The organism is Streptomyces sp. NPDC001544, from assembly GCF_042894285.1.
Taxonomy (GTDB): domain Bacteria; phylum Actinomycetota; class Actinomycetes; order Streptomycetales; family Streptomycetaceae; genus Streptomyces.
On sequence record NZ_JBIAVN010000001.1, the window covers coordinates 516,173 to 573,843 of the forward strand.

Consider the following 57,671-nt stretch of genomic DNA (forward strand, 5'->3'; position numbering starts at 1 on the left):
CGGCGGTCTGCGGTGCGATCACGATGATTCCCTCGACACCCTGGTCCCGCAGCCGGTCGACGGCGTCCAGCACCGACCGCCGGTCGAGCGCGCCGACCGCGGCCACGGTGACGAAGTACTCGTGCTGCCTGGCCGCCTGCTCGATGCCGTAGAGCATGGAGGCGGGGCCGTACAGCGTGGTGTTGTAGCTGATGACACCCAGGGTCCGGGTGCGGCGGGTCGCCAGGGTGCGGGCGGCGGCGTTGGGGCGGTAGCCGAGTTCACGGACGGCCGCGAGCACCCGGTCCCGGGTGGTGGGCCGCACGTTGGGGTGGTCGTTGAGGACTCGCGAGACGGTCTGGTGCGAGACTCCCGCGACCCGGGCCACGTCCGCCATCACCGGTGCTCGTTCCCCGTCCACGTCCCACCCCCTGCTCCCCACGCGCCCTCACGTTTCGGTCGGCGCGTTTCCGGCCGGGACCGACGCGCTGTGGACGAATTGTTAGCGCACACAATCTCAAGGGGTCAATACGTTCCGACCGGTCTCTTGCGGAACCCTTAACAGCGCCGTCATGTGCGCGCAGTCCCTCTGACCTGCTTGCGCACCACCGCGATCAGGGCCGCTGCGCCGCCGCCGAGCGTCGAATCCTGAGAAGCGCGTGACCCTGGTTTCCATATTCTTGACTGTCCAGGTGGTGTTGCCCGCTGTTCACCGTGGCGTAAAAGATGGAGTCGCCGGACCGGCCGATCACCACCGGCGGCGCGAGAACGGCGCAGCTCGGAAGCAGTGCTGGAAGCCAACAGCCCGGAGCCCGGCCGTTGCCCGTCCCCCTGGAGCCCGGATGAGTGGCGACATCCGGGGATCTTGATTGTTAACGCTCACAACGCGCCCCCCGCCGGTGCGTGGCGAGTCGCGTGCGGCGTCGACTCCGTGGCCCGGCGGCAGTGCCCGCACGACGGAAGAGGTTCACAGTGACAGTCAGACATCCGAGTGGGTTCCGGCTGAGGGTGGTGGGCGCGGTCCTCGCACTGCTCGCCGGCCTCCTGGCCGCGGCCATCGGCACCGCGGGCACGGCCCAGGCCGCCGGCTCCCTGCCGTGCGACATCTACGCCTCCGCGGGGACCCCCTGCGCCGCGGCGCACAGCACCACAAGAGCGCTCTTCGCCGCGTACAACGGCCCTCTCTACCAGGTCAAGCGAGCCTCGGACGGCGCCACCACCGACATCGGACTGCTCAGCGCCGGCGGCTACGCCAACGCCGCGGCGCAGGACTCCTTCTGCTCCGGCACGACCTGCGTCATCACCAAGATCCACGACCAGACCTCCCACCACAACGACCTGACCATCGAGGGGCCGGGCGGAAACGGCGGCCAGGACGTCGGCGCGATCGCCGACGCCCTGCCGGTGACGGTCGGCGGCCACGCCGCCTACGGCGTCTTCGTGTCGGCCGGCGTCGGCTACCGCGACAACAGCACCACGGGCATCGCAACCGGCGGCAACCCGGAGGGCGCCTACATGGTGACCAGCGGGCACCACGTCAACAACCGCTGCTGCTTCGACTACGGCAACGCCGAGACGTCCGGCAACGACACCGGCAACGGTCACATGGACGCGATCAACTTCGGCACCGAGTGCTGGTTCTCCTGCTCCGGCACCGGATCGGGCCCCTGGGTCGAGGCGGACCTGGAGAACGGGCTCTTCTTCGGAGGCAACGGAGCCAACTCGAACAACACCGGCATCTCCAGCGCGTACGTCACCGCCATGGAGAAGAACAACGGCACGACCACCTACGCGATCAAGGGCGGCAACGCCCAGTCCGGCTCCCTGACCACCTGGTACAACGGGGCCCTGCCCAACCTCGGCGGCTACACCCCGATGCATCTGGAGGGCGCCATCGTCCTCGGCACCGGCGGTGACAACAGCAACGGATCCGACGGCTCCTTCTTCGAAGGCGTCATGACGTCCGGCTACCCGACCGACGCCGCCGACAACGCGGTGCAGGCCAACATCACCTCCGTCGGCTACACCACCCCGGCCGCGGGCCTCCCCGTCGCCGGTACCGCCTACCGCCTGACCAACCCCAACTCCGGCAAGGTCCTGGATGCGGTGAACTGCGGTACCGGCAACGGGACTTCGATCGACATCTGGGCCTCGCTCGGCAACACCTGCCAGCAGTGGAAGTTCGCCGGCGCCGGCAACGGCCACTACACCATCACCAACGTCAACAGCGGCACGGTCCTGGACGACAAGAACTGCGGGCAGTCCAACGGCACGGCCGTCCAGCTGTGGGCCTCGCTCGGCAACACCTGCCAGCAGTGGGACGTCACCAAGGTCGGCGGCAGCTACACCATCACCAACGTCAACACCGGTATGACGCTGGACGTCGCGAACTGCGGAACGGCCAACGGGACCGTCGTACGCCAGTGGCAGCAGCTCGACAACACCTGCCAGCGGTGGAACATCGCCCCCTGACCGAACCGACCGACTCCCGGTGCTCCGCCGGCTCTCCCACCGGCGGGGCACCGGGGCACCCCGCATGTGGGTGCTCACTTCTGGTGTCTTCCGGACGAGAGTGCGACATTGCGCCCCAGATGGCCGAAAAGCCAACGCGGAGGCGGTCACCGGCGTCAAGCGGAAGCACTTGACGAGATGACAAAGCCGAGTTCCGCGTACTGGGCGGGGACTTGACGGAACGTGGCGCCGTGGCAGGGCGAGTGGGGCTGCTGCGGTCTGCGATGCGCCAGGCGGTCGGGCGGCTCGGCGTCGCGCGGGAGAGCACGCCGATTTCCGACTTTCCGGAACGTGCGGTTCGACGTCTTGACGCGCCTAGGGAGTTCCCCGATAGTCGTGGCTTGATCCGAGCGGCCGAGTGACGGCTGCTCCGGCTGCGGATTGTTAGCGCTAACAATCGGCGGGCGGCCCGTCGGCGGATCGGCAGGCCCGGACGTGTCCGTCCGCCCTCAACACCCATCAGACCCGCCCGAACAAGGGAGTTCATGGTGCCTGCGCTGATCACGTTCCGCCGACTGCGCCGGAGGCTGGTCGTCTCCTTGGCCGCGGTGGCGCTCGCCTTCACCGGCCTCGTCGCCTTCAGCGGCGTCTCACAGGCCGCCGCACAAGGGCCCTGTGACATCTACGCGGCGGGCGGCACGCCGTGCGTCGCGGCGCACAGCACCACCCGCGCGCTGTTCGCCTCCTACAACGGTCCGCTCTACCAGGTGCAGCGGGCGTCGGACAGCGCGCTGCGGGACATCGGGGTGCTGTCCGCCGGAGGTGTCGCCGACGCCGCGGCGCAGGACTCGTTCTGCGCGGGCACCACCTGCACCGTCACCCGCGTCTACGATCAGACCGGCGACGGCAACACCCTGGTCTACCAGGGGCCCGGCGGGACCGGCGGCGCCGACACGGCGGCCATCGCGACCACCGAAGCGCTCAGCGTGGGCGGCCAGAAGGCCTACGCGCTGTACATCAACCCCGGCAACAGCTACTTCGCCTACAACTCCACCGGCGGCGTGCCGACCGGCAGCTCACCCGAGGGCGAGTACATGGTCACCAGCGGCACCCACGTCAACAACGGCTGCTGCTTCGACTACGGGAACACCGAGACCGACCACCACGCCGACGGCAACGGTGCCATGGACGCGATCAACTTCAGCACCGAATGCTGGTTCGGCGGCTGCAGCGGAACCGGGCCGTGGGTGCAGGCGGACATCGAGAACGGCCTGTTCAGCGGTGGCAGCAAGGCGTGGAACCCCAGCCAGGTCTCCGAGACCAGCCGCTTCGTCACCGCGATGCTCAAGAACAACGGCACCACCCAGATGGCGCTCAAGGGCGCTGACGCCCAGTCCGGGAGCCTGACACAGCTCTACAGCGGCGCACTGCCCAGCGGATGGAGCCCGATGCACAAGCAGGGCGCCATCATCCTCGGCAGCGGCGGCGACTGCTGCCAGACCAACCACAACGCCAGCGCGGGCATCTTCTACGAGGGCGCCATGGTCAAGGGCTACCCCTCCGACGCCACCGACGCCGCGGTCCAGGCCGACATCGCCGCGGCCGGCTACAGCACCACCACCCCCTTCACCCCGGGCGCGAGGGTGTCGCTGCAGGCCACCACCTCCTGCTGCACCGGCGACTACCTCCAGCACGACACCAGCGACGACAAGGTGGTGATCGCGCCGGTGACCTCCGGCAGTTCCGCCACCGTCAAGGGCGACGCCACCTGGATCGTCCGCGCAGGCCTGGCCAACGGCAACTGCGTCTCCCTCGAGTCGGCCAACACACCGGGCAGCTACCTCAGGCACTACGCCTTCCAGCTCCACCTCCAGCCCAACGACGGCACCAGTCAGTTCGCCGCCGACGCCACCTTCTGCTCCAAGCCGGGCAACAGCGGCACGGGTTACTCGCTGCAGTCCTTCAACTATCCGGCCAAGTACATCCGCCACTACAGCTTCACCGGCTACATCGCGAGCGACGGAGGCTCCAACTCCTGGGACTCCGCGACGTCATGGGCCCAGGACACCAGCTGGCTCGCCGCCTCCCCCTGGAGCTGACGAGCCTCAGCACCACATCACCACCGCCCCTGTGAAAGGAGTACTTCATGATCAAGCCACCGTGGGTCCGCCGCGTCAGACGCGCGCTCCTCGCGGCCGGTGCCACCGCAGCGCTCACCGCCGGCCTGCTCACCGCCTCGGCCACCACCTCGCAGGCCGCCACCCAGGGCCCGTGCGACATCTACGCCGCGGGCGGCACGCCCTGCGTCGCCGCACACAGCACCACCCGCGCCCTGTACGCCGCGTACAACGGCCCGCTGTACCAGATCAGGCGCGCCTCCGACAGCACCACCCTGAACATCGGCGTGCTCAGCGCCGGCGGATACGCCAACGCCGCCGCGCAGGACTCCTTCTGCGCGGGCACCAGCTGTGTCATCACGGTCATCTACGACCAGTCCGGCAAGGGCAACAACCTCACCCAGGCACCCGCGGGCGGAGCCGCCGGCGGGCCGGACAACCTCGCCAACGCCTTCGAGGCACCGGTCACCGTCGGCGGGCACGAGGCCTACGGCGTGTACATCGCCCCCGGCACCGGCTACCGCGACAACAACACCAACGGCATCGCCACCGGCGACCAGCCCGAGGGCATGTACGCGATCTTCGACGGCACCCACTTCAACAACGGCTGCTGCTTCGACTACGGCAACGCCGAGACCAGCAGCACCGACACCGGCAACGGCCACATGGAGGCCATCTACTTCGGCAACAGCACGGCCTGGGGCTCCGGCAGCGGCACCGGCCCCTGGATCATGGCCGACCTGGAGAACGGCCTGTTCTCGGGCGTGAACACCGGCAACAACGCGGGTGACCCCACCGTCAACAACCGGTTCCTGACCGCCATGGTCAAGGGCGGCCCGAACCAGTGGGCCATCCGCGGCGGCAACGCCCAGTCGGGCAGCCTGTCCACCTACTACAGCGGCGTACGCCCCAACGCCTCCGGCTACAACCCGATGCACAAGGAAGGCGCGATCATCCTGGGCATCGGTGGCGACAACAGCAAGTGGGCCCAGGGCACCTTCTACGAAGGCGTCATGACCTCGGGCTACCCCTCGGACGCCACCGAGAACGCCGTCCAGGCCAACATCACCGCCGCCGGCTACAACAGCGGCTCGACCAGCACCGGCTCGCTGGCGCCCGGCTCCCGGATCTCCCTGCAGGCCACCACCTCCCCCTGCTGCACCACCGACTACCTCCGCCACGACGACGCCGACACCAAGGTCGTCATCTCCAACATCAGCTCCTCCAGCTCGGCCACCGACAAGGCCGACGCCACCTGGATCGTCCGCGCCGGCCTCGCCAACAGTTCCTGCCTGTCCTTCGAGTCCGCCAACAACCCCGGCCAGTACCTGCGTCACTACAACTACGAGCTCTACCTGAACACCGACGACGGCGGCGGCAACTTCCCGAAGGACGCCACCTTCTGCCCCACCACGGGCAATAGCGGGACCGGCCACTCCTTCCAGTCCGTCAACTACCCGACGAAGTACATCCGCCACTACAACTACACGGTCTACATAGCCGGCAACGGTGGCTCCAACTCCTGGGACTCCGCGACGTCGTGGGCCCAGGACACCAGTTGGCTCACCGCGTCCCCCTGGAGCTGACACCCGACCTGACCGGACCCGGTGAACGACGGCCCGCCCCGCCGGCGGGCCGTCGTACCGGCTTCTGCTCCGGGTGACCCGAACCCTTCAAGAAGTGGCAGGTTCTGGTCAAAGATCTCCCAGATGTCGAACACCCTCTCCCACCCGTGGTCGGGTCTCTTCCGACGGTCTGTCGACGCCCGTTTGGGAGGCCCCGGTGCCAGCACCGAACCGTAGAAGACGATGGCTCACCATCTGCGCCACCACCGCATCCGCAGGACTCCTCGCGATACCCGCGAGCGCCGCGCCCGGCGGACACAGCAGCCCCTTCGGGGTCCGTACGCTCAGACAACTGGCCGCCGAACGCGAGCATGCGGTGGGGGCCATGAGCCCCTCGGTGAAGGCCGGGGACGACGACGACGGCAACGAGGCCGACGAGATCGCCGAGGGCGCGGACCAGTACGCCGAGGCCCGGACCTCACCCGGGATCGTCGCACCGGGAGCGTACGGCGCCGCGTGGGCCGGCCTGACCAAGCTGCCGCGGACCGGCGGTGACTGGCGCAACATCACCGACCTGCCGTACAACTCCGACGACCCGCGCTACCGCGACGCCGACTCCAACTCCAGCGGCGGCTCGGGCGACGTGACCGGCCGCATGGCCGCGATGGCCGCCGACGACGACGGGTACGTGTACGCGGGCAGCGCGGGCGGCGGCGTGTGGCGCTCGCGCAGCGGCGGCGGGCACTGGCGGCCGATCAGCGACCGGCTGCCCTCCCAGTCCACCGGCGCCCTCGCGCTGGACCGCGCCGGACGGCTGTGGCTGGGCACCGGCGAGGCCACCACCAACGCGGACGCCTACCTCGGCAGCGGCGTCTACGTCCTGTCCGACCCGCACCACGGCACCTTCTCCTCGCGCAGCCGGGTCGGCGGCGACGAACTGGAGTCCACCACCATCCACGAACTGCGCTTCGGCGGCGACAAGGTCTGGGCGGCGACGAGCGAGGGCGTGTGGAGCCACTCCACCAGGAAGCTCAGCGGGGCCTGGAAACTGGAGTACGCGCCCAACCCCGACTACCTTCCGGGTGGTCCGAAGGCCGACGACCCCGACGCGGCGTACAAGAACATCGCCAACGACATCGCGATCGACCCGAAGGACCCCTCCAAGGTGGTCCTCGCGGTCGGCTGGCGCAGCGGTGACGACTACAACGGCTTCTACACCAAGGTGAAGGGCGCCTGGACGCGGATCACCAGCGGCCTGGGCGACCTGCCGGCCGACCCGGACGACGTCGGCAACGTCACCTTCGCCCGCTCCGCCGACGGCTCCCGCTACTACGCCGTCGACCAGTCACCGGCGCAGCTCAACACCAACCCGGACAGCGGCCTGGAGGGCATCTACGTCTCCAAGTCGGGTTCCCCGACCGGGCCGTGGACGAAGATCGCCGACTACAAGGGCCTGGCCGCGGACAACTCGGCGCTGACCACCGCCGGTTACATGCCGGGTGTGCAGGCCTGGTACAACCAGTTCCTGGCCGTCGATCCGGCGAACGCGGAGCACGTGTACGCGGGCCTGGAGGAGGTCTACGAGACCAAGGACGGCGGCGGCACCTGGTCGACCGTCGGCCCGTACTGGAACTTCCCCTTCCCCTGCTGGAGCATCGACCCGGCCAGGCAGACCGGCTCGTGCAGCCAGACGACGCACTCCGACCAGCACGGTGTCGCGATCGGCCGCTACCACGGCAAGAGCTGGGTGTACGTGGGCAACGACGGCGGCGCCTACAAGCGTCCGGTCGACGGCGCCCAGGACTCCTCCGGCCACGCCACCGACTGGACCTCCCTGAACGACGGCACCATCGACACCCTGCAGTACTACTCCGTGGGCGTCGGCAAGGACCTGGAGCGCGGCGGCGTCTCCGTCACGGGCGGGCTGCAGGACAACGGCCAGTCCATCCTGCGCGGCGACGACAAGGTCATGGGCTCGAACTTCGGCGGCGACGGCGGCGACACCCTCACCGACCCGGCCAACGGCTGCGACATCGCCCAGGAGTACGTCTACCTCGCCGTCCAGGTGACCCAGAACTGCGCGGTGAACGACGGGAGTTGGACCACCGACCCGAGCAAGGCCACGTCGTACAACGTCGCCCCGGCCGACAACGCCACCAGCGAGGCCCGCTTCATCGCCCCGCTCGCGGCCGACGCGAAGGACAGCTCGACGTGGATCGCGGGCGGCCGCCACATCTGGGTGCAGACCCACGGCTACGCCATCCGCAGCGGCACCGAGTGGAAGAGCGTGTACGACCTCGGCTCCGGCCGCACCGCGACCGCTGTCGCCGCCTCGGGCGGCAAGGTGTACGCGGCCTGGTGCGGCCCCTGCAACAACGAGGGCTTCGCCCGCGGCATCTCCGTCGGCAACGCGGACGGCACCGGCTGGCACGACATCGCGCTGCCGGTCGACGGGACGGTGCCCAACCGCTACCTCAGCGGCTTCGCCGTCGACCCCCGGAACGCCGACCACGTCTTCCTCGCGGTCAACGGCTTCTCCCGGCACTGGACCGAGGGCCCCGGCGCCGGCGTCGGGCACGTCTTCGAGTCCACCGACGGCGGCACCACCTGGAAGGACGTCTCGGCGAACCTCCCCGACGTGCCGGCCGACTCGGCCGTCGTCACGCCGAACGGCGGCCTCGTCGTCGCCACCGACCTCGGCGTCGCCTACCGCGCCCCCGGTCACACCAGGTGGCAGCGCGTCGGCTCCCTCCCGGCCGTCGCCGTGCTCCAGCTGAAGCTGAGCCCCGACGGCAAGACCCTGTACGCGGCGACGCACGGCCGCGGCATCTACACCATCAGGGTGCGCGACTGCGACTGATTCCGTAGTGCACGCGGCGGTGATCCCGGATTCCGGGTCACCGCCGCGCGCCCATTGCGTGTTGCCGGACGATCGTCCATCATCAGGATTCCTGATAGTTCAAGGTTGTAATGATGTGGGGCGAGGGCATGCCTTTCAGCTCAAGAGTTCAGGCCATGGGTATCCAGCTCGTGCTCGGCCACATGATGGCCCGCGTGCACGAGGACCTGCGCTTCACCGACCTCCCCGGCAGTACCGAAACCCTCCGGGTGGAGACCGGTGCCGGAGCGGTGACCTGCGCCGTCTACCGTCCGTCGGAGCCGGCCGGAGCCCCCGCCCCCGTGTACGTCAACTTCCACGGCGGCGGTTTCGTGGTCGCCCGTCCGGAGCAGGACGACCACATCTGCCGGTACATGGCGGCGAAGGCCGGCTGTGTCGTCGTCAACGTGGACTACGCGGTCGCCCCCCAGCAGCAGTTCCCCGTGCCCGTCACCCAGGCCTACGACGTCACCGCCTGGGTCGCCGCGAACGGCGGCGCGAACGGCTGGGACGGCTCCCGGCTCGCCGTGGGCGGGCACAGCGCCGGCGCCAACCTGACCGCCGCCGTCTGTCGCCTGGCCCGGGACCGCGGCACCTTCTCGCCCCGGGTCCAGATCATCGACTCGGCACCCCTCGACCAGCTCGCCGACCCCGCCGGCAAGCGGTCCCTCATCGCCAAGCCGCTGCTCAGCCCCCAGCTCATGCGGATCTTCACGGACGCCTACGTCCCGGACCGGGCCGACCGCGCGGACCCCCTCGTCTCACCCGGGCTCGCCGACGACCTCGCCGGACTTCCCCCCGCCCTGGTCATCACCGCGGAGCACGACCGGTTGCGGGACGAGGGCGACGCCTACGCCAAAGCCCTGGAAGCCGCCGGCGTCCCCGTCACCCACCGTGTCTTCGAGGGCGTCGACCACTACTTCACCCACACCGGCCCGGTGCCGACGGCGAAAGAAGCCTTCGACCTCATGGCCACCACCCTGCGCACCGCGCTCGGCGACTGATGCGCTTCGGGGCCCGCGCCGCATGATCGGCCGGATGGCCCCGAGACGCGCCACCGCCTGTTACAGGCCCAGGGAGACGGCGAACCGGGTGAGTTCGGCCGTGGTGTTGATGTCCAGCTTGGCTCGAATCCTGCGCAGATACGCATCGACGGTATGCCGGGACAAGCCCATGCGGCGGGCTGTTTGCAGGTGGGTGCACCCTGCGGCGATGTGGTGCAGGGTCTCGCGCTCACGAGGGGCCAGTGCGGGAGCGGGTTCCTCGACGTGCGGTGGGGTGTTGGTGGAGCTCATGGGCTTTCCTGTGGCTGCTCGACACGGTCACCACTGCCCGCTTCATGGCAAACAGGAGAGTGAATGACCGGTAAGTCCTTATCTAGTCGATATGTGGAGTTTTGCGGCTTGGTGTCATGGCTGTACCCGTGAACTGTCACAGCCGCGTCACAGCGTCATCGAAGGTTTGGCTAGGGGTGTGCCGGCGTCGTGTTGTCAAGTCCCGAGATGCAGCGGCATGACGAGGCCGAAGCGCGCGGTCGTAATGGAGTCATGAGCCGGACGGACACGGATGGCTCGCCCCAGCCGGAACCTACCGGCGTTTCCATTCCACCGTTCTCATCGGAGACCGAATCCCATGACCAACAGGATCACCAAGCGCATCGCACTGCTGACAGCGTCCACTGCTCTGGTTGCCGGAGGCGCCGCTCTTGTTCCAGGGAGTGCGTTCGCGGCCGAGCCCGCGGGAGTGCACGCGATGGCGCAGAGCCATTACCGCCATCACCACCATCACCGCTACGGCAGTGACAGCGGGCCGGTAAACTACTACTTCTTTATCCAAGGCGGTAACAGCAGTAGCACCAGCACCAGCAGCAGCACCAATACCAACACGAACACGAATACCGACAGCAGTACGAGTACCAGTAACTGAAAAACTGCTGCTGAAATCCGGCTGGACGGCGATGAGCCGTCCAGCCGGATTTTTCTGGCTGCACCGGGCTGTCCGTGCGTTTGTGATGTTGAGGCATCCGATCTTACGGTTTTCGTAGGGCCAGGCGGTGTGGAGGTCCGCCATGACGAAGGGCCAGGACGGCGAGCGTGTGGTTGCGGCGAGGTATCGGCTGCTGCGCAGGCTCGGGGCCGGCGGCATGGGCCGGGTGTGGCTCGCTCATGATCAGAAACTCGACTGCGACGTAGCGATCAAGGAAATCGCCATGCCCGGCGACCTGTCGGGGCAGGAACTGAGCGGTCGTATCGCCCGAGCCCGGAACGAGGCGCAACACGCCGCTCGACTGCGCAACCACCCGCATGTCGCCACGGTGCACGACGTCGTCGAGGACGGTGGCCTGCCCTGGATCGTGATGGGGTACCTGCCAGGTGCGACGGACCTGAAGGAGTGGGTGCGGGAGCACGGGCCGCTGTCGGTCGCGGAGACCGCGCGGATCGGCCTGGCTGTACTCGATGCCCTGGAGGCCGGGCACCGGATCGGCATCCTGCACCGAGACGTCAAACCGGCCAACGTGCTCCTCGCCGGGGAAAGCCCGCAGAAGGCGCCCTATGGGAACGGCGGGCGTGTACTGCTGGTGGACTACGGTATCTCGCTGCGGCCGGAATCCGGCGAATCGCGATTGACGGGGACGTCCGAGATCGTCGGCACCCCGGGCTTCCTGGCCCCCGAACGGGCCCGTGGAGCGCCGCCCACCCCGGCATCAGATCTCTTCTCCCTCGGCGCCACGCTGTACTACGCCGTGCAGGGAACGGGCCCCTTCGACCGGCTCTCCGATGTCTCCACTCTGACGGCACTGCTCTTCGAAGATCCCCCGCCACCGGAACTGGCAGGAGACCTCGCACCCGTCCTGCTCGGTCTGATGGCCAAGGACCCCGCCCAGCGTATGAACGCCGAGGAGGCGATGCGTCAACTCGCCGCATGCGCCGTCCCGCCCGCGGCCACGTCACCGCCGTACCAGCACGCCGCTCCGACGACAGTGCCCTTGCCGTCACCGGACGAGTCGCTCTCGTCTCCGGCAGCCGACACGCCACCGACCGAACAGGTCCCTTCCAGGGCCGAGCCACCACCGCAACCGCCGCGGAAGCGTGCACGAAAGACACCCTCGCCTTCCCTGATCGGACGTATCGCTGGAGTCCTGCTGCTGGTCGGCGGCGGCTTGTGGGCCGGGTCCGAGCTGCTGAACCGCCAGGCCCCCCACACCGGTCAGGAAAACTCGGCCATGCCCTATGGAGCTGAGGTCGGATTGACCCGCGAACTGCACCCGGGTGACTGCGTCGCCGCCTCATGGCCTGCACAACGCTTCCAGAAGCCACCCAAGCTCAAGGTCGTCGACTGCAAGACCTATCCGGACGGCCAAGTGCTCGACGTGAACACCAACACCGCCTCCCTGAGCGAGGCCACGACAGACAGCCCCGGTATATGTGTCGGGCTCCTGCGCAACACCGTGCGCGACATGGTCGACGTCCAGTCCTACGCGCTCGTGCCCAGCGCCGCCGCGTGGAACCACGGCGTACGCACCACAGCGTGCTTGCTCTTCGGCAAGACCGTCGGTCTGTACGGTCCAGTGGGTCGTTACCGGCATGAAGGGGATCAAATTTTTGTCGAGAACAGCTCAATCAGTGATTGCTACAACATGAAGAAGCTGGAGGAGCACAATTACGCGCACCTGCTGACCGACTGCGGAAAGCCACATGATCTGCAGGGCTTGGGTTACGTGCGGGCCCCCGCCGGTATGAAGTTCGATGCCTGGGACGCCTTCTACGGCCTGTGTGTCAAACGCTATGGATCTTTGAAGAGCCCCACCCGTGACCTGTACGCCTGGAACCATGCCGAAGACACCTGGAGGCAAGGATTCCACTTCGTGATGTGCCTGCTCTCGATGCCCCAAGCGGGGGACAAGCTACCGCCAGGTTCGGTGCAACCGGCCACGGTTGGGGGATAGGCGGGTGATGCGCCCGCCAGACGCGGAGGGAACGCTTCCATGGACTGCCTCGTTGCCCCGGGGTCCGCCCCTGTCGTCGTCCCTGGGAGCATCGTGCCCGAAACCACGGCCACTTCCACCGTCGTTCCCGCTCTGCCCGCCCTCGGCGCGCAGGCCGAGCGGCTGATCGAGTCGGGAGTCCACGAGATTGCCGGGCTCACCGCCGCCGCGATCCGTGCCTTCGCCGAGACCGCCGAGGCCCGTACGCGCGGCGACGGCGCCCTGCTCGCCGTCCACCCGGACCGCGCCCCTGCCTCCGCTCTCGCGCCGCTGCTCAGCCGCGCCGGCAAGCCGGGCTTCGTCGTCACCGACATGACCGACGTCGACCTCTTCACCCCGCTCGACACGATCGCGCTGCCCGACACCCCGCTCTACCTCGTCACCGGCCTCGACCGCGGCGACCGGATGGCCGACTGGAGCCCGGACGAGGCGCTGCCCGCCATCACCGCCGAGGCCCGTACCCCGTTGCTGCTCACCGAGGGCATCCACTGGGTGCTGCAGCACCCCGCCGTCCTGGAACGCAACCACTGCTTCATGACCATCGGCTCCCGGTTGCGCAAGCCGGGCGGCACTCTCGACTCCCGCACCCCGGCGATCTGGATCAGCAACGGCACCGGCCGGGACGGCCGGGAGCGCCGCGAAGCCCCCAAGGTCGGCTGGTGCTGGGCGGGGAACCGGCACACCTGGCTGGGCTTCGCCTGCGCGCGGGAGCGCCGGGCCCTGGACGGGTAAGGGTCCCCGGCCGGCGGTGATGCCGGCCAGGGGCCCCTGAGGGACGCGGCTACGTCAGCCGTCGTTCTCCGGCGACGGGATGTAGGCGCCGGGCACGTCGTTCGGCGCGTAGATCTTGCTGTCACCGGGGTACGGCTTGGTCCAGTTGTGCGTCTCGTACCAGGTGAGGCGGTTCATCTGCTCCGGGTTGGCGAAGTCCGGCACCGCCTTGGTGCCGGTGAGCCGCTGGTGCGACTCCCACGTCTTCCACTGCGCCGCGACCTTCTGCTCGGACGGCGGCACCGTCACGGACGTCTGCGCGGGCGCCGCGCCCGCGACCGACGGTGCCGGGGCGTCCGAGCCGCAGGACGGCTGGGTGCTCAGGCCGAGGGTCAGCGAGGTCCGGTTGGGCTGCGCCGTGAACGGCGTGTAGTTCGGCTTGGAGGTGAACGCCCCGAACATCGGGGTGGCCGCGCTGTCCATCTGGTTCATCGGGTGGATCCCGAGGATCTGCTCGATGGTGCGGATCATCGTGATCTGCGAGTAGTAGTGGCTGTCGACGGTGCCGTGCTGGGCGTAGGGGCTGATGACCTGGACCGGGGCACGGTGGCCGTCGACGTGGTCGAGGCCGGCCTGGGAGTCGTCCTCGACGACGAAGATCGCCGAGTCCTTCCAGTACTTGCTGTGCGTGATCGTGTCGACCATCTTGCCGACCGCGAGGTCGTTGTCCGCGACCTCGGCGGCCGGGCTCGCCGGGCCACCGGTGTGGTCGTTGGAGAACCAGAACATGTTCAGGTTCGCCGGACCGTTCTTCTCGAAGTCCTGCTTCCAGATCTGTTCCTTGTAGACGTCCGGAACGTTGAGGTCGAACAGCGGGAAGCCGGGCACCGAGACCTTGTTCAGCGACGGGATCGCCGAGCCCGTCTGAATGGGGTACTGGGTCTGCTGCCCGGTCGCCTCCATGTTCTTGGCGTCGCAGTACAGGTTCTGCCAGGTCGCGTCGGCCGGCTTGCTCTCGATCGACTGGAACTCGCCGTAGTCCTTCACGGACTTGCCGGCCGCCTGCGCACCGGTCCAGATGAAGCCGGTCTTCTGGTGGCCGAGAACGTCGTCCTCGGTGTCGTAACTACGCGTGTACTCACCGGCCGAGGACTCGGTGTACTCCGGGTTGTCCGACTGCATCAGCCAGTTGTGGCCCTCGGCGGAGTTCGTGCCGACGTCGTAGAAGTTGTCGTACAGCCCGAACTGCTCGGCCAGGGCGTGCTGGTTCGGCGTCACGTTCTCGCCGAACTGCGTGACCGACGGGTCGCCGTCGCCCTTCGTGATGTCACCGAAGACCTGGTCGTAGGTCCGGTTCTCCTTGACGAGCAGGAAGACGTGTTTGATCGTCGAGGGGTCGCCGATCCGCGCCGGAACCGGCACGGGCCTCGCGTAGCCGCTGCCCTTGGCCGTCTTCACCGAGCCGGGGGTCCAGCCGTTGTGCTGGAAGACCTTGACCGTCTGGGACCTGATGACGCTGTCGTCCGGCAGCGTGAACTGCGTCAGGCTGGAGGTCGTGTCGTGGGTGCCGTGCCCGGCGTTGGTGGTGGGGCGACGGGCGTCGATGCCACGGGTGTTGGAGACGACCACCTTCTTGCCGACGGCTGCGATCTCCGAGGGGAAGTAGTCCGTCGGGAGGAGCCCGACGAAACCGGCCGGCTGCTGCGGGGAGGTGTAGCGGTAGACGGCGACCGCGTTGGCGCGGCCGAGCGTCACCAGCAGACGGCCGTCGTCGGTGAGCGTCACCGCGCCCGGCTCGTAGCCGACCTTCGCCTCCGGCCACGGCTGGGTCGCGATGGTCTGCACGACCTTGTCCTTGGCCGTGTCGATGACCGACACGCTGTTGTCGGCGGTGTCGGTGACGAACACCGCGCCCTTCTTCGCGTACACCGCGGTCGGGTGCAGACCGACGTCGATGCTGCCGACGGCGGCGGACGGGTCGCCGACATCGATGACGCTGACCGTGCCGGTGGTGGCGGCGCCGGTGTCCCCGTTGGCCGGCACCTGGGTGCCGTAGGAGTTCATCGTGGTGTCGCCGGCCTGGGCCGGACGCCCGCCCTCGTTGCTGACGTAGAGCTTGCCGCCGACCAGCGCGAGGCCGCGCGGGGCGTTGCCGACCGCCCAGCTCTGCTTGATGGTTCCGCCGGCCGCGTCGATGGCGACCACCCGGTTCTGGCCGTTGACCGCGGAGTACACGGTGGACCCGTCGGCCGAGAAGACCGCCGCGCCGACCAGCGCGTGCTTGGAGCCGTCGGCCGGGATGGCGACGGCCGTCGGGTTGGACAGGGTGCCGTCCGCGTTCACGGTGAACTTGGTGTAGCCGTCGCTCTGGCCCAGCCACAGCTGCTTGCCGTCGGGCGAGTACGTCGGGCCCTCCTGGCCGACGGAGGCGCTGCCGATGCGCAGGTCGTCCGCCTTGTTGGTGCCGACCCTCTGCTTCACCTGACCGGTCGCCAGGTCCAGGATGACCAGCGCGGCGTCCCCGTCGGCGACCGAGGCCGCGAGGTGGGTGCCGTCCGGGCTGACGGAGGACGACATGATCTTGCCGTCGTTGATGACGGTGCGGTCGCCGTACGGGTCGATGTACTGGTCGGCGGCGACGACCTGACCGTCCTTGGTGACCTGGCCGACCTGCTGGGTGCCGAACCGGTACGTCGAGGCGACGGCGGTGCCCGTGACGCCGAGGGCGACCGCGATGCCCGCCGTCACCAGCAAGGTCCGGCGTCCGACGCGTCTGCCGAGAAGGCTGATCTGCTCCTTCTCACTGCTCCGACGCTGCCGTGTTACCTGCATGGAACTGTCCCTTCGGGGGAGGGGAGGAGGTCGGGGGGGTGGAGTTCAGGGGGTCGAGATGAGTTCGACGTCGCCGTCGAACTGCCAGAGGGGGTTCGGCGCGTCCCCGGCGGAAGTCCGCACCAGGAAGTAGCCGTTCACTTCCTTCGGACCGTCGCCGTCGGCCACGTACCGTCCGTCGGCGGTGATGTCGAGCTGGTAGACGGCCTGTCCGGTGACCTGGACGCCGGGCAGGTGCCAGGAGACGACGCAGCGCCAGTCGTTGCCCGGGCCCTCGGCGGCGAGCTGGCCGGCGCCCTTGTCGCACGCCGCACTGGCCCGCAGCCGCGCCTCGGTGACGTCGGGGCGGTGGAGCTGCTCGGTCTGCAGGCGGTAGAGGTGGGCGAACACCGTGGCGACCGAACGCTGCACCTTCTGCTGCTGGATTCCGGAACCCACGGACGGGGTCACCACGGTGACGGCCGCGACCGAGAGGGCGACCAGCCCGGCCAGCGGCAGGAGCCCGGTGGTGACCGCGCGGCGCCCGGAGCCGTCGTAGGCCAGGCCGGTGAAGTCGCGCCGCAGGAAGAGCAGGAAGGCCAGCGCGGTCGCGAGCACGGCCCACGCCAGGCTGACAACGATGCCGATGAGGAGCGGGCCGAGCTGCGCGGGGCTGGTGAACAGGCCGTTCCAGGCGATGAAGGCGTAGCTGGGCAGGGCGAGGCGTACGGGGACGGGCAGCGGCAGCATCTGGGCGAGCTGCATCGCCAGCGCGACGAGCGCGGGCAGCAACAGGCCCATCGGGGACCGCCCCAGCGCCACCGACCCGAGCAGGCCGATCGCGGCGAGGGCCAGCGTCGGGGCGAGCACGCAGACCCACGCCAGAAGGACCTTGCCGGCGGCGTCCGACGGCGCCAGCAGATGGCCGTCCAGGCCGACCAGCGGCCGGTCGCCGACCGCCGTCAGTCCGCCGACCGTGCTGGAACAGGCCAGCCCGGCGACGCGCCACTGAGAGACGAGTTTGACCAGTTCGAAGCGGTAGCCGCGCCACACCGTGACGCGACTGGCGCCGGTGGTGCGGTCGTCGGTGGGGTCATCGGTGCGGTCGTCGACCACGGTCGCGGTCATCTGCCGTCCTCCTGCTGCTCGGTGAGGGCGAGGAACGCGGCCTCCAGGGGGGACACGACGGGAGTGAGCTCGCGCACCGCGATGCCCGCGTGCACGAGTCCCGCCACCAGTTCGTCGAGGGCGGGAACCAGCGCGCGTACGACGAGCCGTTCGGTGTCCTGCCGTGCGCCGGCGTCGTCGACGACGCGGAGCCCGGCCGTGTCGGCGGCCAGACGGCGGGCGGCCCGCGGATCGGACGTCACCAACCGGTAGTCGAGTTCACGGTTCTCGGCGGCCAGCTTTCCGATCGGCCCGGAGAAGACGACCCGTCCGGCGGAGAGGATGGTGACTTCGGAGCACAGCGCCTCCAGGTCGTCCATGCGGTGGCTGGAGAGCACCACGGCGGTCCCGTCCGCCGCGAGCCGGGTGAGGACACCGTGTACGTGCTTCTTGCCGGCCGGGTCGAGGCCGTTGGCGGGTTCGTCGAGGACGAGCAGCCGAGGCCCGGTGAGCAGGGCGGCGGCGAGCCCGAGCCGCTGACGCATGCCGAGGGAGAATCCGCGGGTGCGGTCGTCGGCGACATCGGTGAGTCCGACCTCGGCCAGCACCTCGTCAATTCCCGCCGTACGTACGTCGCTTCCGCGAAGCGCGGCAAGAGCGGCGAGGTTCTGCCGGGCGGTGAGCGAGGGATAGAGCCCGGGGCCGTCCACGAAGCCGGCGACGCCGTCGGGAGCGGACAGCGCCCGCCCGACCGGCGTCCCCAGGATCTCGAGGCGGCCGCTGTCGGCGACGGCCAGACCCAGCAGGAGACCGAGCAGTGTGGTCTTGCCCGCGCCGTTCGGGCCGACCAGACCGTGGATCTGCCCCTGCGTCACATCCAGATCGATGCCGTCGAGTGCGACGACGTCGCCGAAACACTTGGTGATCCCGCGAGCCCGGATTGCGAGGAGTTCGTCCATGAGTCCCTTCTTTCGCAACGGTGAAGGAACTTAGGCTCGGCACACAACCCCGGCAGGGGCGGCTGGCTGAACGCACATGGAACGGATCGTCAAGGCATCGGCAAGTCCGTGCGTACGGACCGGTCGGCACGAAGCCCGATCCGGGTTCTTTCAAGGTGGCGCCGAACGCGCGGAACGCCGGTCGGGACGGAACGCTGTGGAGTGCGTTCGGGTCCCGCCGGCGTTCGGAGAGCGGCCTGGGGCTGGGGAGCGGCCTGGGGCTGGATGTGCGGGGTCAGGCGTGGGCCGCCACCGGACGGCCGTTCGCGGTGAACGTCTTCCAGAGCTGCACGGACAGCCGTACCAGGGCGGCCTCGATCAGGGCGACGGCGACCTGGGTCAGGATCGTGGTGAAGATGTGCGGCACGGTGAGCCGCCTTTCGTGAGCGGTGTGCTTGGTGCTGCGGACCGCTCCTTTGTCCGGTTTGGTGTCATACGGGAGGTCACCCGCAGATGGACTGCAGGTGAATTTTCCTCAACGCGCCGACAGACCGGCGACGCGCCGCACCACCGCGGGCACCAGCACCGACCCCGCCGCGGCGGTCAGCGCGACCGTCCAGCCCGCGGGGCCCAGGGGACGGTTGCCGAAGAAGTGGCTGAGCCCCGGCACGGTCACCACCACGCCCAGCAGCACCAGGGATCCCACCGCGGCCACGGCGACCACCGGATCCCGGCCCGCGTCCTGCAGCGTCTGGAGCAGCTGGGAGGAGACCAGGGCGACCAGGGCGACGGTGTCCGCGTGCGCCCGGGTGCCGGTCGCCCGGGCCGTCACCCAGGCGACGGTGGCGGCGGCCGCGGTGACACCGGCACGCAGCTGGAGGTGGCGGGTCAGGGCCTTGCCGAGCGAGGCCTCGGGACCCTCCGCGAGCAGCCGGTCGGCGTGGTCGGCGGGCGGCCGGGCGGCGATGGCCATGGCGGGCAGCATGTCGGTGAGCAGGTTGACCAGCAGCAGCTGGCGTGCGTTCAGCGCACTGCGCCCGGTGAGCAGCGTGGTCGCCAGGACGAAGGCGATCTCGCCCAGGTTGCCGCCGAGCAGGATGCCCAGCGCCTTGCGCACCGAGGCCCACATGGCCCGGCCCTCGACGAAGGCGTCGACGATCGTCTCGATGCGGTCGTCGGTGACCACCACGTCGGCGGCGGCGCGGGCCGCCGGAGTGGCCCGTGAGCCGAGCGCGATACCGACGTCCGCGATACGGATGGCGGGCGCGTCGTTGGCGCCGTCGCCGGTGACCGCGACGACCCGCCCGGCCGCGCGCAGGGCGGTGACGATCCGCACCTTGTGCGCCGGGGTCACCCGGGCGAACACCGTGATGTCCGGCAGCGTCCGGGCCAGGGCGGCGTCGTCCAGGGCGTCCAGCTCCGCCCCGGTCATCAGCCGGGGCTCCTCCTCGGGCCGCAGCTCCCGGGCGATCGCGGCGGCGGTACTGGGGTGGTCCCCGGTGAGCATGACGATGCGCACCCCGGCGCGCGACAGCCGGTCCACGCTCTCGGCGGCGGTGGCCCGCACCGGGTCCGCGAGCCCCAGCAGCCCCAGCAGACACAGCCCGTCGACGCTCTCGGCGTCGAGTTCCGCCGCGGCGCCGGGCGCATCGGCGGGTGTGACCCGCTCGGCGACCGCGAGGACCCGCAGACCCCGCCGGGCGAGGTGGTCGATCTCCGCCTCGATCTCCGCCTGCCGCCGCTCGTCGAACGGCTCGGTGGTCCCGCCGCCGACCTGCTCGGTGGTCCCGCCCCGGCGGATCCGGTCGCAGCGGGCCAGCACGACCTCCGGGGCGCCCTTGACGACGATCCGCGCTTCGGCGTCGGCCCGGCCCAGCACGGCGTGGTAGCCGCGTCCCGGCTCGAACGGCAGCTCCGCCAGCCGCTCCCAGGTGTCCGAGCCGAGCCCGGCGGCCCGGGGCGCCGGGACGCCGAGCAGTTCGGCCCCGGCGGCGATGGCCCGGTCGGTGGGGTGGGCGAGCGACGCGGCCGGTCCCGGCGGACCGGCCAGGCTCGCCGTGGCCAGGACCCCCCGCAGCGCCCGGGTGAGCCGGTCGGGCGGACGGCGCTCCATGCCGTCGGCCACCTGCTGCAGGCTGATCCGGCCCTCGGTGAGCGTGCCCGTCTTGTCGAAGCACAGGACGTCGGTGCGCCCGAGGGCCTCGATGGTGGAGGCGCTGCGGACCAGGGTGTCGCGGGTCGACAACCGGCGGGCCGCGGCCAGCTCCGCGACCGTGGCGATGAACGGCAGCCCCTCGGGCACGGCCGCCACGCACAGGCTGACCGCCGACCCCAGGGCGGCCCCCAGCGGCCGCCGGCGCAGCAGGTCGATGGCGAACAGGACGACACCCGCCGCGACGGACAGCGGCAGGAACCAGTGGCCCAGCGCGTTCAGCCGCCGCTCCACACCGCTCTGAGGCGGGCCCTCGGGGGCCGCCTCGGCAGCGCTGCCCGCCTCGGTGGCCGTTCCCGTGGCGACGACCACGGCCAGTGCCTCGCCGGCCGCCACCGTCGTCCCCTGGTAGAGCATCGAGGTCCGGTCCGCGACCGCCCGGGCCGCGGTCGGCGCGGCGCTCTTCACCACCGGCAGCGACTCACCGGTCAGGCTGGACTCGTCCACCTCCAGTCCCTGCGCCCGCACCACCCGGCAGTCCGCGGGGACCGCGTCCCCGGCCCGCAGCTCGACGACGTCACCGCGCACCAGGTGTTCGCCGGCCGCCCAGGTCGCCTCCGTCCGGTCGGGCCGGCGTACCCGCACCCGTGCCGAGGTGGCCTCGACCAGCCGTTCCGCCTCCTGGTCGGCCTTCTGCTGCTGTACTCCGCCGACGAGGGCGTCCACACCGAGTACGCCGCCGATGAGCACGGCGTCCAGCACGGACCCGAGCGCCGCCGAGATGCCGCCGCCGACCGCGAGGATGGGGGTGAGCGGGTTGGCCAGCTCCTCCGCGACCCGGCCGACCAGGGTGACGGCGCCCTCGTGCCGGTCATGGCCCGCGAGCTGCCGGCGCCGGGTGGCCTCCGTCTCGTCCAGCCCCCGGGACGACGCACCGAGCCGGGTCATCACCTGACGTACCGTCATGGCATGCCAGGGGGTGTGCTCGACGGCGGCCGGCACCGGACGCCCGTGCAACCGCCATCCCGCCCAGAACCCTGTCGCGATCCCGGCGATGGTCACCGCGTCGGTCACCAGGCGGGCCCGCGCCCAGGCCCGCGGACGGGGTATGAGGAGCCCCAGGGCCGAGCCCGCCGCGGCGCCGCCGACCTCCAGCCGGGTGCACAGCCGGCTGACCCGCCGGGCCTCCGGCAGGGCCGTCAGCAACAGGTGGACGACATCGGGCGGGGCGGCGACATCGGCGTCCCAGGGCACGTGCCGCGGCGGGACGGTGACCACGCCGATGCCCAGATCGGCGCGGGCCAGTGCGCGCCGGGTCCGCGCCGACACCACCGCGACCCCGTGGCCGTCCGTCTGCAGGGAGCGGACCAGGGCGGCCGTGCGCCGGTGTCCGGTGGGCGTGGCCTCGGGAAGCCCGAACCGTCGGTGCAGCCCCGGTGGTCCGCCCACCAGCCGCACCCGGCCGCACTCCCGGGCCGCGGTCACCAAGTGGTGGGCGAGCGGATGCAGTTGCGGGGCCAGCGCGGCCACGGCCACCGGTCTGCCCGCCCGCAGGAGGAGCACGACCTGCGCACCCTCCTCGGCCCACCGCCGGGTCAGGGCGGCCGTCTCGGGGATCCCGCCCGGGACGGTGTCCGCGGGGCCGGTGTCCGCGCCGGTGAACGGCCGCAGCTCCCAGTCTCCCCGCCGTCGCGCCGGCAGCGCGCCGCCGCCGTGCCGGGGCCGTCGGCGGCCCGTCCCGTCCGGCTCGGTCAACTCGTGGATCCGCGCGTGCAGTTCGTCGTCGTCCGGTCCGCTCGCCTCCGGGGCGCCCGTCTCCGGGGCGCCCGGCGGGGCCAGCGGCGCCACGCCCTCGACCGTCCAGCCGCCGCCGGCCAGCACCCGGGCATCGAGGACCACGGTGTCGATCCGGTCCAGGCGGCGCACCGCCTCGGGCCGCAGCACCAGCGCCCCGCGGTCGGAGAGCGCCCGGGCCACCGAGGACGAGAACGACTCCCGGCCGAACCGCGGGCCGCGCGGTGTGCCCGCGATCAGCAGCGCCAGTCCCCGGTCGTGGCTGAGCGTGCCGACCGCGGCCAGCCCGTACGCCGCGAGGGACACCGGAGCCGCCACGTTCGCGTACCGGTCGCCCGGCCCCGGCGGCAGCGGGGCGGGCCGCTCGTAGCCCGGCAGCGCGTCGTGACGGTAGGTCCCCTCGTGCACGGCCAGGCGACGCGACCAGTCCCCCCAGGCCCTGCGGCGGGCCTGCACCTCCGCGTACCGGGCCCAGGCCAGGACGGTGGCCACCGCGGCGCCCAGCGGCCGGAACGTCAGCGTCGACACCACCAGGTTCGCCGCGGTGAAACCCCGCTCCGTGGCCGTCTCACCGAATCTGCGGGCGATGCCCTCACGCAGCGGCGGCGCGGACTCCACGAACTGGATCGCCGAGAGCACCACCGGCGGCAGGCCCCGAAGCCGCAGCGCGTCGCCCACCGACGCCACCCCCACCCCGACCAGGCTCGCGCCGAGCCGGGCAGCCGCCTCGGCCGGCGCCCCCGCCGACCCCGGGAAACCGACCGAGGGCTGCGACCGGCCGGCGTCTGCGGAGCGGTCGGCACTCCCGGCCCCCGCCTCCTGCGCGGCGTCCGCGGCGGCGACGAGCCCGGCGACCTGCTCCAGGTCGGTTTGCGGACCGCAACCGACGTACACACAGCCCAGGGCGCCGTTCACCTCGGCACGACTCACCCCCCGCACCTGGCGCAGCGCGGCCTCCAGCCCACGTGTCGCACGCGCCGTCTGGGGCTGCCCCAGGCGCCGCACCTCGATCTGCACGCCCCCCGAGGTCTGCCACAGCCGGGGGGCGTGACGCCGCAGCAGGGGCCCGACGGCGGGCAGCGCCTCCGGCACCTCGATCAGCCGCCCCGCGGTGGAGCGGACCGCCGACGACACCGCAGACGATGTGGACGACACCGCGGAGGAGGCGTACGACACCGCCGAGGGCAGAACGGACGTGGGCAGCGTGGCTCCGGAGAACACGGAGGACAACACTGGCCAGATCACGCGGCCTCCACCCATCGGCCGGCAAGGGCGGGGAACGGCGCCCCGAAGGACGCCACGACTCCCTCAAGTATGGGCACACCCCGGTGGCCCCGTCCTGTTCGGCGTGGGTCCGCGACCGGGTGGTGAGGCGGACACCGCTCGGGTACTCGGTCGCGGACAACCGGTACGGGAGGTGTCCGATGGACGGTTCGGTGGACCGGATCGCTGAGCCCTGGGGGCCGCGCACACCGTACGGGCCGGGAGACGGATGGCCCGTGCGCACCGACACGCACCTGGCGGCCGGGATCGGCGAGGACGACGTGGAGCGCTGGGCGCAGACCGCCTCGCTGCTGCACTCCAACGGGGACGCCATGGACGTCGCGGTGCGCGAGGGGCGGATCGTCGGGGTGCGGGGGCGGGCGGTGGACCGGGTCAACCGGGGGCGGCTCGGACCCAAGGACCTCTTCGGGTGGCAGGCCATCGGCTCCGGCGACCGGCTCACCCGGCCACTGGTCCGGGAGGGCGGGCGGCTGGTCGAAAGCGACTGGGAACACGCCATGGGGCGCGTCGTCAGCCGCAGCAAGGAGCTGCTCGAGGAACGCGGACCGGGGTCCATCGGCTTCTACACCACCGGACAGCTCTTCCTGGAGGAGTACTACACCCTCGCCGTCATCGCCCGGGCGGGCATCGGCACCCACCACCTCGACGGCAACACCCGGCTGTGCACGGCGACCGCCGCCGAGGCGCTGAAGGAGACCTTCGCCTGCGACGGGCAGCCCGGTTCGTACACGGACGTGGACCACGCCGACGTCATCGCCCTGTTCGGGCACAACGTGGCCGAGACGCAGCCCGTGCTGTGGATGCGGATACTGGACCGGCTGGACGGGCCCGCACCGCCCCGGCTGGTCTGCGTGGACCCGCGGCCCACCCCCGTGGCCCGCCGGGCCACCGTGCACCTCGCGCCCCGGCTCGGGACGAACGTGGCCCTGCTCAACGCCCTGCTGCACGAGATCATCCGCCGCGACCGGGTCGATCACGACTTCGTGGCGGCCCACACCGTCGGCTACGAGGAACTCGCCGCCCGGGTGGAGACGTGCACACCGCGGTGGGCCGCGCGGATCTGCGACGTACCGGCCGCGGCGATCGAGGAGGCCGCCGCGGTCCTCGGCGACGCCGAGCGACTGCTGTCCACCGTGCTGCAGGGCGTCTACCAGTCCCACCAGGCCACCGCCGCGGCCGTCCAGGTCAACAACCTGCACCTGATCCGCGGCATGCTGGGCCGCCCCGGCGCCGGTCTGCTCCAGATGAACGGGCAGCCCTCCGCGGAGAACACCCGCGAGTGCGGCGCCGACGGAGACCTGCCCGGCTTCCGGAACTGGCAGAACGACGAACACGTCGCCGAACTCGCCCGGCTGTGGAACGTCACCCCCGACACCATCCCGCACTACGCCCCGCCCACCCACGCGATGCAGATACTGCGCTACGCCGAGCAGGGCTCGGTCCGCATGCTGTGGATCACCGGCAGCAACCCGGCCGTCTCCCTGCCCGACCTGTCCCGCATCCGGGCCGTGCTGTCCCAGGAGCGGCTGTTCACCGTCGTGCAGGACCTGTTCCTCAACGAGACCGCGCAGCTCGCCGACGTGGTGCTGCCCGCGGCCACCTGGGCGGAGAAGACCGGCACCTTCACCAACGCCGACCGCACCGTCCACGTGTCGGAGAAGGCGGTCGAGCCGCCCGGCGAGGCCCGCCCCGACCTGGCCATCCTGCTCGACTACGCCACGCGGATGGACTTCCGCGACAAGGACGGCGGACCGCTGGTCACCTGGCACGACCCGGAGTCGGCGTTCCGGGCCTGGCAGCGGTGCAGCGCCGGGCGGCCCTGCGACTACACCGGCCTGAGCTACGACCGGCTCCGCGGCGGCTCCGGCATCCAGTGGCCCTGCACCGCCGACGCCCCCGACGGCACCGAGCGCCTGTACACCGACGGCGTCGACTGGGCGCACCCGGACCGGTGCGAGAGCTACGGCAGGGACCTGGTCACCGGAGCCGCCGTCGAACCGGTGGAGTACCGCTCCCTCAACCCCGACGGCAAGGCGGTGCTCAAGGCCGCCGAGTACCTGCCCCCGCACGAGGACACCTCGCCCGACTTCCCGCTCCAGCTCACCACCGGACGCACCCTCTACCACTTCCACACCCGCACCAAGACCGGCCGCGTCCCGCAGCTCGACGCGGCCGCCCCGGAGATGTGGGCCGAACTGTCCACCGCGGAGGCCGCCGCCCGGGGGCTCGCCGAGGGCGACCTGGTGGAGGTGGCCACACCCCGCGGCGCGGTCCGCGCCCGGCTGCGTGTCACCGCCATCCGCGACGGCCTGGTGTTCCTGCCCTTCCACTACGGCTACTGGGACACCCCGGCCGGATACCAGCCGCAGACCCGGGTGGCCGGCCGGGCCGCCAACGAGACGACGATCACCGACTGGGACCCGGTCTCCAAACAGCCGCTCTTCAAGACGGCCGCCGCCCGCGTCCGCCTGTTCGCGCACGGCGACGGCGTCCCCGCGCCCGCCCCCACCACCACCGCCTCCGCACCGGCCCACCCGGACACGGTCCCGCCGACCGAGGGCGGACCCCAGGCGCACGCCACCCACGCCGGGGACCGGCCGGAGAACCGCTCATGAACGGCATCGGCCTCACCCTGCGCGCGCTGCACCACGGCGAGCGCAAGCTGGAGAAGGACCTGCTGGCCGCCGCCGAACGGCACCACACCGAGCACGAGTTCCACCACGTCGCCACCGACCTGGCCGGCTGGTCCCACGAGCACCGGGTCCGGCTCGCCGAGACCGGTCACCACTACGGCCTGGACCTGGCGAGCCCGCACGGTCAACCGTCGCCCGGCATCATGGCCGCCCTGCGCGAGGTGGCCGCCGACACCCTCGCCCGCCGCCCCGAGACCGGACTGCTGCTCCTGCACGACCTGCACGACCTGTACCTGGCCGCCTCCGGCAACTCCCTCTACTGGGAGATGCTCGCCCAGGTCGCACAGGCCGGCAGGGACACCCGGCTCCTGGAACTGGCCTCGGACTGCCATCCGCAGACGCTCCGGCAGATCCGCTGGGCCAACACCATGATCAAGACTCTGTCCCCGCAGCTGCTCACCAGCCTGTGAGCGCGGTCACTCGCGGGCGGCGCCCGCCGACCGACGGGAGGCCGCCGTGCGCATGCGTGTGGCACTGAGGTCATGTCTCCGCCTTGTTGGTCCCCGACAGTGTCCGCGCGGGTGCGCGCGCCGCGAGTGCACCGCGCCGAGCCGCCGGGCTCCGGGCACGGAAACCCGTGGGCGAACTCCGCGGGGTCCCGGCATGGCTCGCCGTTCGACCGCCCCCGTGCCCCGGCGTACACCCCGCGCCGGGCGGCGAAAACGGACGGAACCGGGAATTCCCGGTGACACGCGGGACCGGACGGCTGTCGACCGCGCATACTGGGCACCCGTGGCACTTGGCACCGAGGAGACGGCGTGAGCATCCCCGAGCGAGCGCGGCCCGCCCCGCCGGGCGCCGCGTCGGCGGCGAAGGCGCCGCGGCTGCTCCTGCGTCCGCTGCCCGGGCGCAGCGGCGTGCAAGCGACGGGCGAGGTCAGCCTGGCCACGCGCGCAATCTGGGTAGGCGCACTGGAGCAGGCCGTGCGCGAGGACGAGGACGTGTACCACTTGGAGCTCTCCGCCGTGACGTTCGTCGACGTCGCGGGCGTCGACGCACTCGTCGGCGCCGCACAGCGGCTGCGCGCCGGCCGGCTGATCGTCGTCGACCGGCCGCCGCCCGCCGTGCCACGCCTCCTGGAACTGTTCTGGCCCGGCCTCCGGACGATCGAGGTGTCGAAGTCATGACCGCCGTGGCCGAACCCTTCGCGCACCCCGCGCTGTTCTACGCGGACGAGCGGGAGTACCTCGCGGGCACCGTGCCGTTCGTCCGTGACGCGCTCGCCGCCGGCGAACCGGTCGCGGTGGCCGTCCCCGGCGAGAACCTGCGGCTCATCCAGGACGAGCTGGGCGCCGACGGCGCGTCCGTGCGCTTCCTGGACATGCGTGAGGCCGGGCGCAACCCCGGCCGCATCATCCCCGGCGTGCTGCGCGCCTTCGCCGACGCCCAGCCGCCCGGCCGGCGGGTGCGGATCATCGGCGAGCCCATCTGGGCCGGCCGCAGCGCCACGGAGTACCCCGCCTGCGTCCAGCACGAGGCACTGATCAACGCGGCGTTCCAGGGCCGCGAGGTCACCATCCTGTGCCCCTACGACACCGTGCGCCTCGACGAGCAGGTGCTCACGGACGCGTACGCCACCCACCCGACCGTCATCCCGGCCGGTGCCACGCACGGACAGTCCAGCGTCGCGTACGCCCCCGAAGCCGTCGCCGCCCGCTACAACGAGCCGCTGCCGGCCGCCCTGGACGGGTTGTCCTTCGACTTCCGCGCGGAGACCCTGTCCGACGCCCGGCACATCGCGACCGCGGAGGGCGCCCGGCTCGGCCTCACCGGGGTCCGCCTGGAGGACCTGGCGCTGATCACGGCCGAGCTGACCACCAACAGCGTGGTCCACGGCGGCGGCTGGGGCCGCCTGCGGGTGTGGACCGAGGACGGGTACGTGGTCTGCGAGGTCCGTGACAAGGGCCGGCTGACCGACCCGATGGCCGGCCGCCGGCCCGCGAGCCGCGACCAGCGCGGCGGCCGCGGTCTGCTGCTGGTCAACCTCGTCTCCGACCTGGTACGGCTGCACACGGGGGAGGACGGGACCACGGTCCGCTGCTACCTGACCCCGTGAACGGCGCCGCTCAGGCGGCCAGCGGGTCCAGCACCAGGGGATCGATCCTGCCCTCCAGCATGGCGCCGAGCCCCTCGATGGCGCACACGTCGGGCCGTTCGGCGATGTGCACCGGCATGCCCGTCGCCCGGATCAGCATCTGGTCGAAGCCGGGGAGCAGCGCGGAACCGCCGACCAGGGTGATCCCGCGGTCGGCCAGGTCGGCGACCAGATCGGGCGGGCAGTCCCGCAGCACCTTGCCGATGCCGTCCAGCACGGCGGTCAGCGGCGTGCGGATGGCGTCCCGTACGGCGGCGGTGCTGACCCGCACACTGCGGGCGAGACCGGTGACCACGTCCCGCCCGTGGATCTCGGTGGTCTGCGGGGCCTGCGAGGAGAGCCCGGTGCCGGACAGGGCGAGCTGCAGCGGCCGTACGGACTGGCTGGGCAGCATCAGCTCGTGTTCGTGCCGCAGCAGATGCACGATCGCCCGGTCCACGGCCTCGCCGCCCACCGGGATCCGCTCGGCGGTGACGATCGACCCCAGGGACAGGACGGCGACCTGGGTCGCGGCGGCCCCGCACACCATGATCATGGTGGCCTCGGGCCGCTCCACGGGCAGCCCGCACCCCACCGCCGCGGCGATGAGCGTGTCGACCAGTTCCACCCGCCGGGCACCGAGCCCGACCAGCGTCTCGACCGTGGCCCGCTGCGCCAGCGGATCGGCGTCGTGCGGGGTGCAGGCCGCCGCACGCAGCCGGGGCCTGCGACGAAGGCTGCGGCGCGTCTTGTCGCCCAGCAGGTGGCGCAGCATGCGCTGGGCCATCTCGATGTCGACGACCGTGCCGCCGGAGACGGGCCGCACGACGCGGATGTAACCCGGGGTCCGCCCCGTCATCCGCGCGGCGAACTCACCCACCGCGATCAGCCCGCCGGTGCGGATGTTCACGGCGGCCACGGACGGCTCGTCCACGACGATCCCCGTGCCCCTGACGTACACCCGGGTCCGGGCCGCCCCCAGGTCGACGGCGAAGTGACAGCGGCGCAGCTGCTCCAGACTGACGGTCATGGCAGATCCTCCGAGTGCGCGGACCATGGGGCCGGGGCGCCGGCGGACGACAGCCCTCCCGTGCATGGTGCGCGCGCCGCCGGGCCGGGCGCCCCTTGTGGGGGGCCGGGCGGGGTGCGGCCGAACGGGTGCTTCTCCGTCCGTCCCGGCGTGTCGCAGGTGACGTGGTCAGGAAGAGGATGCCTCGCCAGGTGCCGGAGGCGCGGCCGCCGCCTGTCCCGACGCCCAGCTCAGCCGGACCACCAGTTGCCCCTCGGCCGCGCCCTTGGCGATCACCGCGCCGGCCTCGGCGCTCAGCTTCACCCCGAACTCGAGTTCCACGGAGTCGGGCCGCAGCGTGCCGTCCCGGAAGACCCGCAGCGCGGACTGGGCCGCCGAGCGGACACCGTCGAGCGCGGTCTCGAAGGTGCCGGTGACCCGCTCCGCGGGCCCCTCGCCGCGCGACACGAGACGGGAGCCGCCCGTGCCGTCCGCGGTCTCCACGACGACGATCGCGCCGTCCTCGGTCGTGAACTCCACCAGCCTGCTCATGGCGTTGCCCGCCCCCCCCCGTGACGCACGCTCCCCGACGGACTCCATTGTCGGCCGGGAGCCGGGCCGCGCAAGGCCTCAACGGCGGTCCACGATGCCCCGGACCACCCCCAGTTCCACCAGGTCCTGCGGCCGGAGGCGCAGTTGTTCGGCCGTCGCCTCCACTTCCTGCGGCGGGCGCTTGAGGATCGCCGCCGCCAGCTCGGGGGCGATGACGGAGAAGTAACTGTCCGGCGTGGCCCAGGTGTTGCCGGGCGCGGCCAGCGCGAGCGCGCCGCCCGAGCCGCCCTCGCCGACGACCAGGGTGGTGACCGGGACCCGCGCGGCGGCCACCGCGCCGAACAGGTCCGCGATCGCCGCGCCCGCGCCCTGCCGCTCCGCCTCGGCGTCGTTCGCCGCGCCCGGCGTGTCCACCAGCGTCAGCACCGGGATGCCCAGCCGGTCCGCCAGCCGTATGAGCCGGGCGGCCGTGCGGTATCCGGCGGGCCGGGTGGCCGTCCCCGTCTGGGCGGCGTAGCCGACCGTACGTCCGTCCCGCTCGCCGAAGCCGCACAGCATGCCGTCGGGGTCGCTGCCGCCGCAGCGGTCGCCCGAGATCGCGGCCCGGCGGGTGAAGTAGGCGTCCAGGTAGGCCTCGGCGCGGGGACGTCCGGCGGCGCGGGCCCGCTGGACGGCGGCCCAGCCGGTGCGGGGCAGGTCCGGGGCGCCGAGCGCGGCGGGGACGGGGGCCGGCTCGACGCGGGCCGGGGCGGGGAGCGCGGCACCGGGGGAAGCGGCCGCGCGTGCGCCGGGCGCTGCCCCCTGGGCCGCCGTCCCGCCGCCCAGCAGCCGCAGCCACAGCCCGAGCACCTTGCGCAGCTCCGCCGGAGGCACCACCGCGTCCGCCGCGCCCGCCGCCACCTGGGCCTCGGCCGTGTACGCGGCCGGGTCGGCGCCGGGCGGGCGGACGCGGGAGCCGGCGAAGCCGACCTGGGCGCCGGGCAGGGCCAGGACCACGTCGGCGCCCGCGCCCAGGGTGGCCCAGCCGCCGCCCGTGGTCGGGTCCCGCAGCACCGCGATCTGCGGCAGGCCCGCCTCCCGGGTGAGCACGCACTGGCGGGCCACCCGCTGGAGTTGGGTGAGGGCGAGCATGCCCTCCTGCATCCGGCTGCCGCCCGTGGCGACCAGCGGCACGACCGGCAACCGCCGCTCACGCGCGTGGGCGTACGCCGCCTCCAGCCGGTCACCGGTGCGTTCGCCCAGCGAGCCGCCGAGGAACCCGAACTCGAACGCGATCAGCACGGCCCGGGTGCCCTCGACGCACGCGGTGCCGCACACCACGGACTCCCGTTCGCCGGTGCGTTCGGCGGCACGGGCGCGGGAGGCGTCGTACCCCTCCCAGGACAGCGGACCGTCCGGCTTGGACTCTCTTACCGGATGCGGGAGTTCGATGAACGTGCCGGGGTCGGTGACCAGGTCGAGCGTCGCCCGTGCCGAAAGCCGCTCAGGCATCGCCCAGCGCCCGCTTCATGATCTTCCCCATGTCGTTGCGGGGGAGGGCGTCCAGGTGACGGACCACCCGGGGCCGCTTGTGCGGAGCCAGACGGCGGGCCACATGATCGGCCAACTCCTCGGTGGACGGCGGCCGCCCGGGGTCGGCCGGGACGATCCACGCCACGATCCGCTCGCCGAGGTCCGCGTCCGGCTCCCCGGTGACCGCCGCCTCGCGCACCCCCGGATGCTCCAGGAGGGCGTTCTCGATCTCCCCCGCCCCGATCTTGTAACCGCCGCTCTTGATCAGGTCGGTGGCCTTGCGGCCGACGATCCGCACATACCCGTCGGACTCGCGCACCGCCATGTCACCGGTGCGGAACCAGCCGTCGGCGGTGAACGCGGCGGCGGTGGCGTCCGGCCGGTTCAGGTACTCGGTGAACAGGTTCGGTCCGCGCACCTGGATCTCACCGACGGTCTCCCCGTCGTACGCCGTCACCTCCGCGCCGTCCTCCTCCACCAGCCGCAGCTCCACGCCCGGCAGCGGCACGCCGACCGTCCCGGCGCGCGGCTCCCCGTCGGCCCGCACGGCAGTGTTCATCAGTGTCTCGGTCATGCCGTACCGCTCGATCACCCGCCGCCCGGTCGCCGCCGCGATCCGCTCGTGGTCGTGCACCGGCAGCGCGGCCGAGCCCGACACCAGCAGCCGGGCCCGGCCCAGCGCCTTGGCCAGCTCGGGATCGGCCGGGAGGGCCTCGGCGATCCGGTGGTACATCGTCGGCACCCCGAACAGCATGGTCGCGCCCGCGTTCAGTTCCCGGGTCACGCCCTCGGTGGTGAACCGGCCCAGGTGCCGCACCGAGCCGCCGCGCCGGAGCGGGCCGAGGACGCCCAGGACGAGCCCGTGCACGTGGAACAGCGGCAGCCCGTGCACCAGCACGTCGTCCCCGGTCCACCGCCAGGCGTCGGCCAGCGCGTCCAGGGTCGTGGCGAGGGCCCGGCGGGGGAGGACCGCGCCCTTGGGCGGGCCGGTGGTGCCGGAGGTGTACACGATCAGCGCCGGGTCGCCCTCCGCGGCGCGGTCCTCGGGGAGGGTCCCGGCGCCGCGCACGTCGCGCACGTCGCGCACGTCGATGTTCACCCGCTCCAAACCGCCCGCGACGGACGGCAGTTCCGCGCCCGGCGCGGCCAGGACGAGCGCGGGCGCGCTGTCGGAGAGGATGTGCGCGAGCTCCTTCTCGCCCGACTTCGGGTTCAGCGGCACCGCGGCCACCCCGGCGAGCAGCACGCCCACCACCCCGACCGCCGTCTCCAGCTCCGGCGTCGCCCAGACCGCGACCCGGCGCCCCGCGCCCCGGACCCGCTCGGCCACGGCTCCCGCCGCGGCACCCAGTTCCCCGTACGTCAACGACCGGTCGCCGAACCGCAGGGCGACTCGTTCGCCCGAACCGGCCACCAGGGCCGGAAAGAGGGAGGACACGCGGGCACTCCTTAACTGTCTGGGGCTACGGCACCAACGCCCCCTTCCTACACCAGGCTCCTCGCCCCCGCCTCGATCAGGTCGGCCACCACACAGCTCACGTTGTCCGGACCGCCGGCGGCGTTCGCCGCGTCGACCAGGGCGTGCACGGCGCGGTCCGGGTCCGGGACGGCGGCCAGCAGTCGCCGGATGCCGTCGTCCGGCACGACCCGGGACAGGCCGTCGGAGCACAGCAGATACCGGTCCCCGGGCCGGACGTCGTGCAGCCGCAGGTCCGGGGCGGTGGACGGGTCGCCCGTCAGGGCCTTGAGGAGCAGGGTGCGCTGCGGGTGGCCGGCGGCCTCCGCCGGGGTCAGCCGGCCCTCGTCGATCAGCGACTGGACCACGCTGTGGTCATGGGTGATCCGGAAGAGCTCCCCGTCCCGCAGCAGATAGGCGCGGGAGTCGCCGATGTGCACCAGGGCCAGCCGGGAACCCGTCCACAGCAGCGCGGTGAGGGTCGTACCGACGTCCTCGCCGAGGTCCCCGATCACCCGGCTCGCGCCCTGCACGGCGTCCTCCAGCAGGTTCAGCACCCCGCCCGCCGACAGGTCCTCGCTCTCCAGGGACTTCAGCGCCGCCACGGCGGCACCGCTCGCGGGCCCGCCCGCCGGGCCGAAGCCGTCGGCCACGGCGAGCAGTCGGCGGCCCGCGTACACGGTGTCCTGGTTGGCGGGCCGGACGTGCCCGGTGTCCGTGCGGGCGCTGTAGCGCAGTTCCAGCATGGCCGTGTCCTCTCTCGGCTTCCCCGACGGTGCCGACAGGTGGTCGACGAGGAACGCGGCGAGGTCCCGCCGTACGGCCGTCGCCGCCTCCACCCGCGCCCAGTAGGCCCGGATCTCGGCAGCGGCCTCCTGCGGCGGCAGGGCGCACACCTCACGGATCCCGGCCAGCGGCATCCCCAGCCGCCGCAGCCAGGCGACGAGCCGCGCCCGCTCCAACTGGCCGACCGCGTAGTAGCGGTACCCGGTGTCCGGGTCGACCCGGGCGGGCCGCAGCAGCTCCAGCTCGTCGTACAGCCGCAGCGCCTTGGGCGACAGCCGGGACGCCCTGGCGAAGGCGCCGATCGTCAGCATCTCCATGTGCACCTCGAACTCCTCCGGTTCCGCCACCGATGCTGGGGCTTCACCGAGGGGGAAGGTCAACGGCCTGTTTCGGTTGCGGCCCCGGTTGTTAGCCTGCGAGGCGACTGCCGCCCCCCCCCGAAGGAGCCCGCCGTGCCCCGCATCGCACTCGCCACCTACGACCCCGGAGCGGAGCCGAGCAAGGACCGCGACCTGCCGGAGCTGGTGCGGGCGCTGCGCGCGGCCGGGGCCGACGTGGTCGCCGTGCCCTGGGACGACCCCGGCACGGACTGGGACGGCTTCGACCTGGTCGTCATCCGCTCGACCTGGGACTACAGCTGGCGTGCGGCGGAGTTCGTGGCGTGGGCCGAGCGGTGCGCGAAGACGACGCGGCTGGCCAACCCGGTGGCCGTGGTGCGCTGGAACACCGACAAGCGCTACCTGGGTGACCTCGCGGCGGCCGGTGTGCCCGTGGTCCCCACCCGGTACCTGGCGCCCGGCGACGCGGTCGGCGCGGACGCCCTCCCCGACGACCACGACTTCGTCGTGAAGCCGACCTTCGGCGCGGGCGCCCGGTTCGCCGCCCGGTACACGCCCGGCGAGCGGGAGACGGCCGTACGGCAGCTGGAGCGGATGCACGAGGAGGGGCTGACCGCGATGGTCCAGCCCTACCTGACCCACATAGACGTCAGCGGCGAGCGCGCGCTGCAGTTCTTCGGCGGCCGGCTGCTGCACGCCAGCCGCAAACGGGCGGTGCTGGCGCCCGGCACGGCCTACGACGCGGACAAGGTGGCCCACCCCGACCTGGAGCCGTGGACTCCGACCCCGGCCGAACTCGCCGTCGCCGAAAGCGCGTTGGCCGCCGTACCGGAGGGGGCCGAGCTGCTGTACGCGCGCGTGGACCTGGCCGACGGGGCGGACGGAAAGCCACGGGTGATGGAACTGGAGCTGGTGGAGCCCAACCTGTTCCTCTTCCTGCATCCGGGATCCGTGCCGAGGGTGACCGAGGCGATCCTGGCGGCGGCCGGGGGGAACTCCGTACAGCGCTAGCCCGCGCCCGTGCCCCGGCACGCCTGCGCGTACGCCCGGACCAGTGGCCGGTGCTCGTCCTCGCGGCGCCATGCCAGCGCGTAGCGGCTGGGGCCGATGCCCCGGACGGGGCGGGTGGTGACACCGCCCAGGCTGATCAGGGGGGCGTTGCCCTCGGCCACCAGGCACACGCCGAGGCCCGCGACCAGGGCCTCGTACGTCTCCTCCGCCCCGGCGATCTCGGCGCCGACGCGCGGTGGACGGCCCGCGCGGGCGTCCAGGGCCAGCCAGTGGTCGCGCAGCGGGCCCGCGTCCTTCGGCAGGGCGAGGAACGGCTCGTCGACCAGGTCGGCGAAGTCGATCTCGGCCCGGGCGGCGAGCGGATGGGTGTCGGGCAGGGCGAGCAGCCGGGGCTCCTCGGCGACCACCGTCCAGCCGTAGCGCTCCTCGTCGGGCAGCGGCAGCCACACGAAGGCGACGTCCGCGGCGCCGTCCGCCAGTCCCGCCGTCGGGTCGTCCCAACTCACCTGACGCAGGCGGATGGTGGCCTCCGGGTGCGCGGCGGTGAACCGGGAACGGATGGCCGGCAGCAGCCCGCCCCGGCCCGGACTCGTGCTCATGCCCACCACGAGCGTGCTGCGCTGCGCGGCCTTGGCCGCCTCCACCGCTGCCGCGCCCTGCGCCCAGGCGGCCAGCACCCGCCGGGCGTGCGGCAGCAGCGCCTCGCCGGCGGCCGTCAGCGCCACCCCGTGCCGGTCGCGTGCGAACAGCTCCGCCCCCAGCTGCCGTTCCAGCGCGCGGAGCTGCTTGCTCAGTGCGGGCTGGGAGACGTACAGATGCTCCGCCGCGCGCGTGAAGTGCAGCTCCTCGGCGACCGCGACGAAGTAGCGCAGGTCCCGTGCGTGCACGTCCATGGTCATAACCGTTGGCTATCACGGTGGGTCTTGGACGGGCAACCGGGTGCGACGGCAGGCTGGACCGTGTCAGTGAGAACAGTGGACGTACGAGACATACGGGGAGTCGCCGTGAACAAGGTATGGCTGGTCACCGGGGCGAGCAGCGGCTTCGGGCGGGCGATCGCCGAGGCGGCGGTCGCCGCCGGTGACGTGGTGGTCGGCGCCGTCCGCCGTCCGGAGGCGCTGGACGACCTGGTGGCCGCTCATCCGGACCAGGTGGAGGCGCTGCGCCTGGACGTGACCGAGCCGGCCGCGGCCGAGGCGGCCGTACGGGACGTGGTGGCGCGGCACGGGCGGATCGACGTACTGGTCAACAACGCGGGGCGCACCCATGTCGGGGCCGTCGAGGAGACCACCGACCAGGAGCTGCGTGACCTGTTCGCCCTGCACGTCTTCGGCCCGGCGGCCCTGGTGCGGGCGGTGCTGCCGCACATGCGGGAGCGACGCTCGGGCGCGGTCGTGCAGATGAGCAGCATGGGCGGCCAGATGTCCTTCGCGGGCTTCGGGGCGTACAGCGCGACCAAGTTCGCGTTGGAGGGCATGTCCGAGGCCCTCGCGGACGAGGTGCGGGAGTTCGGCATCAAGGTGCTGATCGTGGAGCCGGGAGCGTTCCGGACCTCGATCTTCGACACGAGCCGGGCCGGGATGAGCGCGGACAGCGGGGTCTACGCCGGGGTGAGCGAGACCCGCGGCGTCGTCACCGGCGGCGACGGCACGCAGCCCGGCGACCCGGCCAAGGCGGCTGCCGTCCTCCTGGCCGCGCTGGAGGCCGAGCGGACCCCCTTGAGGCTGCCGCTCGGCGAGGACGCGGTGAACGCCGTCCTCGGCCACCTGGAGCAGGTCCGGGAGGATGTCACCGCCTGGGAGAAGCCGGCCAGGGCGACGGCGTTCGACGCCTGACCGCTCAGCGGTCCCCGTCCGCGACGGCCGTCCGCTGCAGCAGCCCCCACGTGAACTCGGCGACCACCTCGTGCCGCACGCCCCGCGCGTCGGGGGCCGCGAAGGCAGGCCCCAGCGGGTGGGTGCGGTGCCCTCCAGGGGGCGGGCGGGGGCGAAGGCGCGGGCCGCCTCGTCGACCGTGCAGGACCAGGGGACGAGGTCCTCGACGGTGCGCAGGGCGGGGCCCTCGGCGCCGGGGGCGCGCACCAGCCACTCGTTCCAGACGGCGCCCTCGGGCGAGACCATCACCTCGAAGCGCAGATCGGGCCAGAGGGGGAGCGGCCACTGCCAGACCCGGCACTCCAGGTCGCCGATGGTGCGCTTGCCCTCCTGCTCCGGGGGACCGAGGACGGAGCGGTAACGCGAGGCCGCCGAGCGGGACCGCGGCGAGCGGACCATCGCCTGCCAGCGCTTGTTGGTCTCCCGCATCCGCGCCATGGAGACGCCCAGCTCCCGGCGGGCTTCCTCCACCAGATCCGGATTGTGGTCGGCCATGCGGCGCAGCAGCACCAGCTGGAAGTCGAGATCCATGGCACCCATGGTGGCCCCTGCCTTTCCCGACCATTGCCCAGGCCACCCTCCATGACTAGCCTGTGTTCGTCATGCCGATCGTCTGTTGAAATCTCGAACACAGACGCTGAAACCCAAGGGAGGGGGCCGGACATGGGACGCCTCGTACCTGCCGTGACCCGGGCTCTCGACATTCTCGAGCTCTTTCTCGACGGGGACGGGACGCTCTCCGCCCCCGACATCGTGCGCAAGCTCCAGCTGCCGCGCACCACCGTGCACGAGCTGGTCACGACGCTCGCCGCCCGGCAGTACATCGTCCCCGTGACCGGCCAGCCCGGACGCTACCGGCTCGGCGTACGTCCGTACCAGCTCGGCAGCCGGTACGCCGAGCAGCTCGACCTCGCCGCCGAGGGGCAGCAGGTGGCCCGCTCGGTCGCCGAGACCTGCGACGAGACCGTGCATGTCGCGATCCTCGAGAACACCGACGTCATCTACATCGCCAAGGTCGACTCCACGCACGCGGTGCGCATGGTGTCGGCGGCCGGCCGCCGCCTGCCCGCCCACTGCACGTCGGTCGGCAAGATGCTGCTGGCCTCACTGAGCGAGACGGAGCTGGCCGCGCGGATCCCGGACGGCAGCGAGCTGCCCGGGATGACCCCCAACAGCATCACCGACGCGGGCGCCCTGCGCGAGGCCCTGGCCGAGATCCGGCAGCGGGGGATCGCGGTGGAGAACCGCGAGTCCAACCCGGACGTGTCCTGCGTGGCCGCGCCGGTACGCGACCGCACCGGCCAGGTGGTGGCGGCCCTGTCCATCTCGGTGCCCATGATCCGCTGGAGCGACGACCGCCGGGGCGAGCTGGAGCAGCTCGCGGCGAAGGGCGCGGCGGAGCTGTCGGAGCGGCTCGGACACCGGAGCGTGGCATGACGGCGTACGAGGTCGCGATACGGGCCGAGGCGGAACTCGGCGAAGGACCGACGTGGGACGCGGCCGCCGGCCGGCTGATCTGGATCGACATCCTCCAGTCCCGCGTCCACACCTACGACCCGTCGTCCGGCCGGCGCACGGTCCGTACGGCACCGCAGCACGTGGGCGCGGTCAAGCCCCGGGCGGGCGGCGGCCTGGTCCTCAACCTCCGGGACGGCATCGGCCTGCTCGACCCGGACGACACCTTCCGCTGGCTGCACCACGAGCCGGTGCCCGGCCGGCGCGCGAACGACGCGGCGGTGGCGCCCGACGGTTCCCTCTGGGCGGGGACCATGCGCTACGACGAGGCGCCCGGCGGCGGCACGCTGTCCCGGGTCACCGGGAACGGCGGTGTGACGACCGTGCTCCCGGACGTGGCCGTGAGCAACGGAACGGGATGGAGCCCGGACGGACGCCGCATGTACTACATCGACTCTCCCACCCGGCGGGTCGACGTCTTCGACTTCGACGGCGAGCGGGTGTCCGGGCGGCGGCCGCTCGTGGAGATCGAGGAGGGCGCGGGTTTTCCCGACGGGCTCACGGTGGACGCCGACGGCTGCGTGTGGGTGGCGCTGTGGGACGGCGGGGCGGTACGGCGGTACACGCCGGCGGGTGAACTGGACCGGTTGATCTCGGTGCCGGCGCCTCGGACCAGTGCCTGCGCCTTCGGCGGCGCCGACCTGACCGACCTGTACATCACGACCGCCCGTACGGGGCTGACGGCGCCGCATCCGCTGTCCGGGTCGGTGCTGGTGGTGCCGGGGGCGGGGAAGGGGCTGGCGCAGCCGGCGTTCGCTGGATAGTCCGGCCGCTGCTGCGGGCAGTCGTGCCTCCCCCAGTGCCTCAAGGGCCTGGGGGGACCCCCCAGGGCGGCACGGGTGGGCGCAGCGGCACCCCGCCGGCGCGGGAGAGCGAACCCCACCTCGGCCCCAGCCGCCGGTGCCTACGAAATTCCCGCCGCCTTCCGTTCCCGCTCCGTCAGCGGCGGTTCCGTCAACGGCGGCCTCAGCGGTCCCACCGCCGCCGCCAGCAGCACGCTGGGCGTGACCAGCACCCCTGCCCCCCGCTCCAGCGCCGTCACATCGGTCACCCGGCGTGCGATCCGGCCGTTCCCCGTCGCGGTGTGGAGCAGGCGCCGTACGTACGCGTCCGTCGCCCGCTCCCGGAGCGTGGGGCCGCCCTCCGTCGCCCCGGGGTAGAAGACGTCCACCCCGGTCGACAGGCCCCACGCGGCCCGGACGGTCCGGCCCACCGCCCGCTGGATCCGCCGGGACAGGCCGGGCGAGACCAGGCCGTGCCGCCGTACCGTGTCCCGCAGCGCCAGCGCCGACTGCGCGGCCACCGACATCCCGTGCCCGTACACCGGGTTCAGCGCGCACACCGCGTCGCCGAGCACCGCGAAACCGTCCGGCCACGCCGGCATCCGCTCGTAGAACCAGCGGCGGTTGGCGGTCGTCCTGGTGAACGCCACGTCGCTCAGCGGTTCCGCGTGCGCCAGCAGGTCGGCGACGAGGGGATGGCCCAGCTCCTGGCGGGCGTACCGGAGGAAGTCCCCTTCGTCGGCGGTGGGTTCACCGCCCCGGCTGCCGTACAGCGTGACCATCCACTTGCCGTCCTCGACCGGCAGCAGGACGCCGCCCCGCCCGGGCCCCCCGTCCCGCGGCTCCGCCTGGAGGTGGACGACGGGAAAGCCGTCGCGTGCCCCGTCCGGCGCCCGGAACAGCCGGCTGGCGTAGGCGACACCGGAGTCGACCTCGCGCCGCTCGGGCGCGGGCAGTCCGAGCGAGGCGAGCCACCGCGGGGCACGGGACGCGCGCCCCGTGGCGTCGACCACGAGGGCGGCGGGCAGCGTGCGCTCGGAGCCGTCGGCCGCCGCGATCCGTACGCCGGTGACCGTCGCGTCCGAGCCGACCGGCCCGAGCGCCCGAGCCCGCTCCAGCAGCTCGATCCGGTCGTCGGCCAGCACCTCCTGCCGTACCACCCAGTCCAGCAGGTCCCGGCTGGACGGCAGGAGGAACGCCGACTCCTCCCAGCGCCGGAACCAGCCGTACCGCGACAGCGCCACGACGTCCGTCGTCACCGGCAGCCGCCGTACCCCGGCCGCCCGCAGCCGCCCGGTGAAGCCGGGCACCAGCCGCTCCAGTGCCCGCGCCCCACCGGACCAGAGTTGGTGCACATGCCCGGCCTGCGGCAGCCCCCTGCGCGGTGCCGGCCCGTCCGGCAGCGCGTCCCGCTCGACGACGACGACCCGCTCGGCGAAGCCGGACAGCGCGCGGGCGGTGAGCAGACCGGTCAGGGAGCCGCCCAGGACGACGGCGGTGCTGCCCTCACTCATGCACGGAGACACTCTCCGCCGCGACGGCGGCACGGGCGCGGACCGCCGCCACCTCCTCCGGGTGGTGCAGGGCCCGGGAGACGGCTCCGATCTCCTGCAGCAGGTGCGCGGTGTCGGCGGAGTCGGCCGGCTGCGACGGCTCGGACGTCCGGCCGCGGGCCTCGACGGCGTCCAGGACCACCACCGCGGCGGCCAGCGCCCGCGCCCGGTCCGGCGGATGCCCCAGGGCGAGCGCGGTGTCGTAGGACCGCCTGCCCAGGCCGGTGTCGACGTGCCGGACCAGCGGAAGCAGCGCGTCCCGGATGAAGGTCTCGCGGCGGGTCAGCCGCAGCTCGGGGGTGGCGTGCAGCACGAAGGGCACGCCCTCGCCGCTCACGGTCCGCATCAGCTGGTACAGCGGCCGCAGTTCACGGTGGGCGGCCCGGACCCGCCAGCGGTCGTGCAGGTACTGGCCGGCGTGCGGCAGGATGAAGCCGGCCGCGATCAGGATGGCGGACAGCGCGGCCACGGGCGGGGCCAGATCGGTGCTCAGCCAGTCCAGGTCGTGACCGCTCCAGCGGGCCGCGACGGCGGTCAGTTTGGCGCTGTCGAAGGCGAGGTTCAGCACATAGCCGGCGCCCAGCAGCTTCAGCCCCCAGCGCAGCAACGCGTCCAGGCCGTCGGTGCGCGCCCAGTTCCAGATCAGCCTGGACGTGATCACACAGGCCACGCAGTGTGCGACGAGGTAGAGGAGGGTCTCCTCGCGCATGAAGGGCGTGTTGGCGTAGTACGTGTCCAGGTCCCGCAGCCGCTCCACGGGCGCGTCGGCGAGCGCGAACAGCACCCACAGGGCGAGGATCACCCCGCAGTAGACGGCGACGACCCAGCGCACCGCGCGGCGCGTCGCCGCCGAGCGGTCGGCCAGGCCGTTGCGCCAGGTGATGATCAGCAGCAGACAGGAGCCGCAGAACGCGGTGATCAGCGAGTAGCACCAGGGCGCGGAGACGTTGGGCACGCCCACCAGCCGGTTGACCCGGGCGATCGTCGACGGGGTGCAGAACACGAAGACCGCGCAGGCGAGCAGCAGCAGTCCGCCGACCGCGCGCAGCAGCGGGTCCCGCCACAGCCGGATGATGGTGGGGAGCTTGATCACCAGTGCGGCGGTGAGCACCGCGGTGGGGATCCAGAAGGAGATGTACAACCCGCCCAGGAACCGGGACGGGTCCTCCGCCAGGGTCACCGGGTCCTTCCTCCGCGGCCCCGGTAGCCCAGGGCCCGCTGGGCGGGGCCGAGCGGCGCTTCGGGCCCGCCGGCGCGGACGTACGGCCTGAAGAGGGTCGCCAGCCGGTGGCCGAAGTCGTCGGCCTCGGCCTCGTCGGCCTCCCGGGAGCCGTTGCGGGCGGCGACCGTGAGGGCGAGGTCGCGCCAGCCGCGCCCGTCGGCCAGGGCGCGGGCCGCCGCGGCCCCCGCCGGGTGGTGGTGCCGGTGGCCGGCGTGCAGGTGCCACAACTCGTGTCCCAGGATGACCAGTTGCTGCACCGCCTCGGCCCGCTCCTCCACGATGACCAGGTCGAAGTCCTGGAACTCCACGCAGAGTCCGGTGACCTCGATCTCGTCGGGGAAGCGCTCGAAGCGCAGCTCGACCGGCCGCCCGGAGCGCCGTGCGCTCATCTCCTCGCACAGTGCCCGGCACAACTCCGTTACGCCGTCGGGAGCTTGTGGCCGGTCACGGACCGCGCGGGCGAGGTCGGCGGCGAGTCCGCGCATCGCCGAACCGGGCAGTAAGCGCCGGAGCGCGCCCGCGATGTCCATCGCTCCCCCTTCGGGCCGTCGTTCGGCGGCCCTCCGAGATTACGCGTCCGGATGTGTCCGCGTCATGAGGTCCCACGCCCGTGGTTCAAACAGAAACGATCAATTCCCCACCCGGAGTCGTTCGAGTCATCCCGGCGTTCCGTCCTGTTGCGCCCATTGACGTGGAAGCACTCCGACCTTACGGTCCCGTTCGAAGCTACGGGCGTCATCCGCAATCTCGAACAACCGTCACCGGGCCGCTGGTCCACCGCCGAACAGCGCCCGTTCCCGAAAGGACCCCATGAGCAAGCGCACCGCCCGTTTCACCCTCGACCCCGCCTTCACCGTCGGCGAGGTCGACCCCCGTCTCTTCGGATCCTTCGTCGAACACCTGGGCCGCTGCGTCTACACCGGGATCTTCGAGCCGGACCATCCCGCGGCCGACGCCGAGGGCATCCGTACCGACGTCCTCGACCTGGTCCGCGAACTCGGGGTCACCGCCATCCGCTACCCCGGCGGCAACTTCGTCTCCGGCTACAAGTGGGAGGACTCGGTCGGCCCGGTCGAGAACCGCCCCCGCCGGCTCGACCTCGCCTGGCACTCCACCGAGACCAACCGCTTCGGCCTCTCCGAGTACGTGGCGTTCCTCCGGAAGATCGGCCCGCAGGCCGAACCCATGATGGCCGTCAACCTCGGCACACGCGGCGTCGCCGAGGCGCTGGAACTCCAGGAGTACGCCAACCACCCCGAGGGCACCGCCCTGTCCGACCTCCGCGTCGCGCACGGCGACAAGGACCCCTTCGGCATCCGGCTCTGGTGCCTCGGCAACGAGATGGACGGCCCCTGGCAGACCGGCCACAAGACCGCCGAGGAGTACGGCCGCCTCGCCGCCGAGACGGCCCGCGCCATGCGCCAGATCGACCCGAAGGTCGAACTCGTCGCCTGCGGTTCCTCCAGCCAGTCCATGCCCACCTTCGCCGAGTGGGAGGCGACGGTCCTGGAGGAGACGTACGACCTCGTCGACCACGTCTCCCTGCACGCCTACTACTGGCCCGAGAACGGCGACGTCGACTCCTTCCTGGCCTCCGCCGTCGACATGGAGTCCTTCATCGAGAACGTCGTCGCGACCGCCGACCACGTGGGCGCGAAGCTCAAGTCGAAGAAGAAGATCAACCTCTCCTTCGACGAGTGGAACGTCTGGTACCTGCCCGAGTGGGAGAAGTACTCGAAGACGATCGAGCAGACCGACTGGCCCGAGGCCCCCCGTCTGCTGGAGGACGTCTACAGCGTCACGGACGCCGTCGTCTTCGGCTCGCTGCTGATCGCCCTGCTCCGGCACGCCGACCGGGTCACCGTCGCCTGCCTCGCCCAGCTCGTCAACGTCATCGCCCCCATCATGACCGAGCCGGGCGGACCGGCCTGGCGGCAGACGACGTTCTTCCCGTTCGCGCAGGCCGCGAAGTACGGGCGCGGGCAGGTGCTGGACGTCCGCGTGGACTCACCGGTGTACGAGACGAAGAGGTACGGCGAGGCGGACCTGCTGCACGCCACCGCCGTCCGCGCCGCCGACGGCACGGTCACCGTCTTCGCCGTCAACCGCGACCGCACCCAGGCCCTGCCCCTCGACGTCGCCCTGAACGGGCTCGGCCTCACCTCGGTCGTCGAGCACAGCGTGCTCGCGGACGCCGACCCCGACGCCCGCAACACCCTCGACGCGCCCGAGCGGGTCGCCCCGCACCCGGCCGAGGGCACCGACCTGGCCGACGGCAGGCTCACCGCCGTACTGGAGCCGCTGTCCTGGAACGTGATCCGGCTCGCGTAGGCCCCGTGGGCGCTGCCGCGGCCTCAGCGGCCGGGGGAGGCCACCGGTGTCACCGGGGCTCCTCCGGCCGCGCTGCCCAGCAGCGTCAGCCGCACCCTCCCCGGGCCCGACTGAGAGGTGAACTCGGACAGCACGGCCAGGGCGAGGGTGTTGGTGCCGCGGGTGCGCAGGATGCCGTTCGGCAGGACGAAGGTGTGCTGCGGGCCCACGTTGTTGATGTACTGACCCATGTTCCAGCCGTTGAGGAACAACTGGACGCGGTAGGCCCGGTACGGGTCGTCCTCCAGGGTCAGGCCCACCGAGGCGTCGACGCCCTCGGGCACGGCCAGCCTGAACGTCGTGCGGTACCAGGTCACGCCCTGCCGCCGCTCGGCGCGCGGGAAGCGCACCGGCTCCCAGTCCCGGTCGGCGAAGCCGGGCAGGTGCCAGCCCTCGCGCTCCCCGAACAGCCCGCCGTTGTTCAGCGGCCCGCGCACCGGATCGGGCGCCGCCTCGCCCTGCAGACGCCAGGTCACCTCCGGGGAATCACCCGTGAAGGTGACCGCCGTCAGCCCGCGCGCCACCTTGTGGGTGTCCAGCCCCTTGCCGTCCTGGTCGTGCTGCATCCGCCGCACCAGCACCGACAGCACATGCCGGCCCGGCCCGCGCAGCTCCTCCCGCACGGGGAGGACGGCCGTGTCCGCCCAGCTCCCCTGCCGGACACTGCTCTTGTCGGGCACCGGCATCCGGTGCGTGCCCAGCGGCTCGCCGTCCAGCCACGCCATCAGCAGGCCCTGTGTGCCGGTGCTGTAGGCGAGTGAGACCTCCTCGACGCCGCTGGAGTCCGTGAACGACCCCCGGTACCAGACGTCGCCGTAGTGGAAGCCGTAGTCGTCCGCGAACAGGACCGGCTGCCCCTTCGGCACCGGCGTGGTGCTGAACGAGGAGGTCCGGTCGGCGGCCCTCCACCCCGAGTCGTCGAAGGCGGGGTCGGCCTCCGGGTTCTCCGTCCGCATCCGCCAGCCGCCCAGCTCGGGCAGCCGCACCGCGGGCACGCCCGGCAGCATCGCCTCGGTCACCAGGCTCCCGGCCCGCGCCACCCGCGTGGTCACCGGCCGTCCGTTCCAGGTCACGTTCTCGATCCCGCGCGGCCCCCAGACCTCCAGGCCGGTCTCATGGACGGTGTCGCCGGTGAGGTGCACCGTGGAACCGCGCAGCTCGGCGTGGCGCACCAGCGCCGGGCCGTACACCAGCAGCGTGCCGGACGGGGTGTCGTACGGGAACAGGCGCACCGCGGTCGCCTCGTCGGCGAACAGCAGCAGCAACGGCGTGTCGCTCTCACCGCCCTCCACCATCACTCGGGTCAGCCCGCCGAGGCCGAGGGGCACCGTCACGTGCAGTTCGCCCTGGTCGTACGTCCAGCCCGCCTCGGCGTCCAGCCGGGTGACGTACGGCTCGCTCGGGCACTCGAGCACCAGGTGCGCCATCTCGCCGTGGCGGCCCGTGAACAGGGCGATGTCCTGTCGTCCGGCGGTCAGGCGCAGCATCGGCGGGACGGTGCAGTACTTCAGCGTCCGTTGCCCGAGCGGGAGTCCCGTGGTCAGTACCCGGGCGTCCCGGGCCGGGACGGTGATCCTGAGGTCGCCCGCGTGGGTCGGCAGGGTGGAGGTGACCTCCGCGGCGCCGTCGTTGCGGGCCACGTACACATGGGCGCCGGTGTCCGGGTTGGTGAGGTGGTACACCTTCAGCCCGGCCGCCTTCACGTCCTTCGCCCGGTCCAGCTTGGCGAAGTCGGGCACGCGCTGCAGCATGTGCCCGATCTGGTGCATCGGCGCGATCTTGCCGGTGACGTTACGGCCCTCGTCGAGGGCGGCGCCGTAGTCGTACGACGTGTACACCACCGGCGCGGGCAGCCAGCCCCAAGAGGTGCCGCCGAAGGTCATGTAGACGTTGTGCAGCGTGATGCCGTTGGCGAGGTTGGTGAGGTAGAAGCGCCGCTCGTAGGCCGCGTCCCGGGTGCGCCGGGACTCGGCGTACCCCTTGCCGTCGAACCAGGCCCCGCCCCACGGGTCGAACCAGCCGCCGCCGAACTCGGGCATGAACCCGGGCGTGCGCGGGCTGGCGGTGGCCCCGCCCTTGAGCCCGCCGGGCCCGTAGTGCCCCCAGTCCGGCGGCACCTGGGACGGCGACGGATAGCCGTCGAACCCGTACAGCCACTTGCCCCGCTCGCCACCGGTGTCGAACGAACCCGGGATCCAGTAGCCGTTGCGCCCCTTGTCGTTGTGGAAGAGGGGTACGTCGATGCCGTCCGCCCGCACCTTCCGGTACAGGTGGGACATGTAGTTCCGGCCGGCCGGCTCGTCGACGTGGGCGTCGTACTCGTTCTCGATCTGGTACAGCAGGACCGTGCCGGTGCCCTTGGTGAACAGGTGCCGGCGCGCGATCCGGTTCACGGCGGTCAGCCACCCGTCCACGTGACCCAGGTACGTCGGGTCGTCGGTGCGGGCCACGCCCCTGGTCGCCGTCAGCCAGCCGGGGAAGCCGCCGCCGTCGACCTCGGCGTTGATGTACGGCCCCGGGCGCAGGATCACGTACAGCCCGGTCTCGGTCGCCGTACGCAGGAACAGGTCCAGGTCCCGCACGCCCGTGAAGTCGTACTTCCCCGGCGCGGGGGAGTGGTAGTTCCAGGCCACGTAGACACTGACCGCGTTGTAGCCGTGCGCCCGCATCTTCTGCAGCACGTCCCGCCACAGGGACGGGCTGGGCAGCCGGAAGGGGTGCATCTCGCCGGACCACAGCACCAGCCGCCTGCCGTCGACGACCAGCGAGTAGTGGTCGTGGCCGACGGTGTGCCGCCTCCCGTCCGCACCCGGCGGCGCGGGCGCCGGGCCGGTCGGCACGCTGCGCGCCGCGTACGCCGACGGCGCCCCGGGGCCACCGCTGCCGCCCAGGGCGAAGCCGAGCGCCGCGGAGCCGGCGAGGGCACTGAAAGTACGTCTGCTGAGCGCCAAGGGATCCTCCCGGGCGATGGTACGGGGACCGGGTCCGGCCATTCTCCATGGCCCCACGGCCCACAATGGACACATGAGGATCTCGGCGCGGGCGGATTACGCGGTACGAGCGGTACTGGAGCTCGCCGTACGACAGGACGACGGCCCGGTGAAGGCGGAGGAGATCGCCGCCGTGCAGGACATCCCGCACAAGTTCCTGGAGGGCATCCTCGGGGATCTGCGGCGTGCCGGGATCGTCGGCAGCCGGCGTGGCGGGGGCGGCGGATACCGGCTGGCCCGCGAGGCCTCGGAGCTCACCGTGGCGGACATCATCCGCGCGGTGGACGGCCCGATCGTGTCGGTCCGGGGCGAGCGGCCCACCGGCCTCGCCTACACCGGCACCGCCCAGCCGCTGCTGCCCCTGTGGATCGCGCTGCGCGCCAACGTGCGCCGCATCCTGGAGGGCGTCACGGTCGCCGACCTCGCGGCGGACGCCCTGCCGGAACCCGTGCGGCAACTGGCGGCGGAGCCGGCGGCGTGGGAGAACCCGTGAGAGCCGCGCACCTGTGAATCGCGGGTTGTGAATGGCCGGAGTTGACCCTGCCGGGACCGGGTGCGGCTTCCTACGATGCGAACGCCTCCGGCCTTCACAGGTCTCGCACAGTTTCTCCAAGGCCCGGGGCGACCCACCCCCCACCCTGAGAACTGGGAGAAACCATGGCTCGTGGCCTGCTCTTGGGCGGCGCGGTAGCCGCGCTCCTGACCAGCGCGATACCCGCCGCACACGCCGAGTCCCCGGTCGTCACCAACCCGCCCCCGGACAAGATCGTCATCGATGTCGCCACGGTGAACGGCTCCGGCTGTCCCCAGGGCACGGCCGCCGTCGCGGTCTCCCCGGACAACACGGCCTTCACGGTCACCTACAGTTCCTACCTCGCCCAGGCCGGCGGCAACTCCGACCCGACGTGGTTCCGCAGGAACTGTCAGCTCAACCTGATCGTGCACGTCCCGCAGGGCTTCACCTACGCCATCGCCAGCGCCGACTACCGCGGCTTCGCCTCGCTCCAGCGCGGTGCGACCGCCACCCAGAAGGCCTCCTACTACTTCCAGGGCCAGCCGGACACCACGACCAAGACCCACCCGTTCAGCGGCCCGTTGAACGACGACTGGCAGGCCACGGACAGCACCGACGTGGCCCAGTTGGTGTACGCCCCCTGCGGCGTGCTGCGCAACTTCAACATCAACACCGAGCTCCGCGTCAACGCGGGGACGGCGTCGCCCGGCAAGGTCAGCTTCATGACCATGGACTCGACCGACGGGGACATCAGCACGACCTACCACATGGCGTGGAAGGCCTGCCCGTAAGCCTGACGGCGAGGATCCGGCCCGCCCGGGGGGACCGGGCGGGCCGGATCCTCGCCGTGCGTGAGCGGGTCAGCCGGAGACGCCGAGGGTGAGGGTCCCGCTTTGACGCCCTCTCCTGCCCGAGGGCAGGAGATTCCGGTCCGTACCGCGACGCGGTACCACCATGGGCTCCTGTTTCACAGGCCACCGCCGACCGGTGAGGGTCGGTCTTGCACGGCCTCCGCAGGCCTGACTTCCCGCCCGTCCGGCGGTAGGTCCCACAACTTGGTTGCCGGACGAGGCGATCTTGGCCATGTCTCTACGCCCCTCCGGGCCGCTATGGGCAGGATGCCCTGCACCTCCACCCTGAAGGGTGGAGGTGCAGGGCAAGTGTTCGATAGCCGGAGGACGCCGAGCCGCCCAGGGCGGTGAGACGCGTTGTGGCCGTTGGCGCCGACGTAGCCGGAGTACTCACCGAGCGCGTCGGTATGCCCGATCTGCGTCAGGGCGTTGCCGGCCGGGGTGCAGGCGGTGGGCGTCGGCTGCCCTCGCCGTTGGGCCGGTGAGGGGTTACCCCGCCTGTCCCATGCCCGCCGCGTTCGGCCAGCTCTGTGCGTTGGGCCAGCCGGTCGCCGGGGCCGGGGTCAGACCCTGGGGGCCGGGGGCCGGGGCGGTCATGCCCCGCACCTGGGCCGCGGTGAGGCCGCCGCGGGCGGGGACGCCCGGCGGGGTGGGGCCGGTGGCCGCGGGGGCGGGCACCGGCGTGGGCACCGGGGCCGGGGCAGGGGCCGGTGTGGGGAACGGTGGCGGCGCGGGCACCGGCGCGGCCGCCGCCGCAGCCGGCTGCGGGGCCTGCTGCGGCACCTGCGGCAACTGCTGGGGCATCTGAGGCATCTGCGGCATCTGCTGGGGCATCTGCTGCGGGACGGCCTGGGCTGCCGCCGGCATCGGCATCCCGCCGCCGACCGACGGTGCGGCGGCGGGGAGCGGCATGCCGGTGCCGGCGGCGGCGGGGGCGGCCGGCAGCCCCGGGACGGGACCGGCGCCGACGGCCTGCGCGGCAAGCCCCAGCATTCCGGCCCCGTTGGTCTCGCTGACCAGGCGGTCCACGGCCGCCGTACCCGAGCTGTAGCTGGTCCCTGCGCTCAGCTCGGGCACGGCGGCTCCCCTCCTGGTCCCGTAGAGCACCGACTCCAGGCCGGATACCAGGCGACGTACGTCGACCTGGGGGCGCACCACGAGCCGCAGGAAGCGGCTGGACGAACCGATCTTGTTGCCGCACTCGCGGACCAGGATCCGGTGCTCGTTGAGCATCCGGTCCCGGACCACGGTGCCTTCGGCGCCGACGGGCAGGCGCACGAAGAGGAAGTTGCCCTGGGAGGGGTACACGGTCAGCCCGGGCAGCGCGGAGAGCTGGCTGGCCATGTCGAGGCGGTCGCGGCGGACCTGCTGCAGGCTCTGCGCGTACTCGGCGCCGTGCTCCTTGAGCATGAACACCACGTGCTCGGCGAAGGAGTTGAGGTTCCACTTCGGCAGCATGGTGCGGATCTTGGTCGCGAGCGCCGGGTTGGCGACCAGGTAGCCGAAGCGTATGCCGTGCAGGCCGAAGTTCTTGCCCAGGCTGCGCAGGACCACGACGTTGGGGCGGAGCATGGCTTCCTGGACCACGCTCGGATCGGTCTCGGCGTCGGCGAACTCCAGGAACGACTCGTCGATCACCACCAGGTCCAGGTCGGCCATCGCGTCCATGAACTGCACCACCGACTGCTTGCGCAGATAGCCGCCGTCGGGGTTGTTGGGGTTGCAGATGACCGCGACCCGGGTGCCGCGGGACCGGATGAAGTCACCGTACTGGGCGAGGTCGAGGGCGAAGCCGTTCGATTCCTGGAGCGGGTACATGTCCACCCGCTTGCCGGTCTCCATCGGCTGGTCGGTCCAGCGGCCGAAGGTGGGGACCGGGACGGCGAGGGACTCGCGGACGAGGAGGTGGTCGATCCAGGTGATCAGCTCGGTCGACCCGTTGCCCATGGCGACGCACTGCGGCGGCAGTTGGAGGAGGTCGCACAGCTCGGCCGTGATGGTCTCGGCGCTGCTGGGGTAGTACGTGATGATGTCGCGCAACCGGGCCGCCATCGCCTCGAACATGGCGGGGGTGGGGAAGTAGGGGTTGCACGGAATACAGAAGTCCACCGGGCCTGACCCGTCGCCCTCGCGGGTCAGCGCTGCCATCGAGGGGCTGTGCGCCGACGTGTTGCGGAACAACGAGGTGACTTTGTCAGCCAAGGAAACCTCCGTTTATGGGTGGCCCGTGCGGGGGAGCACGGGCCACCCATGAGTACGGAGGCCGGCGGGGCGCCGTTCAACGTGTGAGGAAGAAGTGTGCCCTCATGTCACGAGCCTCACACGCTCATACGCTCACGCGCTGAACTTGTGGACCGTCGTCGTCCGGTACGTGTGCCCCGGCCGCAGCACGGTCGACGGGAACGACGGGTGGTTCGGCGAGTCCGGGAAGTGCTGCGTCTCCAGGCACAGCGCGTCTCCCTGGCGGTAGGTGCGGCCGCCGGTGCCGGTCAGGGTGCCGTCGAGGAAGTTGCCCGAGTAGAACTGCAGACCGGGCTGGTCGGTGGAGATCTTCAGGGTGCGGCCGGAGTGCGGGTCGTGGAGCGTCGCCACGTGCTCCGGCTTCGCCGTGATGCCCTTGTCCAGCACCCAGTTGTGGTCGAAGCCCTTGGCCTGCACCTGCTGGACGTGGCCGGCCCGGATGTCCCGGCCGATCGGCTTGGCGTGGCGGAAGTCGAAGGGGGTGCCGGAGACCTTCGCCAGCTCGCCGGTGGGGATCAGGCCCGAGTCGGTGGGCGTGTACCGGGAGGCGGCGATGGTGAGCTCGTGGTCCTCGATGCTGCCGCTGCCCTCGCCTGCCAGGTTCCAGTAGACGTGGCTGGTGAGGTTGACGATGGTGGCCTTGTCGGTGGTGGCCTCGTAGTCGATGCGCCAGTCGCCGTGCTTGGTGAGGGTGTAGGTCACCTTCGCCTTGAGCGTGCCCGGGTAGCCCATCTCGCCGTCGACGCTGACGTAGTACAGGTGCAGGCCGACGTCGGTGCCCTTGGTGAACGGCTCGACGTCCCAGATGTGCTTGTCGAAGCCCTGGGTGCCGCCGTGCAGGTGGTTGACGCCGTCGTTGACCGACAGCTGGTAGGACTTGCCGTCCAGGGTGAACTGGCCCTTGCCGATGCGGTTGCCGTAGCGGCCGATGAGGGCGCCGAAGTACGGGGTCTTGGCGGCGTAGTCGGCCATGTTGTCGAAGCCGTTGACCACGTTGGCGTGGCGGCCGTGCCGGTCCGGGAGCTCCAGGGTCTGGACGACACCGCCCCAGTTGAGGACCTTCATCCGGGTGCCGCCGTTCTCCAGCGACCAGCGGTAGACCTTCGTACCGTCGGCGAGCTTGCCGAAGAGCTCCTTCACCGGCTTCCTGCCTTCCGAGGCGGCCTGTGCCGTGCCCGTGCCGAGCGTGGTCGCCGCGATGCCCGCGGCTGCGGCTCCTGCGATGACCGTGCGTCTGTTCAGTTCCATATGTGCGGCTCCTTCAAGAGGAAGGGCCCCGCCGTTTCCGGCGGGGCCCGAGCTGACTTACGAACCGGACTTGCGCTTGTTCCACACGTCGAAGCCGACCGCGGCCAACAGGGCCAGGCCCTTGATGACCTGCTGCCAGTCGGTGCCGACACTGAGGAGGTTCATGCCGTTGTTCAGCACGCCGAGGACGAGACCGCCGACGATCGCGCCGAGGACGGTGCCGACACCGCCGCTCATCGACGCACCGCCGATGAACGACGAGGCGATCGCCTCGAGCTCGAAGTTGACGCCCGCCTTCGGCGAGGCCGCGTTCAGACGGGCGGCGACCACCAGACCCGCCAGGGCCGCGAGCACGCCCATGTTCAGGAACACCTGGAAGGTGACGCGCTTGTCCTTGACGCCGGACAGCTTCGCGGCCGGCAGGTTGCCGCCGATCGCGTAGATGTGGCGGCCGAAGACCGCGTTGCGCATCACGTAGCCGTAGCCGACCACCAGGACGCCGAGCACGATGAGGATGATCGGCGCGCCCTTGTAGCTCGCCAGCAGCAGCGTGACGGAGAGGACGGCGGCGGCCAGCGCGACGAGCTTCAGCACGAACGCGTTCATGGGCAGCACGTCGAGTGCGAACTCCTGCTGCCGGCGCCGGTCACGCACCTCCTGCCACACCACGGAGGCGAGCAGGACCAGCCCCAGGAGCAGCGTGAGGTTGTGGTAGTTGGTGTTCGGACCGACCTCCGGCAGGAAGCCGTTGCCGAGCTTCTGCAGACCGTCCGGGAACGGACCGACGGTCTGTCCCTTGAGCACGATCTCCGTGAGGCCGCGGAAGAGCAGCATCCCGGCGAGGGTGACGATGAACGACGGTATGCCGAAGTAGGCGATCAGATAGCCCTGCACCGCGCCCGCGACCGCGCCCGTCAGCAGGCAGACCGCCGTGGCGAGGGGCCAGGCCATGCCGTGGTTCACGGTCAGTACGGCCGCCGTCGCGCCGATGAACGCCGTGAGCGAGCCGACCGACAGGTCGATGTGGCCCGCGATGATGATCAGCATCATGCCGATCGCGAGGATCAGGATGTAGCTGTTCTGCAGGACCAGGTTGGAGACGTTGCGCGGCAGCAGCAGGTCCCCGCCCGTCCAGATCTGGAAGAGGACGACGATCAGGCCGAGCGCGAGCAGCATGCCGTACTGCCGCATGTTGCGGCGCAGACCACCCAGTATCAGCTGGAGCAGGCCCTCGTCGCTGGCTGATCCGCTCTTGCCCGGCGGCGCGGGGGCCGGGGTCTTGGCGGTCACATCCGTGCTCATCGGGTTACCTCTTTGTCCTTCGTCATCTGGCGCATCAGCGATTCCTGCGAGGCCTCGGCCCGTGAGAACTCGCCGGTCAGCCGCCCCGCGGCCATGGTGTAGATGCGGTCGCACATACCGAGCAGCTCCGGCAGCTCGGAGGAGATGAAGACGACCGCCTTGCCCTCGGCCGCCAGCTGGTCGATGACCGTGTAGATCTCGAACTTGGCGCCGACGTCGATGCCGCGCGTCGGCTCGTCCAGGATCAGCACATCGGGACCGGCGAAGATCCACTTGCTGAGGACGACCTTCTGCTGGTTGCCGCCGGACAGCTTGCCCACCGGCTCGAACACGGTGGGCGCCTTGATGTTCATGGACTTGCGGAAGCGCTCGGCGACCTGCCGCTCCTCGTGCTCGTCCACCACGCCCCGCTTGGCGACCTTCTTCAGCGCGGTCAGCGAGATGTTGCGGTTGATGGTGTCGATGAGGTTGAGCCCGTAGTGCTTGCGGTCCTCGGTGACGTAGGCGATGCCGTGCCCGACCGCCTCGGCGACGGTCTTGGTACGGATCTCCTTGCCGTCCTTGAGCACCGTGCCGCCCGCGTACCGGCCGTAGGAGCGCCCGAAGACGTTCATGGCGAGTTCGGTACGGCCGGCGCCCATGAGGCCCGCGATGCCGACGATCTCCCCGCGCCGCACCTGGATCGACACGTCGTCGACCACCTTGCGCTGCTGGTCGATCGGGTGGTGCACGGTCCAGCCGCGGATCTCCAGGGCCGGGGCCGCGCCCTCCTCCGGCTCGTGCGGGGTGCGCTCGGGGAACCGGTGGTCGAGGTCGCGGCCGACCATGCCGCTGATGATCCGGTCCTCGGTGGTCTCCTCCGCCTTCACGTCGAGCGTCTCGATGGAGCGCCCGTCGCGGATGATCGTCACCGAGTCGGCGACGTGGCGGATCTCGTTCAGCTTGTGGGAGATGATGATCGAGGTGATGCCCTGCTGCTTCAACTCCAGGATCAGGTCCAGGAGTTTGCCGCTGTCCTCGTCGTTCAGCGCGGCCGTCGGCTCATCCAGGATGAGCAGCTTCACCTTCTTCGACAGCGCCTTGGCGATCTCCACGAGCTGCTGCTTGCCCACGCCGATGTCGGCGACGCGGGTCTCCGGGTGGTCCGTCAGACCGACCCGGCGCAGCAGTTCGGTGGCGTGCTTGAGCGTCTCGTTCCAGTCGATGAGCCCGCCCTTGGCGTGCTCGTTGCCGAGGAAGATGTTCTCCGCGATGGAGAGGTACGGCACCAGCGCGAGTTCCTGGTGGATGATCACGATGCCGTGCTGCTCGCTGGCCCGGATGTCCTTGAACTCGCAGACCTCACCCTCGAAGAGGATGTCGCCCTCGTAGGTGCCGTGCGGATGGACGCCGGAGAGCACCTTCATCAGGGTGGACTTGCCGGCGCCGTTCTCCCCGCAGATGGCGTGGACCTCGCCCTGCCGGACCGTCAGCGTGACGTCCGACAGCGCCTTGACACCGGGAAAGGTCTTGACGATCGAGCGCATTTCCAGGACGGGTCCCGCCATGGTTGTGCCTTCCAATCAGTGTGGGTCGGTCGGTTGGCGGGATTACTTGAGCTGGGCGTCGGTGTAGTAGCCGCCCTTGACCAGGACTTCCTCGTAGTTGCTCTTGTCGACGCTCACCGGCTGCAGCAGGTAGGCGGGGACGACCTTGGTGCCGTTGTCGTACGACTTGGTGTCGTTGACCTCGGGCTTCTTGCCGTTGAGGTCGTCGTCGATCATGTTCGCGGCGACCTTGGCGAGCTTGCGGAGGTCCTTGTAGATCGTCTGCGTCTGCTGGCCCGCGATGATCGACTTCACCGAGGCGACCTCGGCGTCCTGGCCGGTGATGACCGGCAGCGGCTTGCTGCCGGAGCCGTAGCCGTCCGACTTCAGCGCGGCGAGGATGCCGATGGAGATGCCGTCGTAGGGCGAGAGCACGGCGTCGACCTTGGCGCTCTTGTACGTGGAGGTGAGGATGTCCTCCATGCGGCTCTGCGCGGTGGCGCCGTCCCAGCGCAGGGTGGTGACCTTGTTCAGCGCGGTCTGCCCGGACTTGACGACGAGCTGCTTCTTGTCCATGTACGGCTTGAGTACTTCCATCGCGCCGTTGAAGAAGTAGCGGGTGTTGTTGTCGTCGTTCGAGCCGGCGAACAGCTCGATGTTGAACGGGCCCTTCTTGCCGCTGTCCAGGCCGAGCTTGTGCACGATGTACGTGCCCTGGAGCTTGCCGACCTTCTCGTTGTCGAATGAGGCGTAGTAGTCGACGTTCTTGGTGCCGAGGATCAGCCGGTCGTAGGAGATGACCGGGATGTTGGCGTCCTTGGCCTCCTGGAGCACGTTGTTCAGGGACTTGTTGTCGATGGCCGCGACGATCAGGCCCTTGACGCCCTGCGTGATCAGGTTCTCGATCTGGGAGACCTGGGTGTCCGGGTTGTCCTCGCCGTAGACGAGCTTGGTCTTGTACCCCTTGGCCTGGAGCTCCTTGACGACGTTCTTGCCGTCGTAGATCCAGCGCTCGGAGGACTTGGTCGGCATCGCGATGCCGATGGTGCCGCCCTTGGCGCTGCCCTTCTTCTCCTTGCTGCCGCCCTCGCCGCTCTGGCCGCAGGCGGACAGGGTGAGAGCGAGGGAGGCGGCGGAGGCCACGGCGGCTATGGCGGCTCTGCGAGTGCGCATGGTCATCATCCTTGATGTGTGGGGTGCGGCTCGGTGCGTTGGATTCTGTGCGGTCATGTCTTGTTTTGTGAAGCCAGTTGTCCGGAACGTTATGCGGAAGTTCCGAACCGCTTCAGAGCGCCGGGCAGCCGTGAACCGAGGGGCGCCATGTCCCCGTCGACTCCGTGCCGTTGCAGCAGGTCCAGGGCGAGCCGACCGCGCCGCACCCGCTCCTTGGCGGTGGCCAGCGTCAGGTCCCGCAGGTGATGGCCGTACGGGTAGATGCCGGGGGCCTTGGACAGGCCGAACTTCAGGTAGAGCGGCGCGCCACGCCGGATCAGCTCGGCGACCTCGTACATCCGGATGTATCCGCCGAGGTCGTCGGGGGCCTCAATGTACATGTCCATGGGGGCGGCGGACACCCGTCTGATCTCCGTGAGGTGATCGAGCGTCAGATCGCTGGGCACGTTGACCGAGTCGGCACCGAGCCCCTCGTACACCGCATACGAGGCGGGGTTGACCGGCCCGATCAGCGCCGAGACCTTCAGGGTGGTGTCGGCGGGGATGATGCCCTGCTCGCGCGCCCGGTGCAGTGTCCACAGCACGCCCTCGTCGGCGACGAGGAGGCACTTGACGCCCAGTTCGGTGGCCCGGACGGCGTCCTCGACGCAGCCGGCGACCGCGTCGTGGCCGCGCGCCCTCAGGCCCCCGCCCCGCGAGTCGGTGCGCACCGAGCCGCCGATGTCCCAGGTGCCGCGCGGGCCCGTGAACAGGCAGAGTTCGATGTCGCGTTCGGCGGTGGCGTCGACCATCTCGGTGATCTCGGCGTCGGTCAGCATCCACACGCCGCTGCCCTGGCTGATGCGGTGGATCGGCACGTCGAGCCGCGAGGCCTCCTTCAGGACGACCGCCAGCGCCTCGGGACCCTCGCACGAGGGGATCTCGGTGCGCCAGCGACCGCCGCCCGGGAAGGAGTGCGGCGAGGCGTCGGCGGGGTCGAGTGCGGGCGCGCCCAGGCCGAGCGCGGTGAGTGCCTGCTCACCGGGCCTGCGGGCTGCCGTGGCGGAAGCGTCGGTCACAAGCTGTCCTTTGTGTTCGATATTTCGGACGAGGTTCGCGGCTCGGGGTACGGAAAAAGCTGGTGCACGCCGGTACGGAGGAGGTCAGGTCACCCCCGTACCGGCGCACGGCTAGGGGTGGAGCAGCACCTTGCCGACCTTCGGGTCGCCTGCCCCGACCAGCTCGATGGCCTGCGAGAACTCGGTCAGCGGCAGCTCGTGCGTGACCAGCGGCAGCGGATCCAGCAACCCGGCACCGAACACCCGCAC

General features: G+C 71.6%; 43 protein-coding genes and 1 pseudogene (2 of these 44 running past the window's edge). 19 read left to right on the forward strand and 25 right to left on the reverse strand.

Annotation, left to right across the window (positions count from 1 at the left end; all coding sequences use genetic code 11):
- Positions 1-376 carry the 5' end (the start) of a substrate-binding domain-containing protein gene (locus ACFY0F_RS02270; protein WP_388789147.1) on the reverse strand. It extends 683 nt beyond the left edge of the window, so 376 of the gene's 1,059 nt are visible here — the first part of the coding sequence; it begins with the start codon at positions 374-376; its stop codon lies off the left edge, out of view.
- 575 nt (positions 377-951) lie between these two features.
- On the opposite strand from ACFY0F_RS02270, the gene ACFY0F_RS02275 reads away from it, so the two are divergent.
- From ACFY0F_RS02275 to ACFY0F_RS02295, 5 genes are all read left to right on the forward strand, one after another.
- Positions 952-2,451: an arabinofuranosidase catalytic domain-containing protein gene (locus ACFY0F_RS02275; protein ID WP_388787585.1), complete on the forward strand. Its 1,500-nt coding sequence runs from the start codon at positions 952-954 to the stop codon at positions 2,449-2,451.
- A gap of 524 nt (positions 2,452-2,975) precedes the next feature.
- The gene (locus ACFY0F_RS02280; RefSeq protein ID WP_388787588.1) at positions 2,976-4,529 is read left to right on the forward strand and encodes an alpha-L-arabinofuranosidase B; all 1,554 of its coding nucleotides are present in this window, start codon (positions 2,976-2,978) and stop codon (positions 4,527-4,529) included.
- 47 nt (positions 4,530-4,576) lie between these two features.
- Positions 4,577-6,133: an alpha-L-arabinofuranosidase B gene (locus ACFY0F_RS02285; protein WP_388787591.1), complete on the forward strand. Its 1,557-nt coding sequence runs from the start codon at positions 4,577-4,579 to the stop codon at positions 6,131-6,133.
- A gap of 196 nt (positions 6,134-6,329) precedes the next feature.
- Complete coding sequence (locus tag ACFY0F_RS02290) at positions 6,330-8,972, forward strand: glycosyl hydrolase (protein ID WP_388787593.1); 2,643 nt, start codon at positions 6,330-6,332, stop codon at positions 8,970-8,972.
- A gap of 128 nt (positions 8,973-9,100) precedes the next feature.
- Entirely contained in the window at positions 9,101-9,994 is an 894-nt protein-coding gene (locus tag ACFY0F_RS02295; protein ID WP_388787596.1) for an alpha/beta hydrolase, read from the forward strand.
- A 60-nt stretch (positions 9,995-10,054) separates the two neighbouring features.
- On the opposite strand, the gene ACFY0F_RS02300 is transcribed toward ACFY0F_RS02295, so the two are convergent.
- The gene (locus tag ACFY0F_RS02300) at positions 10,055-10,285 is read right to left on the reverse strand and encodes a response regulator transcription factor (protein ID WP_388787599.1); all 231 of its coding nucleotides are present in this window, start codon (positions 10,283-10,285) and stop codon (positions 10,055-10,057) included.
- A 337-nt stretch (positions 10,286-10,622) separates the two neighbouring features.
- Here ACFY0F_RS02300 and ACFY0F_RS02305 point away from each other — a divergent pair, with 337 nt between their 5' ends.
- From ACFY0F_RS02305 to ACFY0F_RS02315, 3 genes are all read left to right on the forward strand, one after another.
- The gene (locus ACFY0F_RS02305) at positions 10,623-10,916 is read left to right on the forward strand and encodes a hypothetical protein (RefSeq protein WP_388787602.1); all 294 of its coding nucleotides are present in this window, start codon (positions 10,623-10,625) and stop codon (positions 10,914-10,916) included.
- A 142-nt stretch (positions 10,917-11,058) separates the two neighbouring features.
- Positions 11,059-12,936 carry a protein kinase gene (locus tag ACFY0F_RS02310; RefSeq protein ID WP_388787605.1) on the forward strand — a complete coding sequence of 626 codons (1,878 nt, stop codon included), beginning with the start codon at positions 11,059-11,061 and terminating at the stop codon, positions 12,934-12,936.
- Between the two features lie 93 nt (positions 12,937-13,029).
- Positions 13,030-13,707, forward strand: coding sequence for a DUF5701 family protein (locus tag ACFY0F_RS02315; RefSeq protein WP_388787608.1), 678 nt, complete (start codon positions 13,030-13,032; stop codon positions 13,705-13,707).
- A 54-nt stretch (positions 13,708-13,761) separates the two neighbouring features.
- Here the strand turns inward: ACFY0F_RS02315 and ACFY0F_RS02320 are convergent, their stop codons facing one another.
- The 5 genes from ACFY0F_RS02320 to ACFY0F_RS02340 form a co-directional block, all read right to left on the reverse strand.
- Complete coding sequence (locus ACFY0F_RS02320; protein ID WP_388787611.1) at positions 13,762-16,518, reverse strand: alkaline phosphatase family protein; 2,757 nt, start codon at positions 16,516-16,518, stop codon at positions 13,762-13,764.
- Between the two features lie 45 nt (positions 16,519-16,563).
- Complete coding sequence (locus ACFY0F_RS02325) at positions 16,564-17,625, reverse strand: hypothetical protein (protein WP_388787613.1); 1,062 nt, start codon at positions 17,623-17,625, stop codon at positions 16,564-16,566.
- Positions 17,622-18,563, reverse strand: a complete 942-nt coding sequence (locus ACFY0F_RS02330; RefSeq protein ID WP_388787616.1) for an ABC transporter ATP-binding protein — start codon at positions 18,561-18,563, stop codon at positions 17,622-17,624. The genes ACFY0F_RS02325 and ACFY0F_RS02330 overlap by 4 nt, the downstream gene beginning before the upstream one ends.
- Before the next feature lie 274 nt (positions 18,564-18,837).
- Positions 18,838-18,969 (reverse strand): hypothetical protein, encoded by a 132-nt coding sequence (locus ACFY0F_RS02335; protein ID WP_388787619.1) that lies wholly within the window; start codon positions 18,967-18,969, stop codon positions 18,838-18,840.
- Between the two features lie 108 nt (positions 18,970-19,077).
- Positions 19,078-23,733 carry an HAD-IC family P-type ATPase gene (locus ACFY0F_RS02340; RefSeq protein ID WP_388787622.1) on the reverse strand — a complete coding sequence of 1,552 codons (4,656 nt, stop codon included), beginning with the start codon at positions 23,731-23,733 and terminating at the stop codon, positions 19,078-19,080.
- A gap of 179 nt (positions 23,734-23,912) precedes the next feature.
- Between ACFY0F_RS02340 and ACFY0F_RS02345 the strand changes: the two genes are divergently transcribed.
- The 4 genes from ACFY0F_RS02345 (at position 23,913) to ACFY0F_RS02360 (ending at position 28,521) form a co-directional block, all read left to right on the forward strand.
- Positions 23,913-26,387 carry a molybdopterin oxidoreductase family protein gene (locus ACFY0F_RS02345; RefSeq protein WP_388787625.1) on the forward strand — a complete coding sequence of 825 codons (2,475 nt, stop codon included), beginning with the start codon at positions 23,913-23,915 and terminating at the stop codon, positions 26,385-26,387.
- A complete protein-coding gene (locus ACFY0F_RS02350; RefSeq protein ID WP_388787627.1) occupies positions 26,384-26,875 on the forward strand; it encodes a hypothetical protein in 492 nt (163 codons plus the stop codon). Before ACFY0F_RS02345 ends, ACFY0F_RS02350 begins: the two co-directional genes overlap by 4 nt.
- A gap of 348 nt (positions 26,876-27,223) precedes the next feature.
- Positions 27,224-27,592, forward strand: coding sequence for an STAS domain-containing protein (locus ACFY0F_RS02355; RefSeq protein WP_388787630.1), 369 nt, complete (start codon positions 27,224-27,226; stop codon positions 27,590-27,592).
- On the forward strand, positions 27,589-28,521 hold the full coding sequence (locus tag ACFY0F_RS02360; RefSeq protein WP_388787633.1) for an anti-sigma factor RsbA family regulatory protein: 933 nt from the start codon (positions 27,589-27,591) through the stop codon (positions 28,519-28,521). The genes ACFY0F_RS02355 and ACFY0F_RS02360 overlap by 4 nt, the downstream gene beginning before the upstream one ends.
- Before the next feature lie 10 nt (positions 28,522-28,531).
- Here ACFY0F_RS02360 and ACFY0F_RS02365 read toward each other — a convergent pair whose 3' ends face one another.
- The 5 genes from ACFY0F_RS02365 to ACFY0F_RS02385 form a co-directional block, all read right to left on the reverse strand.
- Entirely contained in the window at positions 28,532-29,569 is a 1,038-nt protein-coding gene (locus ACFY0F_RS02365; protein WP_388787636.1) for a rod shape-determining protein, read from the reverse strand.
- Positions 29,570-29,737: 168 nt separating this feature from the next.
- A complete protein-coding gene (locus ACFY0F_RS02370) occupies positions 29,738-30,100 on the reverse strand; it encodes a CU044_2847 family protein (protein ID WP_388787639.1) in 363 nt (120 codons plus the stop codon).
- 78 nt (positions 30,101-30,178) lie between these two features.
- Positions 30,179-31,591, reverse strand: a complete 1,413-nt coding sequence (locus ACFY0F_RS02375; protein WP_388787642.1) for a carboxyl transferase domain-containing protein — start codon at positions 31,589-31,591, stop codon at positions 30,179-30,181.
- On the reverse strand, positions 31,584-33,050 hold the full coding sequence (locus ACFY0F_RS02380) for an acyl-CoA synthetase (RefSeq protein ID WP_388787645.1): 1,467 nt from the start codon (positions 33,048-33,050) through the stop codon (positions 31,584-31,586). Before ACFY0F_RS02380 ends, ACFY0F_RS02375 begins: the two co-directional genes overlap by 8 nt.
- Positions 33,051-33,097: 47 nt before the next feature.
- Positions 33,098-34,171 (reverse strand): MerR family transcriptional regulator, encoded by a 1,074-nt coding sequence (locus tag ACFY0F_RS02385; RefSeq protein WP_388789150.1) that lies wholly within the window; start codon positions 34,169-34,171, stop codon positions 33,098-33,100.
- 135 nt (positions 34,172-34,306) lie between these two features.
- On the opposite strand from ACFY0F_RS02385, the gene ACFY0F_RS02390 reads away from it, so the two are divergent.
- Positions 34,307-35,203 (forward strand): RimK family alpha-L-glutamate ligase, encoded by an 897-nt coding sequence (locus tag ACFY0F_RS02390; RefSeq protein ID WP_388787647.1) that lies wholly within the window; start codon positions 34,307-34,309, stop codon positions 35,201-35,203.
- Here ACFY0F_RS02390 and ACFY0F_RS02395 read toward each other — a convergent pair.
- Positions 35,200-36,102 carry a LysR family transcriptional regulator gene (locus ACFY0F_RS02395; RefSeq protein WP_388787650.1) on the reverse strand — a complete coding sequence of 301 codons (903 nt, stop codon included), beginning with the start codon at positions 36,100-36,102 and terminating at the stop codon, positions 35,200-35,202. The genes ACFY0F_RS02390 and ACFY0F_RS02395 overlap by 4 nt on opposite strands.
- A gap of 105 nt (positions 36,103-36,207) precedes the next feature.
- Here ACFY0F_RS02395 and ACFY0F_RS02400 point away from each other — a divergent pair, with 105 nt between their 5' ends.
- Positions 36,208-37,038 (forward strand): oxidoreductase, encoded by an 831-nt coding sequence (locus tag ACFY0F_RS02400; RefSeq protein WP_388787652.1) that lies wholly within the window; start codon positions 36,208-36,210, stop codon positions 37,036-37,038.
- Positions 37,039-37,042: 4 nt separating this feature from the next.
- On the opposite strand, the pseudogene ACFY0F_RS02405 reads toward ACFY0F_RS02400, so the two are convergent.
- A pseudogene (locus ACFY0F_RS02405) lies at positions 37,043-37,617 on the reverse strand (hypothetical protein).
- A 123-nt stretch (positions 37,618-37,740) separates the two neighbouring features.
- Between ACFY0F_RS02405 and ACFY0F_RS02410 the strand changes: the two are divergent.
- Both ACFY0F_RS02410 and ACFY0F_RS02415 read left to right on the forward strand, forming a co-directional pair.
- Positions 37,741-38,514, forward strand: a complete 774-nt coding sequence (locus ACFY0F_RS02410) for an IclR family transcriptional regulator (RefSeq protein WP_388787655.1) — start codon at positions 37,741-37,743, stop codon at positions 38,512-38,514.
- Positions 38,511-39,356: an SMP-30/gluconolactonase/LRE family protein gene (locus tag ACFY0F_RS02415; RefSeq protein ID WP_388787658.1), complete on the forward strand. Its 846-nt coding sequence runs from the start codon at positions 38,511-38,513 to the stop codon at positions 39,354-39,356. The genes ACFY0F_RS02410 and ACFY0F_RS02415 overlap by 4 nt, the downstream gene beginning before the upstream one ends.
- A gap of 140 nt (positions 39,357-39,496) precedes the next feature.
- Here ACFY0F_RS02415 and ACFY0F_RS02420 read toward each other — a convergent pair whose 3' ends face one another.
- Genes ACFY0F_RS02420 through ACFY0F_RS02430 form a run of 3 tightly spaced genes read right to left on the reverse strand, consistent with a single transcriptional unit; the run spans position 39,497 to position 42,679 of the window.
- The gene (locus ACFY0F_RS02420; RefSeq protein ID WP_388787661.1) at positions 39,497-40,888 is read right to left on the reverse strand and encodes an FAD-dependent oxidoreductase; all 1,392 of its coding nucleotides are present in this window, start codon (positions 40,886-40,888) and stop codon (positions 39,497-39,499) included.
- Positions 40,881-42,107, reverse strand: a complete 1,227-nt coding sequence (locus tag ACFY0F_RS02425) for an MAB_1171c family putative transporter (protein ID WP_388787664.1) — start codon at positions 42,105-42,107, stop codon at positions 40,881-40,883. Before ACFY0F_RS02425 ends, ACFY0F_RS02420 begins: the two co-directional genes overlap by 8 nt.
- Positions 42,104-42,679, reverse strand: a complete 576-nt coding sequence (locus ACFY0F_RS02430; protein ID WP_388787667.1) for a toxin-antitoxin system, toxin component family protein — start codon at positions 42,677-42,679, stop codon at positions 42,104-42,106. The genes ACFY0F_RS02425 and ACFY0F_RS02430 overlap by 4 nt, the downstream gene beginning before the upstream one ends.
- A 280-nt stretch (positions 42,680-42,959) precedes the next feature.
- On the opposite strand from ACFY0F_RS02430, the gene ACFY0F_RS02435 reads away from it, so the two are divergent.
- Complete coding sequence (locus tag ACFY0F_RS02435; RefSeq protein WP_388787669.1) at positions 42,960-44,480, forward strand: alpha-N-arabinofuranosidase; 1,521 nt, start codon at positions 42,960-42,962, stop codon at positions 44,478-44,480.
- A gap of 23 nt (positions 44,481-44,503) precedes the next feature.
- Here ACFY0F_RS02435 and ACFY0F_RS02440 read toward each other — a convergent pair whose 3' ends face one another.
- Complete coding sequence (locus ACFY0F_RS02440; RefSeq protein ID WP_388787671.1) at positions 44,504-47,470, reverse strand: beta-galactosidase; 2,967 nt, start codon at positions 47,468-47,470, stop codon at positions 44,504-44,506.
- Positions 47,471-47,543: 73 nt separating this feature from the next.
- Here ACFY0F_RS02440 and ACFY0F_RS02445 point away from each other — a divergent pair, with 73 nt between their 5' ends.
- On the forward strand, positions 47,544-48,002 hold the full coding sequence (locus ACFY0F_RS02445) for an RrF2 family transcriptional regulator (RefSeq protein WP_388787673.1): 459 nt from the start codon (positions 47,544-47,546) through the stop codon (positions 48,000-48,002).
- Between the two features lie 164 nt (positions 48,003-48,166).
- Complete coding sequence (locus tag ACFY0F_RS02450) at positions 48,167-48,814, forward strand: DUF4360 domain-containing protein (protein WP_388787675.1); 648 nt, start codon at positions 48,167-48,169, stop codon at positions 48,812-48,814.
- A 549-nt stretch (positions 48,815-49,363) separates the two neighbouring features.
- On the opposite strand, the gene ACFY0F_RS02455 is transcribed toward ACFY0F_RS02450, so the two are convergent.
- From ACFY0F_RS02455 to ACFY0F_RS02485, 7 genes are all read right to left on the reverse strand, one after another.
- Positions 49,364-51,076 carry a pyridoxal phosphate-dependent aminotransferase gene (locus tag ACFY0F_RS02455; RefSeq protein ID WP_388787678.1) on the reverse strand — a complete coding sequence of 571 codons (1,713 nt, stop codon included), beginning with the start codon at positions 51,074-51,076 and terminating at the stop codon, positions 49,364-49,366.
- Between the two features lie 132 nt (positions 51,077-51,208).
- Positions 51,209-52,363, reverse strand: coding sequence for an aldose epimerase family protein (locus ACFY0F_RS02460; RefSeq protein WP_388787680.1), 1,155 nt, complete (start codon positions 52,361-52,363; stop codon positions 51,209-51,211).
- A gap of 57 nt (positions 52,364-52,420) precedes the next feature.
- Positions 52,421-53,665, reverse strand: coding sequence for a multiple monosaccharide ABC transporter permease (mmsB, locus tag ACFY0F_RS02465; RefSeq protein ID WP_388787683.1), 1,245 nt, complete (start codon positions 53,663-53,665; stop codon positions 52,421-52,423).
- Positions 53,662-55,212 (reverse strand): multiple monosaccharide ABC transporter ATP-binding protein, encoded by a 1,551-nt coding sequence (gene mmsA, locus ACFY0F_RS02470; protein ID WP_388787685.1) that lies wholly within the window; start codon positions 55,210-55,212, stop codon positions 53,662-53,664. Before mmsA ends, mmsB begins: the two co-directional genes overlap by 4 nt.
- Before the next feature lie 42 nt (positions 55,213-55,254).
- Entirely contained in the window at positions 55,255-56,364 is a 1,110-nt protein-coding gene (gene chvE, locus ACFY0F_RS02475; RefSeq protein ID WP_388787688.1) for a multiple monosaccharide ABC transporter substrate-binding protein, read from the reverse strand.
- Between the two features lie 89 nt (positions 56,365-56,453).
- Complete coding sequence (locus ACFY0F_RS02480) at positions 56,454-57,422, reverse strand: hypothetical protein (protein WP_388787690.1); 969 nt, start codon at positions 57,420-57,422, stop codon at positions 56,454-56,456.
- A 111-nt stretch (positions 57,423-57,533) separates the two neighbouring features.
- Positions 57,534-57,671: the end of a zinc-binding dehydrogenase gene (locus tag ACFY0F_RS02485; protein ID WP_388787693.1), read on the reverse strand. 867 nt of this gene lie beyond the right edge of the window; only the last 138 of its 1,005 coding nucleotides appear in the window; its start codon lies beyond the right edge, outside the window; it ends in the stop codon at positions 57,534-57,536.

What these genes read in the sequence shown, in the direction of transcription:
- ACFY0F_RS02280 (WP_388787588.1), top strand. Translation starts at nt 2,976, where the DNA reads ATGGTGCCTGCGCTGATCACGTTCCGCCGACTGCGCCGGAGGCTGGTC.
- ACFY0F_RS02285 (WP_388787591.1), top strand. Translation starts at nt 4,577, where the DNA reads ATGATCAAGCCACCGTGGGTCCGCCGCGTCAGACGCGCGCTCCTCGCG.
- ACFY0F_RS02295 (WP_388787596.1), top strand. Translation starts at nt 9,101, where the DNA reads ATGCCTTTCAGCTCAAGAGTTCAGGCCATGGGTATCCAGCTCGTGCTC.
- ACFY0F_RS02300 (WP_388787599.1), bottom strand. Translation starts at nt 10,285, where the DNA reads ATGAGCTCCACCAACACCCCACCGCACGTCGAGGAACCCGCTCCCGCA.
- ACFY0F_RS02305 (WP_388787602.1), top strand. Translation starts at nt 10,623, where the DNA reads ATGACCAACAGGATCACCAAGCGCATCGCACTGCTGACAGCGTCCACT.
- ACFY0F_RS02310 (WP_388787605.1), top strand. Translation starts at nt 11,059, where the DNA reads ATGACGAAGGGCCAGGACGGCGAGCGTGTGGTTGCGGCGAGGTATCGG.
- ACFY0F_RS02320 (WP_388787611.1), bottom strand. Translation starts at nt 16,518, where the DNA reads ATGCAGGTAACACGGCAGCGTCGGAGCAGTGAGAAGGAGCAGATCAGC.
- ACFY0F_RS02325 (WP_388787613.1), bottom strand. Translation starts at nt 17,625, where the DNA reads ATGACCGCGACCGTGGTCGACGACCGCACCGATGACCCCACCGACGAC.
- ACFY0F_RS02330 (WP_388787616.1), bottom strand. Translation starts at nt 18,563, where the DNA reads ATGGACGAACTCCTCGCAATCCGGGCTCGCGGGATCACCAAGTGTTTC.
- ACFY0F_RS02345 (WP_388787625.1), top strand. Translation starts at nt 23,913, where the DNA reads ATGGACGGTTCGGTGGACCGGATCGCTGAGCCCTGGGGGCCGCGCACA.
- ACFY0F_RS02350 (WP_388787627.1), top strand. Translation starts at nt 26,384, where the DNA reads ATGAACGGCATCGGCCTCACCCTGCGCGCGCTGCACCACGGCGAGCGC.
- ACFY0F_RS02360 (WP_388787633.1), top strand. Translation starts at nt 27,589, where the DNA reads ATGACCGCCGTGGCCGAACCCTTCGCGCACCCCGCGCTGTTCTACGCG.
- ACFY0F_RS02365 (WP_388787636.1), bottom strand. Translation starts at nt 29,569, where the DNA reads ATGACCGTCAGTCTGGAGCAGCTGCGCCGCTGTCACTTCGCCGTCGAC.
- ACFY0F_RS02370 (WP_388787639.1), bottom strand. Translation starts at nt 30,100, where the DNA reads ATGAGCAGGCTGGTGGAGTTCACGACCGAGGACGGCGCGATCGTCGTC.
- ACFY0F_RS02375 (WP_388787642.1), bottom strand. Translation starts at nt 31,591, where the DNA reads ATGCCTGAGCGGCTTTCGGCACGGGCGACGCTCGACCTGGTCACCGAC.
- ACFY0F_RS02385 (WP_388789150.1), bottom strand. Translation starts at nt 34,171, where the DNA reads ATGGAGATGCTGACGATCGGCGCCTTCGCCAGGGCGTCCCGGCTGTCG.
- ACFY0F_RS02395 (WP_388787650.1), bottom strand. Translation starts at nt 36,102, where the DNA reads ATGACCATGGACGTGCACGCACGGGACCTGCGCTACTTCGTCGCGGTC.
- ACFY0F_RS02410 (WP_388787655.1), top strand. Translation starts at nt 37,741, where the DNA reads ATGGGACGCCTCGTACCTGCCGTGACCCGGGCTCTCGACATTCTCGAG.
- ACFY0F_RS02415 (WP_388787658.1), top strand. Translation starts at nt 38,511, where the DNA reads ATGACGGCGTACGAGGTCGCGATACGGGCCGAGGCGGAACTCGGCGAA.
- ACFY0F_RS02420 (WP_388787661.1), bottom strand. Translation starts at nt 40,888, where the DNA reads ATGAGTGAGGGCAGCACCGCCGTCGTCCTGGGCGGCTCCCTGACCGGT.
- ACFY0F_RS02430 (WP_388787667.1), bottom strand. Translation starts at nt 42,679, where the DNA reads ATGGACATCGCGGGCGCGCTCCGGCGCTTACTGCCCGGTTCGGCGATG.
- ACFY0F_RS02435 (WP_388787669.1), top strand. Translation starts at nt 42,960, where the DNA reads ATGAGCAAGCGCACCGCCCGTTTCACCCTCGACCCCGCCTTCACCGTC.
- ACFY0F_RS02445 (WP_388787673.1), top strand. Translation starts at nt 47,544, where the DNA reads ATGAGGATCTCGGCGCGGGCGGATTACGCGGTACGAGCGGTACTGGAG.
- ACFY0F_RS02450 (WP_388787675.1), top strand. Translation starts at nt 48,167, where the DNA reads ATGGCTCGTGGCCTGCTCTTGGGCGGCGCGGTAGCCGCGCTCCTGACC.
- ACFY0F_RS02460 (WP_388787680.1), bottom strand. Translation starts at nt 52,363, where the DNA reads ATGGAACTGAACAGACGCACGGTCATCGCAGGAGCCGCAGCCGCGGGC.
- mmsB (WP_388787683.1), bottom strand. Translation starts at nt 53,665, where the DNA reads ATGAGCACGGATGTGACCGCCAAGACCCCGGCCCCCGCGCCGCCGGGC.
- mmsA (WP_388787685.1), bottom strand. Translation starts at nt 55,212, where the DNA reads ATGGCGGGACCCGTCCTGGAAATGCGCTCGATCGTCAAGACCTTTCCC.
- chvE (WP_388787688.1), bottom strand. Translation starts at nt 56,364, where the DNA reads ATGCGCACTCGCAGAGCCGCCATAGCCGCCGTGGCCTCCGCCGCCTCC.